The organism is Mycobacterium sp. NGS58 (genome assembly GCF_059812385.1).
In genome coordinates, this window is the sequence record NZ_JCALCO010000022.1 from 57,672 (window position 1) to 105,375 (window position 47,704).

43 protein-coding genes and 3 pseudogenes (1 of these 46 running past the window's edge) are annotated in these 47,704 nt (G+C 68.2%); 24 read left to right on the forward strand and 22 right to left on the reverse strand.

Going from position 1 to position 47,704, the window contains the following annotated elements; translation table 11 throughout:
• Nucleotides 1–594, reverse strand: partial view of an acyl-CoA dehydrogenase family protein gene (locus tag AC5Y4H_RS19735; RefSeq protein WP_499984213.1) — the 5' portion only. It extends 549 nt beyond the left edge of the window; only the first 594 of its 1,143 coding nucleotides appear in the window; its start codon is at nucleotides 592–594; its stop codon lies beyond the left edge, outside the window.
• A 168-nt stretch (nucleotides 595–762) separates the two neighbouring features.
• Here AC5Y4H_RS19735 and AC5Y4H_RS19740 point away from each other — a divergent pair, with 168 nt between their 5' ends.
• Genes AC5Y4H_RS19740 through AC5Y4H_RS19750 form a run of 3 tightly spaced genes read left to right on the forward strand, consistent with a single transcriptional unit; the run spans nucleotide 763 to nucleotide 4,332 of the window.
• A complete protein-coding gene (locus AC5Y4H_RS19740; RefSeq protein WP_499984214.1) occupies nucleotides 763–1,773 on the forward strand; it encodes a MaoC family dehydratase in 1,011 nt (336 codons plus the stop codon).
• 46 nt (nucleotides 1,774–1,819) lie between these two features.
• Entirely contained in the window at nucleotides 1,820–3,025 is a 1,206-nt protein-coding gene (locus AC5Y4H_RS19745; protein ID WP_499984216.1) for a CoA transferase, read from the forward strand.
• Complete coding sequence (locus AC5Y4H_RS19750) at nucleotides 3,019–4,332, forward strand: amidohydrolase family protein (RefSeq protein ID WP_499984217.1); 1,314 nt, start codon at nucleotides 3,019–3,021, stop codon at nucleotides 4,330–4,332. Before AC5Y4H_RS19745 ends, AC5Y4H_RS19750 begins: the two co-directional genes overlap by 7 nt.
• A gap of 6 nt (nucleotides 4,333–4,338) precedes the next feature.
• On the opposite strand, the gene AC5Y4H_RS19755 is transcribed toward AC5Y4H_RS19750, so the two are convergent.
• Nucleotides 4,339–5,235: an alpha/beta hydrolase gene (locus AC5Y4H_RS19755; protein WP_499984218.1), complete on the reverse strand. Its 897-nt coding sequence runs from the start codon at nucleotides 5,233–5,235 to the stop codon at nucleotides 4,339–4,341.
• 179 nt (nucleotides 5,236–5,414) lie between these two features.
• Between AC5Y4H_RS19755 and AC5Y4H_RS19760 the strand changes: the two genes are divergently transcribed.
• The 7 genes from AC5Y4H_RS19760 (at nucleotide 5,415) to AC5Y4H_RS19790 (ending at nucleotide 12,954) form a co-directional block, all read left to right on the forward strand.
• A complete protein-coding gene (locus AC5Y4H_RS19760) occupies nucleotides 5,415–6,143 on the forward strand; it encodes an alpha/beta fold hydrolase (RefSeq protein WP_499984286.1) in 729 nt (242 codons plus the stop codon).
• Between the two features lie 313 nt (nucleotides 6,144–6,456).
• The gene (locus tag AC5Y4H_RS19765; protein ID WP_499984220.1) at nucleotides 6,457–7,110 is read left to right on the forward strand and encodes a class I SAM-dependent methyltransferase; all 654 of its coding nucleotides are present in this window, start codon (nucleotides 6,457–6,459) and stop codon (nucleotides 7,108–7,110) included.
• 168 nt (nucleotides 7,111–7,278) lie between these two features.
• Nucleotides 7,279–8,484: an alpha/beta hydrolase fold domain-containing protein gene (locus tag AC5Y4H_RS19770; RefSeq protein WP_499984222.1), complete on the forward strand. Its 1,206-nt coding sequence runs from the start codon at nucleotides 7,279–7,281 to the stop codon at nucleotides 8,482–8,484.
• A gap of 44 nt (nucleotides 8,485–8,528) precedes the next feature.
• A complete protein-coding gene (locus AC5Y4H_RS19775) occupies nucleotides 8,529–9,938 on the forward strand; it encodes a WS/DGAT/MGAT family O-acyltransferase (RefSeq protein ID WP_499984223.1) in 1,410 nt (469 codons plus the stop codon).
• A gap of 140 nt (nucleotides 9,939–10,078) precedes the next feature.
• Nucleotides 10,079–10,870 carry a crotonase/enoyl-CoA hydratase family protein gene (locus AC5Y4H_RS19780; protein WP_499984224.1) on the forward strand — a complete coding sequence of 264 codons (792 nt, stop codon included), beginning with the start codon at nucleotides 10,079–10,081 and terminating at the stop codon, nucleotides 10,868–10,870.
• 240 nt (nucleotides 10,871–11,110) lie between these two features.
• Nucleotides 11,111–12,637, forward strand: coding sequence for a class I adenylate-forming enzyme family protein (locus AC5Y4H_RS19785; protein ID WP_499984226.1), 1,527 nt, complete (start codon nucleotides 11,111–11,113; stop codon nucleotides 12,635–12,637).
• Between the two features lie 20 nt (nucleotides 12,638–12,657).
• Complete coding sequence (locus tag AC5Y4H_RS19790) at nucleotides 12,658–12,954, forward strand: hypothetical protein (RefSeq protein WP_499984227.1); 297 nt, start codon at nucleotides 12,658–12,660, stop codon at nucleotides 12,952–12,954.
• Between the two features lie 5 nt (nucleotides 12,955–12,959).
• On the opposite strand, the gene AC5Y4H_RS19795 is transcribed toward AC5Y4H_RS19790, so the two are convergent.
• Entirely contained in the window at nucleotides 12,960–13,616 is a 657-nt protein-coding gene (locus AC5Y4H_RS19795) for a TetR/AcrR family transcriptional regulator (protein ID WP_499984228.1), read from the reverse strand.
• Between the two features lie 17 nt (nucleotides 13,617–13,633).
• Nucleotides 13,634–13,765: a hypothetical protein gene (locus AC5Y4H_RS19800; RefSeq protein ID WP_003874074.1), complete on the reverse strand. Its 132-nt coding sequence runs from the start codon at nucleotides 13,763–13,765 to the stop codon at nucleotides 13,634–13,636.
• 233 nt (nucleotides 13,766–13,998) lie between these two features.
• Here AC5Y4H_RS19800 and AC5Y4H_RS19805 point away from each other — a divergent pair.
• Nucleotides 13,999–14,151 (forward strand): annotated as a pseudogene (locus AC5Y4H_RS19805) (crotonase/enoyl-CoA hydratase family protein); the annotation flags it as partial.
• A gap of 22 nt (nucleotides 14,152–14,173) precedes the next feature.
• Here AC5Y4H_RS19805 and AC5Y4H_RS19810 read toward each other — a convergent pair.
• Complete coding sequence (locus AC5Y4H_RS19810; protein WP_499984231.1) at nucleotides 14,174–15,643, reverse strand: aldehyde dehydrogenase; 1,470 nt, start codon at nucleotides 15,641–15,643, stop codon at nucleotides 14,174–14,176.
• A gap of 96 nt (nucleotides 15,644–15,739) precedes the next feature.
• The gene (locus AC5Y4H_RS19815; protein ID WP_499984232.1) at nucleotides 15,740–16,507 is read right to left on the reverse strand and encodes a class I SAM-dependent methyltransferase; all 768 of its coding nucleotides are present in this window, start codon (nucleotides 16,505–16,507) and stop codon (nucleotides 15,740–15,742) included.
• Between the two features lie 64 nt (nucleotides 16,508–16,571).
• On the opposite strand from AC5Y4H_RS19815, the gene AC5Y4H_RS19820 reads away from it, so the two are divergent.
• A complete protein-coding gene (locus AC5Y4H_RS19820) occupies nucleotides 16,572–17,738 on the forward strand; it encodes a glycosyltransferase family 4 protein (protein ID WP_499984234.1) in 1,167 nt (388 codons plus the stop codon).
• On the opposite strand, the gene AC5Y4H_RS19825 is transcribed toward AC5Y4H_RS19820, so the two are convergent.
• Both AC5Y4H_RS19825 and pgfA read right to left on the reverse strand, forming a co-directional pair.
• Complete coding sequence (locus AC5Y4H_RS19825) at nucleotides 17,718–19,433, reverse strand: MmpA family trehalose lipid delivery protein (protein WP_499984235.1); 1,716 nt, start codon at nucleotides 19,431–19,433, stop codon at nucleotides 17,718–17,720. The genes AC5Y4H_RS19820 and AC5Y4H_RS19825 overlap by 21 nt on opposite strands.
• A 21-nt stretch (nucleotides 19,434–19,454) precedes the next feature.
• On the reverse strand, nucleotides 19,455–20,768 hold the full coding sequence (gene pgfA / locus AC5Y4H_RS19830; RefSeq protein ID WP_499984237.1) for a cell envelope lipid trafficking protein PgfA: 1,314 nt from the start codon (nucleotides 20,766–20,768) through the stop codon (nucleotides 19,455–19,457).
• 170 nt (nucleotides 20,769–20,938) lie between these two features.
• Here pgfA and AC5Y4H_RS19835 point away from each other — a divergent pair, with 170 nt between their 5' ends.
• Entirely contained in the window at nucleotides 20,939–22,120 is a 1,182-nt protein-coding gene (locus AC5Y4H_RS19835; RefSeq protein ID WP_499984238.1) for an acyltransferase family protein, read from the forward strand.
• Between the two features lie 24 nt (nucleotides 22,121–22,144).
• On the opposite strand, the gene AC5Y4H_RS19840 is transcribed toward AC5Y4H_RS19835, so the two are convergent.
• The 5 genes from AC5Y4H_RS19840 to AC5Y4H_RS19860 form a co-directional block, all read right to left on the reverse strand.
• Nucleotides 22,145–22,549, reverse strand: coding sequence for a hypothetical protein (locus AC5Y4H_RS19840; protein ID WP_499984240.1), 405 nt, complete (start codon nucleotides 22,547–22,549; stop codon nucleotides 22,145–22,147).
• A 207-nt stretch (nucleotides 22,550–22,756) separates the two neighbouring features.
• The gene (locus AC5Y4H_RS19845; protein ID WP_499984241.1) at nucleotides 22,757–23,884 is read right to left on the reverse strand and encodes a hypothetical protein; all 1,128 of its coding nucleotides are present in this window, start codon (nucleotides 23,882–23,884) and stop codon (nucleotides 22,757–22,759) included.
• A 2-nt stretch (nucleotides 23,885–23,886) separates the two neighbouring features.
• A complete protein-coding gene (locus tag AC5Y4H_RS19850; protein ID WP_499984243.1) occupies nucleotides 23,887–24,186 on the reverse strand; it encodes a hypothetical protein in 300 nt (99 codons plus the stop codon).
• Between the two features lie 206 nt (nucleotides 24,187–24,392).
• Nucleotides 24,393–25,865, reverse strand: coding sequence for an AMP-binding protein (locus AC5Y4H_RS19855; protein WP_499984246.1), 1,473 nt, complete (start codon nucleotides 25,863–25,865; stop codon nucleotides 24,393–24,395).
• Entirely contained in the window at nucleotides 25,858–26,838 is a 981-nt protein-coding gene (locus AC5Y4H_RS19860; protein ID WP_499984248.1) for a phosphotriesterase family protein, read from the reverse strand. The genes AC5Y4H_RS19855 and AC5Y4H_RS19860 overlap by 8 nt, the downstream gene beginning before the upstream one ends.
• Nucleotides 26,839–26,962: 124 nt before the next feature.
• On the opposite strand from AC5Y4H_RS19860, the gene AC5Y4H_RS19865 reads away from it, so the two are divergent.
• Nucleotides 26,963–28,672 (forward strand): acyl-CoA dehydrogenase family protein, encoded by a 1,710-nt coding sequence (locus AC5Y4H_RS19865; RefSeq protein ID WP_499984250.1) that lies wholly within the window; start codon nucleotides 26,963–26,965, stop codon nucleotides 28,670–28,672.
• Between the two features lie 123 nt (nucleotides 28,673–28,795).
• Here AC5Y4H_RS19865 and AC5Y4H_RS19870 read toward each other — a convergent pair.
• Nucleotides 28,796–29,343 (reverse strand): annotated as a pseudogene (locus AC5Y4H_RS19870) (DUF5996 family protein); the annotation flags it as partial.
• A gap of 98 nt (nucleotides 29,344–29,441) precedes the next feature.
• On the opposite strand from AC5Y4H_RS19870, the gene AC5Y4H_RS19875 reads away from it, so the two are divergent.
• Together AC5Y4H_RS19875 and AC5Y4H_RS19880 are read left to right on the forward strand one after the other, a co-directional pair.
• Nucleotides 29,442–30,137 (forward strand): TetR/AcrR family transcriptional regulator, encoded by a 696-nt coding sequence (locus AC5Y4H_RS19875; RefSeq protein WP_499984251.1) that lies wholly within the window; start codon nucleotides 29,442–29,444, stop codon nucleotides 30,135–30,137.
• A complete protein-coding gene (locus AC5Y4H_RS19880; protein WP_499984252.1) occupies nucleotides 30,134–31,075 on the forward strand; it encodes a R2-like ligand-binding oxidase in 942 nt (313 codons plus the stop codon). Before AC5Y4H_RS19875 ends, AC5Y4H_RS19880 begins: the two co-directional genes overlap by 4 nt.
• A gap of 11 nt (nucleotides 31,076–31,086) precedes the next feature.
• On the opposite strand, the gene AC5Y4H_RS19885 is transcribed toward AC5Y4H_RS19880, so the two are convergent.
• Nucleotides 31,087–32,505, reverse strand: coding sequence for an NADP-dependent succinic semialdehyde dehydrogenase (locus tag AC5Y4H_RS19885; protein WP_499984255.1), 1,419 nt, complete (start codon nucleotides 32,503–32,505; stop codon nucleotides 31,087–31,089).
• Between the two features lie 91 nt (nucleotides 32,506–32,596).
• Between AC5Y4H_RS19885 and AC5Y4H_RS19890 the strand changes: the two genes are divergently transcribed.
• Together AC5Y4H_RS19890 and AC5Y4H_RS19895 are read left to right on the forward strand one after the other, a co-directional pair.
• Entirely contained in the window at nucleotides 32,597–34,243 is a 1,647-nt protein-coding gene (locus AC5Y4H_RS19890; RefSeq protein ID WP_499984257.1) for an acetolactate synthase large subunit, read from the forward strand.
• Nucleotides 34,244–34,252: 9 nt separating this feature from the next.
• Nucleotides 34,253–34,726, forward strand: a complete 474-nt coding sequence (locus AC5Y4H_RS19895; RefSeq protein ID WP_499984259.1) for a DUF309 domain-containing protein — start codon at nucleotides 34,253–34,255, stop codon at nucleotides 34,724–34,726.
• Here AC5Y4H_RS19895 and AC5Y4H_RS19900 read toward each other — a convergent pair.
• Nucleotides 34,703–35,293, reverse strand: coding sequence for a DUF488 domain-containing protein (locus AC5Y4H_RS19900; protein ID WP_499984260.1), 591 nt, complete (start codon nucleotides 35,291–35,293; stop codon nucleotides 34,703–34,705). The genes AC5Y4H_RS19895 and AC5Y4H_RS19900 overlap by 24 nt on opposite strands.
• Before the next feature lie 18 nt (nucleotides 35,294–35,311).
• Nucleotides 35,312–35,524 carry a hypervirulence associated TUDOR domain-containing protein gene (locus AC5Y4H_RS19905; RefSeq protein ID WP_499984262.1) on the reverse strand — a complete coding sequence of 71 codons (213 nt, stop codon included), beginning with the start codon at nucleotides 35,522–35,524 and terminating at the stop codon, nucleotides 35,312–35,314.
• Nucleotides 35,525–35,617: 93 nt separating this feature from the next.
• Between AC5Y4H_RS19905 and AC5Y4H_RS19910 the strand changes: the two genes are divergently transcribed.
• Complete coding sequence (locus AC5Y4H_RS19910; RefSeq protein WP_499984287.1) at nucleotides 35,618–36,529, forward strand: LysR family transcriptional regulator; 912 nt, start codon at nucleotides 35,618–35,620, stop codon at nucleotides 36,527–36,529.
• A 103-nt stretch (nucleotides 36,530–36,632) separates the two neighbouring features.
• Nucleotides 36,633–37,787 carry an NAD-dependent formate dehydrogenase gene (locus tag AC5Y4H_RS19915; protein ID WP_499984263.1) on the forward strand — a complete coding sequence of 385 codons (1,155 nt, stop codon included), beginning with the start codon at nucleotides 36,633–36,635 and terminating at the stop codon, nucleotides 37,785–37,787.
• An 8-nt stretch (nucleotides 37,788–37,795) separates the two neighbouring features.
• Here the strand turns inward: AC5Y4H_RS19915 and AC5Y4H_RS19920 are convergent, their stop codons facing one another.
• Together AC5Y4H_RS19920 and AC5Y4H_RS19925 are read right to left on the reverse strand one after the other, a co-directional pair.
• Nucleotides 37,796–39,256 (reverse strand): lipase maturation factor family protein, encoded by a 1,461-nt coding sequence (locus AC5Y4H_RS19920; RefSeq protein ID WP_499984265.1) that lies wholly within the window; start codon nucleotides 39,254–39,256, stop codon nucleotides 37,796–37,798.
• A gap of 88 nt (nucleotides 39,257–39,344) precedes the next feature.
• Entirely contained in the window at nucleotides 39,345–43,577 is a 4,233-nt protein-coding gene (locus AC5Y4H_RS19925) for an alpha-(1->3)-arabinofuranosyltransferase domain-containing protein (RefSeq protein WP_499984288.1), read from the reverse strand.
• Between AC5Y4H_RS19925 and AC5Y4H_RS19930 the strand changes: the two are divergent.
• A pseudogene (locus tag AC5Y4H_RS19930) lies at nucleotides 43,576–43,737 on the forward strand (hypothetical protein); the annotation flags it as partial. The gene AC5Y4H_RS19925 and the pseudogene AC5Y4H_RS19930 sit on opposite strands and share 2 nt — an antisense overlap.
• Here the strand turns inward: AC5Y4H_RS19930 and AC5Y4H_RS19935 are convergent.
• The gene (locus AC5Y4H_RS19935) at nucleotides 43,708–43,881 is read right to left on the reverse strand and encodes a DUF2613 domain-containing protein (protein WP_007769006.1); all 174 of its coding nucleotides are present in this window, start codon (nucleotides 43,879–43,881) and stop codon (nucleotides 43,708–43,710) included. The pseudogene AC5Y4H_RS19930 and the gene AC5Y4H_RS19935 sit on opposite strands and share 30 nt — an antisense overlap.
• Nucleotides 43,882–43,968: 87 nt before the next feature.
• Nucleotides 43,969–44,172, reverse strand: coding sequence for a DUF2613 family protein (locus AC5Y4H_RS19940; RefSeq protein WP_499984266.1), 204 nt, complete (start codon nucleotides 44,170–44,172; stop codon nucleotides 43,969–43,971).
• Between the two features lie 109 nt (nucleotides 44,173–44,281).
• On the opposite strand from AC5Y4H_RS19940, the gene AC5Y4H_RS19945 reads away from it, so the two are divergent.
• The 3 genes from AC5Y4H_RS19945 to AC5Y4H_RS19955 all read left to right on the forward strand — a co-directional run bounded on the left by AC5Y4H_RS19945 (nucleotide 44,282) and on the right by AC5Y4H_RS19955 (nucleotide 47,450).
• Complete coding sequence (locus tag AC5Y4H_RS19945) at nucleotides 44,282–45,439, forward strand: glycoside hydrolase family 3 N-terminal domain-containing protein (protein ID WP_499984268.1); 1,158 nt, start codon at nucleotides 44,282–44,284, stop codon at nucleotides 45,437–45,439.
• A gap of 81 nt (nucleotides 45,440–45,520) precedes the next feature.
• The gene (locus AC5Y4H_RS19950) at nucleotides 45,521–46,171 is read left to right on the forward strand and encodes a TetR/AcrR family transcriptional regulator (protein ID WP_499984270.1); all 651 of its coding nucleotides are present in this window, start codon (nucleotides 45,521–45,523) and stop codon (nucleotides 46,169–46,171) included.
• A 25-nt stretch (nucleotides 46,172–46,196) separates the two neighbouring features.
• A complete protein-coding gene (locus AC5Y4H_RS19955) occupies nucleotides 46,197–47,450 on the forward strand; it encodes a chloride channel protein (RefSeq protein ID WP_499984271.1) in 1,254 nt (417 codons plus the stop codon).
• Nucleotides 47,451–47,463: 13 nt separating this feature from the next.
• On the opposite strand, the gene AC5Y4H_RS19960 is transcribed toward AC5Y4H_RS19955, so the two are convergent.
• The coding region (locus tag AC5Y4H_RS19960) for a MaoC/PaaZ C-terminal domain-containing protein (protein WP_499984272.1) at nucleotides 47,464–47,704 on the reverse strand (241 nt) is incomplete at its 5' end.

Below are 47,704 nucleotides of genomic sequence, written 5' to 3' on the forward strand. Positions count from 1 at the left end.
TAGCTTCGGCAGGTCGCGCGACACCGTCAGACCCGGGCCGTGCTCGACGAGCACAATCGAGATGCCCTTGTGGCGCGGCCTGGCATCCGGGTCGGTCTTGCACAGCAGCGCGATCAGTCCGGAACGACGCGCGTTGCTGATCCAGGTCTTGGCCCCGTTGATCACCAGCCCGTCCGCATCGGGCAGCGCCGTGGTCGTCATGTTCTGCAGATCCGAGCCGCCGCCCGGCTCCGTCAGCGCCATGGTGGCGCGCACCTCTCCGCTGGCCATCCGCGGCAGGTAGCTGCGCTTCTGATCCTCGGTGCCGAACAGCGTGAGCAGTTTGGCGACGACGGTGTGCCCGCCCATCGCACCCGCCAGGCTCATCCAGCCGCGCGCCAGCTCCTCGGTGACTCGCACGTAGCACGGCATGGACACCGGCGACCCGCCGTACTCGTCGGGAACGGCCAGACCGTAGATGCCGATCCGCTTCATCTGTTCGATCCACGCCTCGGGATAGGTGTTGGCGTGCTCGACCTCGCGAATGCTCGGTTTGACGTCGCGGTCGATGAAGGCCCGTACCGTGGCGACCAGCATCTCTTCTTCGTCGTTCACCTCTGATCACTCTCCAGTCCCGATGGTGGCGACCCGCTTCGCCCGGCCTCGCCGCGCTCGCGATCGCCACGAGTCCCGATGGTGGCGACCCGCTTCGCCCGGCCTCGCCGCGCTCGCGATCGCCACGAGGTTGACCCTCGATTCCACAGCCTGCCAGCATGGGTCGTTGTGACTGATGACGGGTATGCGGGTATTCGCGAGGGGGGACCGTACTTCGACGACCTCTCGGTGGGCCAGGTGTTCGACTGGGCGCCCTCGATGACGTTGTCGTCGGGGTTGGCGGGCGTTCACCAGGCGATCGTGGGCGACCGGCTGCGTCTGGCGCTGGACGCCGATCTGTGCGGGGCGGTGACGGGCCTGCCGGCGCCGCTGGCCCATCCGGGGCTGGTGTGCGACGTGGCGATCGGACAGTCGACGCTGGTGACGCAGCGGGTCAAGGCCAACCTGTTCTATCGCAACCTGGTGTTTCACCGGTTTCCGGTCATCGGCGATTCCCTCTACACCCGCACCGAAGTCGTTGGACTGCGGGCGAATTCACCCAAGCCGGGCCGGGCGCCGACGGGGCTGGCAGCGCTGCGGATGATCACGATCGACCAGGCCGATCAGCTGGTACTCGACTTCTACCGGTGTGGCATGCTGCCCGCCAGCCCCGACTGGCAGCCGGACGACGGTCCGCACGACGATCTGTCCGCAATCGGGGCCGACGTTCCCGGCCCCGCCCACGATCCGACCGCGCAGTGGGACGGTGACGTGTTCCGCGACAAGGTGCCCGGCCCGCACTTCGATGCCCGCCTGGCCGGTGCGGTGTTGCACAGCACGGCCGACGTGGTCAGTAGCGCCACCGAACTCGCCCGGCTGACCCTGAATATTGCTGCCACACATCATGATTCGCGGGTCGGCGGGCGACGGCTGGTCTACGGCGGACATACCATCGGGCTGGCACTCGCGCAGGCGAGCAGGTTGCTGCCCGACCTGGTCACGGTCCTGAGTTGGCAGTCCTGCGACCACACCGGACCCGTGCATGAGGGCGACACACTGTACAGCGAGCTGCACATCGAATCCGCCGAGCCGAGCGAGCACGGCGGCGTGCTGGGGCTGCGGTCACTGGTGTATGCCGTGGGCGAGACCGAGCCGGACCGTCCGGTGCTGGACTGGCGCTTTCACGCGCTGCACTTCTGAGTGGGGTTCGCCGGTCGCCGCTGCGAGCCACGCGCACAATGGGGGCGTGAGTTCGGCTTCGTCAGTTGGGGAATCCCAGCAGGTCAAAGAGTGGGGAAGCAGCGGGCTGGCCTACTTGACCGGCCTGGCCGCCGGCCCCGCCGACTTCTCCCGCGCCAGCGTGCTGACCCGCGCACGTCAGGTCGCGACGGCCGTCGGTGACCGACTGGGTATCGTCGTCGACGCGGTGAGCCTGCTGACCGGGCGGGCCGCACTGCTGGGGCTGACCCGCGGCGGCCGGGCGTCGCCGGGTGGCGCCACCCGCCTGCTCGCCGCCCGGGATGGCTTTTGCGCCCTCACTCTCTCGCGCGCCGACGACCTCGACGCCGTCCCGGCGCTGCTACAAGTCGATGACGTGCCCGCCGATCCGTGGCCGGTCCTGCAGCGCTGGGCCGCCACCCGTTTAGTGACCGAGATCGCCGAGCGGGCGGGGTTGCTCGACATTCCGGTCGCGGGCCTGGGCGAGGCCGCACCCGCGCCGCCGCGGGTGCGGCTTGCCGGATCGCGGTTGGCGCCGCGCGCGCCGCGGGGTCTGCTGGTGGCCGACCTGTCCTCGATGTGGGCGGGGCCGCTGTGCGGGCACCTGCTGGCCCGAGCCGGCGCGACTGTCGTCAAGGTCGAAAGCCCGCGCCGCCCGGACGGTACCCGGGGCGGTAACCGGGCCTTTTTCGACTGGATCAACGGCCAAAAGCTCTGTTACGAAGTCGATTTCGATAGTCAAGCCGACGAGCTGCGTGAACTGCTCGCGGTCAGCGATGTCGTGATCGAGGGTTCCCGTCCCGCGGCGCTGGCACGCCGGGGGCTCGGACCCGGTGACATCCCGCCGCGCGCGGGACGAATCTGGTTGCAAATCAACGGATATGACGGCCGCAGACCCGGATTCGGCGACGACACCGCAGTGGCCGGCGGCCTGGTCGGCACCAGCGCCGACGGACCGGTGTTCTGCGGCGACGCCATCGCCGACCCGTTGGCCGGCCTCCAGGCAGCGCTCGAGGTGGCCGAATCACTGGGCCGCGGCGGCGGCGAGTTGATCGGCGTATCCATGGCCGGGGTCGCCGCGACGTATGCGGCGCTGCCGGTGCAGGCGTCTGCCTCGCCGGCTCCGGTGTCAGCACCCTCTGCCCCGCCGGCAACGCGTCCGGCATCCGGGCCGGGCGCCGACAACGCGTCGGTGCGTCGCCTGGTGAGCCAAAGACGCGTGCTGTCATGCTGATTCAACGGGCAACCCTGTTGGACGGGACCGCGACAGACATCCGGGTGGGCGCGCTGATCGAGGAGATGGCGCCGCCGGGGGAGGGCCTCGTGCCCCGCGCGGGGGAGGGTGTGTTGTACGCGGGCGGCGGCACCGTCCTGCCCGGTCTGCACGACCACCATGTACACGTGCGCTCGGCAGCCTCGGCGCTGGATTCGTTCTTCGTCGGGCCGCCCGGGGTCAGCACCACATCGGAGCTCACCCAATTGCTCGCCAACGCCACCCCGGGGCCCGACGGCTGGATTCGCGCTGTGGGATACCACGATTCGGTCGCCGGAGAACTCGACCGGGGCACCCTCGACGCCATCGTTCGCCACGTTCCGGTGCGCATCCAGCATCGCAGCGGTGCGCTGTGGATCCTCAATTCCGAGGCGCTGGGCCGCATCGGCCTCGCCGAGCATCCCGATGGGCGGCTGCGCAGCGCCGACCGGGGCTGGTCGTTGGCGCTGCAGCGGCGCGAAACCGACCTGGCCGAACTGAGCCGCCGGATCACCGCGACCGGTGTCACCGGCGTCACCGACGCGACCCCCGATCTCGAGGCCGACGACATGGCGTCGCTGACGACGGCGCACCAGCGTGGCGAGTTCCGGCCGCGGCTGAGTTTCCTGTCGCCGGGCAAGAAGATCCTGCACGACGATCGCCTGGACCTCGACGCGCTTACGGAATGGATTGCGCGCCAGCATGACAGCGGGCAACCGGTCGCCGTGCACTGCGTGACCGCGGCGCAGCTGGTGGTGACCATCGCGGCGCTGCGCGCGGCCGGCGGTCATGCCCAGGACCGCATTGAACACGCCGCCGTGGTGCCGGATGAGAACCTGGCCGACCTCGTCGAACTCGGGGTCACGGTGGTGACACAGCCCAACTTCGTCGCCGAGCGCGGCGATCAGTATCTCGCCGACGTTCCCGCCGCCGAGCACGAGCAGCTGTGGCGCGTCGCATCTCTGCGTAACGCGGCGGTGCCGGTCGGGCTGTCCACCGACATGCCGTTCGGCCACGGCGACCCTTGGACGGCGATGCGCGCCGCGGTGCACCGCACCACCCCCCAGGGAGCCGTGCTGGGAGAACGCGAATGTGTCTCGGCGCGAGAGGCTTTGACGATGTTTCTGGGCCGGCCCGATCAGCCCGGCCGGCCGCGGACCGTGCAAGTCGGGCAGGCGGGCGACCTGTGCGTGCTGAACGAGCCGCCGGCTACGGCGCTGGCCGCCCTGGACGCCGGGCTGGTGGCGGCCACCGTCATCGGCGGTGAGTTGGTGTACTTCGCCATGTGAGCCGTATCAAGCGGGGGCCAGCGCCGCCCGAAGACTGTCGCATTGGCTGTCGAAAAACCGCCGGGACACTTGGGCTTTCGGCAAGACCAGATCGAAGCCGTGGAATGCGCCCGGGATGGTTTCCACCTGGCACGGCACCCCCGCCGCGCGAAGGCGTTCGGCGTAGGCCAGGTCTTCGTCGTGGAACAGGTCATGCGTGCCCACACCGATCCAGGCCGGCGGCAATCCGGTGAGGTCGTCGCGGCGGCCGGGGACGGCGACCTGCGGGTCGGCGTTGCCCAGGTATGCCGCCCAGCCGAACCTGTTGCTGCGGTTGTCCCACAGCCGGTAGTTCGCACTGGGCGCCATGGCCGAACTGCGGTCGTCGAGCATGGGATAGGTCAGCAGCTGAAACGCCGGGCTCACCTCGGCGCGGTCGCGGGCCAGCAGCGCAAGGGCCGCCGCGAGCCCACCGCCGGCGCTGGCGCCACCGATGGCGATGCGGTAGCGGTCCACCGACGGCAACCCGGCCAGCCAGATCAGCGCCGCATAACAGTCTTCCAGGGGGGTGGGATAGGGATGTTCGGGTGCCAGGCGATATTCCACCGACGCGACGGTGATGCCTAACCGCCTGCTGAACCCGCTGCAGAGCCGGTCGTCCTGTTGGGCGGTGCCGATGATGTATCCGCCGCCGTGAATCCACAGCAGCGCGGGCGTGGCCTCGGTGACCCCGGTGGGCCGGAACAGCCGGACGCCGGCCCCGGAGTCGAACGTGATCGCCTCGACATCGGTGATGCGCTTGCCCAGGCGTCCCCGCCACGCCATCCCCACCCGCATCAGCGGCAGGGTCCGGGGGCCGACGAGCCGTCGAGGGGCGAAGCGGGCAAATCGTCGCAGGTCGGGATGAACATCGTTGTTCGTCACCGGACAAGTATCACCGACGCGGAAAATCAAGGGACGGCGATGTGTGGTCTGCCGTACGCGCTACGACATCAGGAGGCAGCGTGACCGCCAACAATCCGCGGCCGGCTTCGCAATTGATCGATACGGGTCTCGGTGCGATCAGTGTTCAGGTGAGTGCGGGGACCGGACCGGCCGTCCTGATGTGGCCCAGCCTGTTGATGACGGGTGATTTGTGGGCCGGCCAGGCCGCGCGCTTCAGCGACACCCACCGTCTGGTGCTCATCGACCCGCCCGGCCACGGGGGCAGCGACCCGCTGCGCGCGATGTTCAGTTTCACCGACTGCGCGCGCTGCGTCGTCGACCTGCTGGACGGGCTCGGCATCGACCGGGCGCACTTCGTCGGCAACTCGTGGGGCGGGATGATCGGCGGCACCTTCGCCGCCCTGTACCCCGACCGGATCAACCGCGCGGTCTTGATGAACTGCACGGCCTCGAAAGCCGGTGTCGCGCAGAAGATGCGGTACGCGGCCATGGTGTGGTTGGCGAAGGCGCTGGGCGGGATCCGGCCGCCGCTGACCCGCTCGGCCGTCAGGGCCTTCTTGGGCCCTACGACGCTGCGCACCCGCCCGGACGTGGTGGACACCGTACGGACCAACGTGACTTCGGTGAACGCGGATTCGGTCCGCTGGGCGGTGCGCAGCGTGGTGTCGGCGCGGCCGGACCAGCACGCCCTGCTGGGTCGCGTGACGGCCCCGGTGCTGGTGGTCGCCGGCGCGGAAGACGCCACCTTCGGAGTGGCCGAGACCCGCGCGATGGCCGACTCCATCGGCGGCGCGTCCTTCACCGTGCTCGACGGGGTCGCCCACCTCGCCGCGCTGGAAGATCCCGCGCGGGTGAACGAGTTGCTCGACGCATTCTTGTTCGGCTGATTCCCGATAGGACCACCGGATCGCGAAAAGCCCTGCTGGTGGCCATGATTCGGATGCCATCGGTTGTCCGGCGAGCATGCCGGTCCGCCCTCTCGCCGCCTGTGGATGAACCACGCCGGACGCTGCAACGTAGCCGCAGGCAGGGCCTTGAAAGAGAAATGGATTAGCCGAGCCACGATCGGGGTATCGGAGCAGTGCTGGCGCACGCGCTTGCCGTCAGCTTGTTGGGGTTTGCCGGTATGCCGCCGCAACGTCCCGCACGGGACCGAGCGCCGGCGCGCCGCCCGATCGGCCAGGACGCGAGGGACGTGAAATGCTGGGGCAACTCTACGATCGGGCACTCGGCGGCGAGCGATGTTGGATCCGTCATGACGATGGCGAACTGCGGCCACTGCCGGCGCACAAATGGTTGGGTGTGCGATGTCCCGGTGATGGATCTGGTGACGCCTTCGACGAAGTCTTCGACGAAGCCGTTACGCAGATGTGCACCGGGCCGACGATCGAATTGGGCTGTGGTCCGGGCCGGTTGGTTGCGAGGCTGATCCAGCGAGGCATTCCCGCGCTCGGCATCGACCGGTCGGCGACCGCGATCCAGCTCGCGGGTCGCGGCGGTGCGCCGGCTCTGTTGGGCGATGTGTTCGAGCCGTTGCCGGGAATGGGCCTGTGGCAGACCGTTTTGCTGGTCGACGGCAATGTCGGGCTGGGCGGGGATCCACGACGGATTCTCGGGCGCGCCTTCGAGCTGCTGGCCCGCGGTGGGCGTTGCATTGCCGAATTCGATGCCGAGGCCATCGGCATCTGTTCGCGATGGGTCCGGCTGGAGGCGGCGGGCGAGGTCGGCCCCTGGTTTCGCTGGGCATCCGTCGGGGTGGACAGCGCCGCCGCCCTTGCCGCGCAGGTGGGACTGACTCTGACCGGCGTCAGCCTTGTCGGTGGCCGGGTGATCGCCGATCTGACCGCCAGGTAAGCGTGTCGTACACAGCAAAATCCGCGGCGCGCGGGGAGCCGCGAAAAACGGTTCAAACTGGGCAAATACCGTTTTCGGCGAGCATACTGGGCAAAGCGTTTTCGCGAGGATCGCCCGTTCGATGGAAACGTCAGTTTGCGAATCGGGGTGAGGGGTACAGTCCCCTGCATGACGGTGAGTGGACCGGGCATTACAGATTGTGTGAAATGGTTGCTGCGGGCCCGCCCCGGTGACTATGCGCTGGCGTTAAGCGTGGCGGGGGCTTCGCTGCCCGTGGTCGGCAAGCATCTCGAGCCCCTGGGTGGGTTGACCGCCATGGGTGTCTGGGGTGCCCGGCACGCACCGGAGGCGATCTCCGCGGCGACCAAGGACTGGTTCACGCCGGGGATCGACGACGTTCGCCGCCGCGACCGCGAGAGCACCCAGCAGGTGTCCCTCGCCGCGTTGCGGGGGGTCGTGTCGGCAGCGGATCTCGAAATGGACTGGCCGGTCGCGGAAAAGACACCGCCGATCTGGGAGGGCCTGCGCCAGCGCCGCTACCTCTATCGCCGCGCCGTGCACTACGGCGACCACGCCGATCAGGTGCTCGACGTCTGGCGACGCAAGGATCTGCCTGCGCAACCCGCGCCGGTCCTGATCTTCCTGCCGGGCGGCGCCTGGGTGCACGGCAAGTGCATGGGGCAGGGGTCGGCGCTCATGTCGCGGCTCGCCGAGCAGGGCTGGGTATGCCTGGCGGTGAACTACCGCGTCTCGCCACACCACCGCTGGCCGCGCCACATCATCGATGTCAAAACCGCCATCGCGTGGGCACGCGCCAACGTCGACAAGTTCGGCGGCGATCGCGATTTCGTTGCGATAGCGGGATGCTCGGCCGGCGGTCACCTGTGCGCGCTGGCCGGGCTGACGCCCGACGATCCGCAGTTCCAGGCGAAGCTGCCCGAAGGCGCGGACACCTCGGTGGACGCGGTCGTCGGGATCTACGGCCGCTACGACTGGGAGGACCGCTCGACGCCTGAGCGCGAACGGTTCGTCGAGTTCCTGGAGCGTGTCGTGGTGAAGAAGTCGATCTCGCGGCGTCCCGACATTTTTCACGATGCGTCGCCGATCGCCCGTGTGCACCGCAACGCCCCGCCCTTTCTGGTGATTCACGGCAGCAAAGACTCCGTGATCCCCGTCGAACAGGCACGCAGCTTCGTCGAACGGCTCCGGGCGGTGTCGCATTCGATGGTCGGTTACCTCGAATTCCCCGGCGCCGGCCACGGGTATGACCTCATCGACGGCGAGCGGGCCGGCGCCGCCGCGCACGTCTCGTCGCTATTCCTCAACCAGATCTACCGGACCAAGACACGCGTCGGGGCAAAAGAGGTCATCTGAGCCGCCACCGCTGAGTATGGTCCCTCTATGGGCAAGGGGCAGCGGTGAAGAGGCTTAGCGGGTGGGACGCCGTACTGCTGTACAGCGAAACCCCAAACGTCCACATGCACACCATCAAAGCCGCCGTCATCGAGCTGGACGCCGATCGCCGGTCGCTGGACGTGGACACGTTTCGCGAAGTCATCGCCGGGCGGCTGAACAAGCTCGATCCGTTCTGCTACCAGCTCGTCGAGGTGCCGCTGCACCTACACCACCCGATGTGGCGGGAGAACTGCGACCTCGACCTGGACTATCACATCCGCCCCTGGCGGGTGTCGCCCCCGGGGGGCCGCCGCGAACTGGATGAGGCCATCGGGCAAATCGCCAGCACGCAGCTCGATCGCAGCCGTCCGCTGTGGGAGATGTACTTCGTGGAGGGCTTGGCCAACAACCGGATTGCGGTCGTCGGCAAAATTCACCACGCCCTGGCCGACGGCGTCGCGTCGGCGAACCTGATGGCCCGCGGCATGGACCTGCAGCCCGGCCCGGAGGGCGGGCCGTACGTCTGCGACCCGGCGCCCACCACGCGGCAGCTGATGACATCGGCATTCGCCGACCACATGCGCCATGTCGGTGCGCTGCCCCACACCATCCGCTACACCGCCCAGGGCCTGGGCCGGGTGCGCCGCAGCTCCCGCAAACTCTCGCCGGAACTGACTCGGCCCTTCGAGCCGCCGCCGACCTTCATGAACCACAAGATCACTGCGGAACGGCGGTTCGCCACCGCCACCCTGGCCTTGGCCGACGTCAAGGAGACGGGCAAGCGGCTCGGGGCGACGATCAACGACATGGTGTTGGCCATGGCGACGGGCGCCCTGCGCACCCTGCTGTTGCGATACGACGGGAAGGCCGAACCGCTGCTGGCATCGGTACCGATGAGTTTCGACTTCTCGCCCGAACGGATCTCCGGCAACCGGTTCACGGGCGTGCTGGTCGGCCTGCCGACCAATTCCGACGATCCGCTGGAGCGGGTGCAGTGCTGCCACGAAAACGCCATCGCCGCCAAGGAAAGCAACCAGCTGATGGGGCCGGAGCTGGTCAGCAGGTGGGCGGCCTACATGCCACCGGCGCCCACCCAGGCCTTCTTTCGGTGGGCCTCCGGTCGCGACGGACACAACAAGATTCTCAACCTGAACATCTCCAATGTGCCCGGTCCACGGGAACGCGGCCGGGTGGGCGGCGCGCTGGTCACCGAGATCTACTCGGTGGGCCCGTTGACCGCGGGCAGCGGCCTGAACATCACCGTGTGGAGTTATGTCGATCAGCTCAACATCTCGGTGCTTTCGGACGGGTCCACGCTTGAGGACCCGCACGAGGTTTCCGAGGCCATGGTCGCCGACTTCATCGAGATACGCAGGGCCGCAGGGCTTTCCGAGAACCTGACGGTCGTCGAAGCCGCGATGGCACCGGCGTGATCGGCACGGATTCCTAGCCGCTCGGCTCTTGCGGTAAGCCGAATCTCTGTAGGGCGTTAACGCCATTTCCGCCGACCGTTACCATCGGTCCGACAGGAGCTATCTCAAAGCCACCGATCCGTGTAAGGAGCCGCGGCACCGTGAGCAGTGGAAACCAAGAGGCCGGCACCGAAGAACCCGAAGTTCTGGTCGAACAACGGGATCGAATCCTCATCATCACGATCAACCGGCCGAAGGCCAAGAATGCGGTCAACTCCGCGGTGGCCAATGGCCTGGCCGCCGCCGTCGATCGGCTCGACAACGAGACCGGCCTCTCGGTGGGCATCCTCACCGGGGCGGGCGGTTCGTTTTGCGCGGGCATGGATCTCAAGGCCTTCGCCCGCGGCGAGCTCCCCATTGTCGAGGGCCGCGGCATGGGCTTCACCGAGCGTCCCCCCGTCAAGCCGCTGATCGCGGCGGTGGAGGGCTACGCTCTGGCCGGCGGCACCGAGCTGGCGCTGGCCACCGACCTGATCGTGGCATCGAGGGACTCGGCGTTCGGCATTCCGGAAGTCAAGCGGGGGCTGGTCGCCGGCGGCGGCGGGCTGCTGCGGCTACCGCAACGCATCCCGTCCGCGATCGCCATGGAACTGGCGCTGACCGGTGAAAACCTGAGCGCGGAGCGCGCGCATGCGTTGGGCATGGTCAACGTGCTCGCCGACCCCGGCGCCGCCCTGGACGCCGCGATCGAGCTGGCCGAAAAGATCGCGGCGAACGGGCCGCTCGCGGTGGCCGCCACCAAGCGGATCATCGTCGAGTCCCGCGGCTGGAGCCCCGAGGAGATGTTCGCCGAGCAGAACAAGCTGCTAACCCCGGTGTTCTCCTCCAACGACGCCAAAGAGGGCGCCATCGCATTTGCGGAGAAGCGCCCACCGAAGTGGACGGGCACCTGATATCAGGGTGGTTTATCCTCTTGTGCCGCAAGGCTTGCCGAGTTCATGAGCGCGCAGGCGCGCCGGGTCCGGGCAGCGCCGCGGTCGCGCGCGGCAAGCACCGGACCCCGCCGCCAAGCTCGCGCGAGGCGGTGGGCCGGCCGGTGCCGGACCGCAAGATAGTTGCGTGATCTAAACTACAGACGGGCATGACACTTTTGGCCAGCTTTGTAACGCGTTGATACCGGAGAAAGATCGAGGATGAGCATTTCGTTGCTGCTCGAGATGGCTGCGTCGGGCAACGCGGAGCGCACCGCGGTGGTGTCCGGAGACCTGCGGCTGACCACGCAGGAGCTCAGCGATCTTGCCGACGGCGGCGCGGGCGTGATCGCCGGTTCGAACGCCAAACATGTCGCGTATGTGGGCACCGGCGGCGCGATGCTGCCGGTGCTGATCTTCGCCGCGGCGCGCGCCGGGGTGGCCTTCACGCCGATCAATTACCGGCTCTCCGCGGACGGCATCCGGGCGCTGATCGAGCGGCTACCCGAGCCGTTGGTGATCGTCGACGGCCGCTACCGCGACGCGGTCGCCGACGCCTCCGACAGAGTCATGCTCTCCGACGACTTCCTGGCGGCCGCGCGCGCCGCCGAACCCGCCCCTGAAAGTCTCGCGTTCCCCGACCCGGACTCCGTCGCCATCGTGCTGTTCACCTCGGGCACCACGTCGCAGCCCAAGGCCGTCGAGCTTTCACACAACAACCTGACCAGTTATGTCACCGGGACGGTGGAATTCGGTGCCGCCTCCGACACCGACGCCGCGTTGATCTGCGTGCCGCCGTATCACATCGCCGGGGTCAGCGCCGCACTGTCGAATCTCTATGCCGGTCGCAAGATGGTGTACCTGCCCAATTTCGATGCGCAGGAATGGGTTCGGCTGATCAACGCCGAGAATGTGACTACAGCGACGGTGGTGCCGACCATGCTGGACCGCATCGTCACGGTGCTGGAGAACCGCGACGGGGCGGCCATCGAGTTGCCGTCGCTGCGCAACCTCGCCTACGGCGGCTCCAAGGTCGGCCTGCCGCTGGTCCGGCGTGCGCTCGAGCTGCTGCCTGACGTGGGCTTCGTCAACGCCTACGGCCTGACCGAGACGAGCTCGACGATCGCGGTGTTGACGCCAGATGACCATCGCGCGGCGCAGGCGGCAGATGGGCCCGATGTCGCCCGCCGGCTGGGATCGGTGGGTCAAGCGGTGGCCGGCATCGAGCTGCAGATCCGCGACGAGGCCGGCAATGTGCTGCCGCCGGGTGAGACGGGCGAACTGTTCGTGCGGGGCGAGCAAGTGTCGGGCCGCTACACCGGGATCGGCTCGGTGCTCGACGAAAACGGCTGGTTCCCCACCAAGGACATCGCCATGCTCGACGACGAGGGCTACCTGTTCATCGGCGGGCGCAGCGACGACACGATCATCCGCGGCGGCGAGAACATCGCGCCTGCCGAGCTGGAAGAGGTCCTGGTCGAGCACCCCTACGTGCGTGATGTCGCCGTGGTCGGTGTCGAGGACCCGCAGTGGGGACAGGCGATCGTCGCGGTGGTGGTGCCGGCGGCGGGCACCGCCCCCGACCCCGAAGAATTGCGCGACTTCGTCCGCAAGAGTTTGCGCGGATCGCGCACCCCCGACGAGGTAGTGTTTCGCGACGAGCTGCCCACCACCGCCACCGGCAAGGTCTTGCGGCGGGAAATCATCCAGACCCTCACCGGATTGCGCGCCGCGCCGGCCCAGCAGTAAGCGATCAAGGACGGAAATCAATGATCAAGAACGGAACTCGTCTCGCCAGCCAGGTCTGTGACACGCAGGTGATCGTGGTCAGAAGCGCCGACAGCCTGGACGATTTGCGGTGTGGGGGTGCGCCGATGGTGCCGGTGGGTGGCGAGCGGTCGGGCGAACTCGACCCCGCGTTCGCCGACGGCACGGTCATGGGCAAGCGCTATGTCGACGAATCCGGCGCCGAGGTGCTGGTGACCAAACCGGGTGCGGGGAGCCTGAGCATCGGGCAGACCGCCCTGCAGCTCAAAGAGGTCAAGCCGTTACCGGCCAGCGACTGAGCCGGTCACTGCGACGCGTCCTGCTTGCCCGGGATCTTGTTCCGGGCAACGAATTCCTTTGCCTTGATCAGGAATTCGAGCTGCTCGCCAACCTGGTGTAGCGGGCCCGCATTGCGGGTCGAGCGGGAGAGCACGATCGCGCCCTCCAGCGCGGCGATCGACATCACAGCCAGCGACGCCGCATCGGCTTTGTCGAAGCCGTCGTTGACGAACGCGCGGGTGAGCGCGGTGCACCAGCGGCCCAGGACGGCGCCGGCCTCGGTGGAAAGATTGGGGCCGTCGTCGTTTGAACACCCGATCGCCGCCGCCACCACCGGACAGCCGGCGGTGAAGCCCCCCTCGGTGAGCAGCCGCTCCCAGAATTCGACGAACTCCTGCAACAACACTCGGGCGCCACGGCCGGCGGCGTCGTCGATCATGGCCGTGATCGAGTCGCCGGAGTAGCGCAGCGCCTCGGTAAGAATCTGATTGCGCCCGTCGGGAAAGTGGTAGTAAACGGAGCCGCGCGGGGCGCCGCTGCGGGCGAGCACGGCATCGATGGTGACCCCCGAAGCTCCGCGTTCGCGCATCACATCGGCGGCGCTGGCCAACATCTTCGTCCGGGTGCCCACGCGTTTCGTCGGGGCTTGCTCCGGTGCGGCCGCACCGATCTGCGTGGACATTTTTCCCATGGCAGGGCTCATGCCGCGTGCGAGTGCCGTAACGCCGGCCAGTGCATATGACGTGGGCTGAAGCGGAATGTGCGGCGCCGCAAGTCCGGCATCTCGCGGGTGAATTGGTAGCCGGCGACGTTGAGCTCGATGATCCACATGATGTTCTCCCGGCCTGTGTACGGCCCTTGATTATGCTATGAACCATATAAGACATCCGTAAATTAATCCATTCCTCGGACTGAGTGTGACGTACGCCGCACAAATGGGCCGCCGTGAGATTGAGATTTGCGCTCACCGAAGCGTCTGCGGGTGAAAATTATGCTCTATTGCATAATCTCTAGATCTTCGCTTCACTGGGCGGATGGTCAACAGCCCCGAGCCCCCGCCCTTACTGGCCTCGGCCCATCTGGCGCGCGAGCACGGCGACGCGGCCGCCATCGAGCGGCTACGCCCGGCCGTCACCGAACTCTTCGCCAGTCAGGACGCCGCTGAGGGTGTGCAATCGTTCGTCGAACGCCGGCCGGCCCGCTTTATCGGACGCTAGCCGGACGCTCGGGGAGAACAGATCACGCGTCGACGGTGTGACCCATCGGCATCAGCACGCTCTTCTGCTGCGTGAAGTGCTCGACGCCTTCGGGCCCGTTCTCGCGGCCGATGCCGGAATTCTTGTACCCGCCGAACGGGCAGCACGGGTCGAAGGCATACCAGTTGATGGCGTAGGTCCCGGTGCGGATCTTCTCCGAGATCTCGATGCCGCGCGGGATGTCGGTCGTCCACACGCTGCCCGCCAGGCCATACACCGAGTCGTTGGCGATCTTGATCGCCTCATCCTCGGTGTCGTAGCCGATGATGCTCAGCACGGGCCCGAAGATCTCCTCCTGGGCGATCGTCATCGTGTTGTCGACGTCGGCGAACACCGTCGGCTGCACGAAGAACCCGTTGTCCAGGCCTTCGGGGCGGCCGCCGCCGCACACCACCCGCGCGCCCTCCTCGATGCCCTTGGCGATGTAGCCCTCGACGCGGGCGCGCTGCTTTTCCGAGATCAGCGAGCCGATCTGGGCGGCCGGATCCGACGGCAGGCCCACCGGCAGCGCCTGCACGAACGCGGCGACGGCGTCCACGATCTCGTCGTAGCGCGACCGCGGCGCCAGGATGCGCGTCTGGGCGACGCAGGCCTGCCCGGTGTTCATGATTCCGGAGAACACCAGCATCGGGATCGCCGAAGCCAGGTCGACGTCGTCGAGGACGATGGCCGCCGATTTCCCGCCGAGCTCGAGCGTGCACGGCTTGAGCATTTCCGCGGCGCGCCGGCCGATCTCCTTGCCGACGCCGGAGCTGCCGGTGAAGGAGAAGAGGTCGACGTCGCGGTTGGAGGTCAGCGCCTGGCCGGTCTCGATCCCGCCGGGCACCACCGACAGCACGCCCTCCGGCAGACCGGCCTCGGCGAACGCCTCCGCCAAAAGGTTTGCGCTGAGCGGGGTTTCGGCCGCGGGCTTGAGCACTACCGTGCAGCCGGCCAGCAGCGCCGGGCCGAGCTTGTTGACGGCCAGGAACAGGGGCACGTTCCACGCCACGATCGCGCCGACCACGCCGACCGGCTCGCGGTAGACGATGCTCTGCCCGTAGCCGCCGTTGCGGATTTCGCGCCACTTGACCTGGTCGACCGCGGGGCCCGCGAAAAAGTTCAGCGCGCCGATCGAGCTCATCCAGTGCATCGTCTCGACGCTGGTCGGCGGCTGGCCGGTTTCGAGTGCGAGCAGCTGGGTGAACTGGTCCTTGCGCTCCTCCATCAGCTTGAGCGCGCTGGCGATGACGGCCGCGCGCTCCTTCGGCGGCGTCGTGGGCCAGGGGCCGTTGTCGAACGCGGCGCGGGCCGCGGCAACCGCGGCGTCGACGTCGGCCGCGGCCGCCATCGGCACCTTGCCGACGTACTCGCCGGTGGCCGGGCAGTGCACCTCGATGACTTCGGAGGTCGACGGCTCCGTCCACTTGCCGCCGATGAAAAGCTTGTCGTATTCGGTCTTGATGTCGGTCATATTCCGCCGCTCCTCTTCATCGCTCCGCTCTGCATCGTCGCCGGCGGGCATGCGCGCCACCCTACCCAAGCCGACGCGAAACGAGAACACGTTTCACTATTGGGGTTGCAGGACCAGCACGAGATTGCTGACCAGGAACTCGCGCAGCACCGGCACCTCCGTCAGCCACCACGCCCATCGAGGGTGGTAGCGGGGAAAAGCGGCGACCAGCGCGCCGGTGTTCTCGGCCCAGTTCAGGCCCGCCGAAGCCGGCACCGCAAACAACGACGACCCGTAGTCGTTTCTCGGTCGGCGGCCGTGCTTGCGAGCGTAGCGGTCGGCCGCGCGGGCGCCGCCGAGGTAGTGGGTGAGGCCCGTCTCGTGGCCGCCGAACGGCCCCAGCCAGACGGTGTAGGACAGCACGACCAGCCCGCCCGGTCGGGTCACCCGCAGCATCTCGGCACCGAGCTGCCAGGGCCGCGGCACGTGCTCGGCGACGTTCGAGGACAGGCAGATGTCCACGGAGTCGTCGGCGAAGGGCAGCGCCATGCCCGAGGCGCGCACGAAGGTCCCAGTCCCGCGCGCGACGGTCGGCCCGGCCGCATGCATCTCGCTGGGGTCGGGTTCGACCCCGACATACCGCAGCTCGGCATCGGTGAAGGCCGCCGCGAAGTAGCCCGGCCCGCCGCCGACGTCGAGCAGCGTGCGGCCGGAGGGCGCCTCGTCATGGGCGGTCCGCCACAGATCGCTCACCATTGCCGCGGTGTCGGCCGCCAGGGCGCCGTAGAAGCGAGCCGGATCGGACTGCTCGTAGCGAAACTCCGACAGCAGCCGCACCGAGCGGGCCAGCGTCGCTCGGCGCGCGAAGATGTCGGTGGCCGCCACGGCCACACCCTACGGATGTGTGGCGCTGCCCGATGCACATCGTCGCCGGTTAGGCTGACGACCAATGTCTTCCTTGCGCTCCGTGCTGCTGCTGTGCTGGCGCGATACCGGGCACCCGCAGGGCGGTGGGAGCGAAGCCTATTTGCAGCGCATCGGCGCGCAGCTGGCCGCATCGGGAATCGCCGTCACGCTGCGGACCGCCCGCTATCCGGGAGCGCCGCGCCGCGAGGTCGTCGACGGCGTGCGAATCAGCCGCGCCGGCGGCCGCTACTCGGTGTACGTCTGGGCGCTGCTGGCGATGGCCTCTGCCCGGCTGGGCCTCGGGCCGCTGCGCGCAGTGCGGCCCGACGTGGTCGTCGACACCCAGAACGGCCTGCCCTTTCTCGCCCGGCTGATCTACGGCCGCCGGGTGGTGCTGTTGGTGCACCACTGCCATCGCGAGCAGTGGCCGGTGGCCGGGCCGTTGCTCGGCCGGTTCGGCTGGTTCGTCGAGTCGACCCTGTCGCCGAGGGTGAACCGGCACAACCAGTACGTCACGGTGTCGCTGCCGTCCGCGCGCGACCTGGTCACCCTCGGCGTCAACGGCGCACAGGTCGCGGTCGTGCGCAACGGCCTGGACCGCGCGCCGGCGCAATCGCTGACGGGCCCGCGGTCGGCGGCGCCGCGGGTGGTGGTGCTGTCGCGGCTGGTGCCGCACAAGCAGATCGAGGACGCCCTGGAGGCGGTCGCGCGGCTGCTGCCGCGGATCCCGGGCCTGCACCTGGACATCGTCGGCGACGGCTGGTGGCGCGACCGGCTCGTCGAGCATGTGCGGCGGCTGGGCATCAGTTCAGCGGTGACGTTCCACGGGCATGTCGATGACGTGACCAAGCACCATGTCCTGCAAGGGGCCTGGGTGCACCTGCTGCCCTCGCGCAAGGAGGGCTGGGGCCTGGCCGTCGTGGAGGCGGCCCAGCATCGGGTGCCCACCATCGGCTACCGGTCCTCGGGCGGCCTGTCGGACTCGATCGTCGACGAGGTCACCGGGATCCTGGTGGACAGCCACGCCGAGCTGGTGGACCGGCTCGAAGAACTGCTCGCCGATCCGGTGCTGCGCGATCAGCTGGGCGCCAAGGCGCACACCCGCAGCGGTGAATTCTCCTGGGCGCAGAGCGCCGACGCGATGTGCGGCGTGCTGGAAGCGGTGCGGGCCGGTCGCACGGTCAACGGGCTAGTCACCGGGCGGGAGTGAGGCGCGGCGCCGCCACGCACCGATCATCGCGCCCGCACCGGCGCCGACCAGCATCGCCAGCCACGCCAGATGTGCGATCACCGTCGCCATTCGCCGCCCGGCCGCCACCCGGGGGGTCTGGCCGCCGATCCGGTAGAGCGCAATCTCGCGGTCCCGATAGACCGGAGCGAGCGCTTTCAGGGTGCGGGCGGCCGCCCCCATGTCGCCGGCGCTGTCGGATTCCACCACCAGCCAGCCGACCCCCGCCGCGGCCAGCGCCGCCGGATCGGGCCCGGAGAGTAGCTGCTCCTGCACCGCGCGGGCGTGCGTCCCCTCCCCGGCGATGGTTGTCCCCGAGATCACCAAGTCACCGGTGCTCAGCACGTCGGCACGCACCCATCGGGGCAGCGGGTCCAAGACCGGGGCGGGTCCCGCCCAGGAGAACAGCCGCATGGTGCCGGCGGGCAGCTCCGCGACCGTGCGCGGCTGGGCGTCGATCGCCGCGGCGACGGCGGACCAGCCGCGCGGATAGCGCACCGGCGCCACCTTGCCGAACACACCCCACGCCAGGTCGGGCAGCGCCAGCAGCAGAGTCAGGCAACAGACCAGCGCCGGGGCGGCGGCCCCGGAAAGCCGCAGCCACCGGCGCAGCGTCAGTACCGCGCCGGCGCCCGCGAGGGCGTAGCCCGGCATCGCCAGCGCCACCCACTTCTGGCCGTCGCGCAGCACACCGAAGCCGGGCACGGTGTCGACCACCGCGCTCAGCGCCTGCAGGCCCGGGCCCGTCGCCAGCGCCGCCGGGACGAGCACGGACACCGCAGCCAGCACCAGCAGCGGCACCACCGCCGGCCGCCGGATGACCGTCGGCAGGCCCGCCGCCACCACACCCAGCAGCACCGCGGCCGAGAACACCGCGAAAAGCGTGGTGCGGGAACCGGGCACGGCGTCGCCGTTCCAGATGCCGCCGAGGCTGGCCAGACTGGCCAGGGTGCCCAGCCCCGGCTCGGCGCGGGGCGCGAACGCCTCGACCCCGAGCCGGTTCGCCGCGGTGTGGGCGGTGAGCGACGAGCCCATCGCCGACGCCGTCAGCCAGGGCAGCGCCGCCACCACCGCGGCACCCAGCGCCGCCGCAGCGCACCACCGGCGCGCCCAGCCGGTACCGGGCGGCACCGCGCAAACCAGCGCCACCATCGCGGCCAGCAGCAGCCCGGTCGGGGTCAGCCCGGCCAGCGCGATCCAGAAGGCCAAACCACAGAACACGAACCAGTTCGCCGCCGTCGTTCGCAGCGTCAGCATGGCCGCGGCAACCCAGGGCAGACATCCGTAACCGACCAACAGACTCCAATGGCCCTGCAGGAGCCGTTCCGCGACATAGGGATTCCAGATCGCCACGGTGGTGGCGACGAACTGGCCGGAAGCGCCCGCGCACGGCAGCGCGACCGCGACCAGCCGGGCCGCGCCCCACCCCGCCAGCCACAGCCCGAGAACCAGCAGGGCCTTCACCGCGACGCCGCCGTCGACCAGATGGGAGGCCAGCGCCACCACGAAATCCTGGGGGGTGGCGCGCGGCGCCGCCATCAACCCCAGCGCGGTATCGGACAGATACGACCGCGGCGTCGACACCGCGTCACGCAACAGGAGGTATCCGGGCGCGAGGAGCGGCCCGACCACCAGCAGCGCCAAGACCAGTGCGTACCCGGGTCGGGTCCAGCGCACGGTTAACGCATCCGGGCCGGGCTATTCCCGGTCGTGCTGGCCGGGGGGAGGGGTCTCGGCGGGTCCGGCCGCGGTGGGCTCGTCGGGGCCGGCCGACGGGGAAGGGTGCGTTGGGCCGGGTGGTTCGGAGCCCGGCGGATCGGACTCCTGACGCCCCTCGGGACGCTGGGTGGGCAGCTTCTCGGTTTCGGCTTCGGCGCCGGGCACCGGCCCCTCGGGGCCGCCGCGGCCGAAGAAATCTTCGTCGCCCCGGTCCAGGCCGGGGTCCGTCAGCGCACTCTCGCTGCGCAGGCTGAACGAGGCGAGCAGTCCGCCGCCGATCAGTGCGATCAAGCCGACCGCGGTGAAGGTGATCGGCAGCACCCGCGACCACAGCGCCAGCCGGTCGCGCTCGTCGCGAGCGGCGTTGACCTGGGATTCGACGGTGTCCTCGTTCGAGGTGACCTTGTAGTCGGCCAGGGTGAGCTCCGGCTTGAGCGGGTCGCGGGCGAAATAGTGGTCGGCGTGCTCGGTCTGCTTGACGATGGTGCCCGACACCGGGTCCACCCAGAACGTGCGCTGCGCCGCGTAGTAGCGGGTCATGGTGATCTGCTCGTTCGGATCACCGCCCTGGATACCCCACATCGACGCCGACGTGGTCTGCTTGGCGTCCTCGTTGCCGGCCAACAGTGACGGGTACGGCACCGGGGCCACCAGCTTGCCGTCGCTGTTGTAGCCGACGTTCTGGGTGAACTTATACGTCGAAAGCCCGTTGACGTCTTCCTGGGCCTCGTAGTTGACGTCGAACGCCTTCTGCGCGATCGGATCGAAGTAGGGGTAGGTCTTCTTCTCGGTGTTGAACGGGAAGCGGTAGGACAGCCCGTCGTGCCGCAGCGGCATCGCAGTCGGCGGGTTCTCGTCGTTGACGGCGCGCGGCTTCTGGACCGAGCCGCCGGCATGGGTGTCGTCCGAGACGGCCAGGGCGGTCTTCCGATTGAGCGTGACGGTGTCGACGATCGCGAGCAGCAACCCGCTGTCCTTTTGCTTGTCGGTTCGTCGCAACGAGCTGCCGACCTGAAGCGTGACCACGTCGGCGTTGGCGGGGGACTCGACGCTGATCTGCTGCTGGGAGACGAGCGGCACGTTCTGGTTGACGACGACGTGGTCGGTCGATAGGGACGAGGAGTCCAGTGCCGTACCCGTGCCGTCACCGACCAACGTCGCGTCGATGTCCAGCGGAACCTTGGTGATCCGGCTGGTGGTGTACGTCGTCAAAAGCAGCGCGGCGATCAGCAGGGCAGCTCCGAGGCCGATGATCCCGCATGCGGCGAACCGCAACATGACTGCTCGGTTCACGTCGCTGTGCCCTCCTCGATTCCTTGCTTCATCAGCCGCGACCCGACCCGAGCAGCAGCCCGGGGCAAACTCGTTCGACCCTAACAGCAGAAAGTAAGGCGACGGCTTACCAACCTGTTGTTCGGTCCCGGGGTGTACCCGTTCGCCGGGCAACCGGGCGCAGGCAAACTGTGGTGGTGAGCGATGACCAGCGGGCGGGCGGGGTGCGCAGCTTCCTGCCGGCGGTGGAAGGCATGCGGGCCTGCGCGGCCATGGGCGTCGTGGTCACGCACGTTGCGTTCCAGACCGGACACTCCAGCGGCGCGGCCGGCAGGCTCTTCGGCCGTTTCGACCTCGCCGTGGCGGTGTTCTTCGCGCTGTCGGGTTTCCTCCTGTGGCGCGGGCATGCCGCGGCGGCAAGGGATCTGGGTGCCCGCCCGGCCACCGGCCACTACCTGCGATCCAGGGTGGTCCGCATCATGCCCGCCTATGTGGTCGCCGTCGTCGTGATCCTGACTTTGTTGCCCGACGCCGACCACGCGAGCCTGACGGTGTGGTTGGCCAACCTGACGCTCACCCAGATTTACGTGCCGCTGACCCTGACCGGCGGGCTGACCCAGATGTGGAGCCTGTCTGTCGAGGTCAGCTTCTACCTGGCATTGCCGATTCTCGCCCTGCTGGCCCGCAGGCTGCCGGTGCGGGCCCGGGTCCCGGCGATCGCCGCGCTGGGGGCCCTCAGCTGGGCGTGGGGCTGGATACCCATCCATTCGGGGTCCGGCACGAATCCGCTCAACTGGCCGCCGGCGTTCTTCTCCTGGTTCGCCGCCGGGATGCTGCTGGCCGAGTGGGTGCACTGCGGGATCGGACTGCCAGTGCGCTTGGCGCAGAAAAAGGGGGGCCGCCTCGTGATGGCCGCCGTCGCGGGCATCGCCTACCTGATCGCGGCGTCGCCGCTGGCCGGTCCCGAAGGTCTGGTGCCCGGCACCCCGGCCCAGTTCGCGGTGAAGACGGCGGCAGGCTCTGTGGTGGCCTTCGCCCTGGTCGCCCCGCTAGTGCTGGACCGGGTGGACACCCCGCATCGCGTCCTGGGGACTACCGCGATGGTGACCCTGGGGCGCTGGTCCTACGGGCTGTTCGTGTGGCACCTGGCGGCACTGGCCATGGTGTTCCCGGTGCTCGGAACGTTCCCGTTCACCGGCCGCATGCCCACAGTGTTGGTGTTGACGCTGATCTTCGGCTTCGCGATCGCCGCGGTCAGCTACGCGCTGGTCGAGTCACCGTGCCGAGAAGCGTTGCGCCGCTGGGAGAAACGCGAGAAGCCGGGCGTTCGGTTCCAGGCCGTCGATGCCGAGGCGGACGCGATCGCGCCCTAGGAGGCATCCGGGCGGGCGCTGAAGTCAATATGCGGTTCGGGCGGGCGGCGGGTATTCGGCTTCGGGCGGAAGCAGGTTCAGGGGGTACTCGTTTAGCGATAGGACAAGCGTGTCGGCGGGCTCGGAGATATCCACATAATGATGGCCCGAGCCGGGGTGATCATGCATCTCGGTCAACAATTCGATGATTTCCGCGGCAACGGCCGCGTCTAACTGCCACAAGACGGTGCCATCGCGGAATTCGATGTCGGCGGCGCCCGGTTCGATGACGAACTGGTGAATCGTTGCCCCGTGATCCAGCCGGGCCGAACCTTGTTGTGCGGCCTGCATCAGGGTCGCAAGGATGGTGTTAACGCCAGCGGTATCCATGGCCAACAACACCGCATCATCGCCCATGTACAGCTTTTCGGCCAATTCGGCGTGAATCACACTCATCTGCACCATGCTTTCTCACCGTCAGACACAATGTTAACGGTCAGAAGCGGTGACTGGCGCGGTATTCCACCCGGCCCCAAGAAGCCGCTCTCCGAAGCCATCACCACCGGGATCGCAGCGCCCGGTGTGACGGTAAGCGCAGTTCTGAGGGTGTCATATCTAATTGCTGGTCAGCCTATTTCGCTTTCTGCAAGCTCAAGATCAGCGGCTACCGGCCGGACCCTCTTCCCATTCTTCGATGTTGGTTTCACCGAGCCAGTGTTGATGGGCATGTGGAGGCGGGACTACTTGGGGACCGAAAGAAGGCCCGCCTCCGATAATCGGTCCTTGAGTGAGCTTGGGCGCTGGCGGTTTAGGCGCAGGAGCCGGGGGTTGTGGGGCGGCTGGAGGGGGGCCGACTGTCCCTGAGCGCGGTGGTGCTGCTGCTTCCTTGTGGGTTGGAAGGCCGTTGATCCCGACGTTGTTCCACCTACTGTTCGGCGCATCGTGCGGGTTGTAGTCCCAGTGCGGATAGTGATACCGATCCTGGCCTGGGTCGTACCGCCACTCGCCCCCGTTCTTGTCAAACAGGTGCTGCTCGCCCTTCGCCCGGGCGCTCGGCTTACTGGCTGGTCCGGTGGTTACCGGCCCGTCGACAGGCGGGCGAAGGCCTTCGGGCGGCAAGCCTGGGCCTATGGGCTTCCCTTGTGGGTAAGGCGGCGGCGGTGGTTGCCATGGCTGGGGGGCGGGATCGTCTTTGAAGGTGTGATTTTCGACGGTGTGGACGTGGCTGTCCTTCGGAGGCCAGTCAAGGGCCGGGCGTTGCGGGAGAAGATTGTCGCCGATACCGGCCACGGCGGCGATGATTTTGCCGGCGACTTGTTGGTCCAGGGCGACCAGTTGGGCGGCGCGCTGTCGGATGTCGCCGGCGAGGGCTTGCGCTTGGGCTTGGCGCGCGGTCCGTAGTGCGGTCGGTCCGACGCTCATTCGGTCGGTGACCGAAAGATCCTCGCCCACTTGATATCCCGCTGCCTGGGCATCCTGTATGGCGTAGCGGACTCGTGAGCGGGCTGCATATAGATCCGAGGCACCGTTGCGCGCGACACGGGCGGCCGCCTGTAGCTGGTCGGCTGCTGAGCTGGTGGTTTCCATGTCAGCGTGGGTCGCGACGCGCAGCGCCGCGGCGGCGTCGCCTCGCCAATCGACCGACGCGGCGTCCCGCCACACCTGGTGGGAAAGCGCATAGCTGCGCTCGGCCACGGTCTCCCAGTGGGCGGCCGCTTCTGTGAGATGCTCGGTGGGCCAGGTCAATAGCGCCGACACGCTAGGAACCCCTGCGACCGCGGCCATCGCTACACGCTAGTCACGGGCTGCGCCACAGAGGCCAGCTGATTAGCCGATCGGGTCTCGTTGGCAATATAACGGGTCTCTGCTTCAGACACGTGGGTAGCGGCAGAGCTTACCCGCGCCGCCAACGCCTCGGTGAAGGCTGTGACTTCGGCGTGGGCGGCGTTGACTGCCGTCGCGGTGGGCTGCCACGACAAGCCGAGATTTGCCGGTGATACCGCCGCATTGAAATTCTCGGCCGCGGTGGCCCAGCGGGTCGCCAGCGCTTGCACACCCGCGGTATTCACCCGCACCGTCTCCTGCACAAGCGGAGCTTAGGTAATCGGGTCGATGCGAGCCAGTCACCGCCACCGCTCCCAAGTCGCCGCATGAAGGCGCCGTGCAAGCTGATTGGTGAGCCGCAACACAACCCGTCCCTGACCGGTGCCGGGATGGGTAGCAAAGTCCGCCGTCTGGCACTACAGCCATTCCGTTGCTTCACTCAGCCGGAGAGCTGTCATCGCGATGCGCCCTAGCTCGCTTCCGCGGCCGCCAGGCGCTCCATGATCTGGTCGCGCACTGCCGAGCGGCGGGCCTTGCCGGCGTCGTCGCGCAACGGGGTGTCGACGAACTCGACGGTGTGCGGCACCTTGTACCCCGCCAGGTGGTCGCGCAGAAATGCTTGCACGGCAATGGAATCCAGCGGCGAACCGTCGATCGGGTGCACAAGCGCGTACGGCACCTGGCCGAGATCCTCGTGGGGGACGCCGACGACCAGACAGGACAACACGTCCGGATGCGCGGACAGCGCGTTCTCGATCTCGGCGGGGTAGACGTTGCGGCCGCCGACGGTGAACATGTCGACCCGCCGGTCCGATAGGTATAGGAATCCGTCGGCGTCGAAATAGCCGAGGTCGCCCAGCGAGTCCCAGCCGTCGCGGGTTTTCGCCGTGGCGCCGACATAGCGATAGGTGGGCGCGCTGTTCGGTCCCGGCCGCATGTAGATCTCGCCGACCACGCCGGGCGGGCAGGGGTTGCCGTCGTCGTCGAGCACCTTCATCTCTCCGGCGACCACCACGCCGACCGAACCGCGGTGGGTCAGCCATTGGTCGCCGGAGATGAACGTCAGCGCCTGTAGTTCGGTGCCGCCGTAGAGTTCCCAGACCTTCTCCGCGCCCAGCAGGTCGATCCAGGCCTCCTTGATCGCGGGCGGGCAGGGTGCCCCCAGATGCCAGAACCGCCGGATCGAGGACAGGTCGTAAGCGCCCGGGTCTGCCTGGTAGACCGGCAGCGTGCGCTGCATGATCGTTGGCACCGTCGTCAGGAAGCTGACGCGATGGTCGGCGATCAGCCGGAGAAACCCCTCGGGGTCGAAGCGGCTCATCAGCACCAGGTGATGGCGCATCAGCAACGCGATCGTCGCGGTGGTGAAGCCGGTGTTGTGCGACAGCGGCACCGGTACCAGCGTGGTGTCGCCCTCCTGGGCGCCAAGTGGATAGCCGATCGCCGACGGGATCCGGCTGTCGCCGCCGGATTCGATCAGCTTGGGCCGGCCGGTGCTGCCGCCGGACCCCATCGCTTTCCACACCGGCGAGACCGCTTCCGGCAGCGGGGCGTCCGACAGTGCCGGGTCGGGTTCGAAACCTGCTGGCACACTGAAGAACTCGGAGTGCTCACGGCCCACCAGCAGGGCCGGCGGCCGCAACTCGAGCAGGCCAGCCAACTCGGCGTCCGGCAGCCGCGCGGACAGCGGCTGCGGCACCGCGCCCAGCTTCCAGCACGCCACCGCGGCCTGGATCCATTCGACCGAGTTTGGCAGCACAAAAGTCACGTAGTCGCCGACGCCGACGCCGCGCTCGGCGTAGGCGCGCGCCAGCCGATTCGTCGAGCGGTCGAGTTGAGCGCGGGTCAGGGTCAGCCCATCGCAGGTGACCGCCGGCTCGTCGGGAGCGAGTTCGGCCAGCGCCGAAATCTGCGTACCGATCGGCGGGATCGGCTCACTCATACGCGCCCTGCCGCTCGAAGATGCGGCGCGGGTTGTCGACCAGCATCGTGTGCAGCTGCTCGTCGGTGACGCCGCGCTCCTTGAGCGCCGGGATCACGTCGTTGTGGATGTGAAGGTAGTGCCAGTTCGGCAGCATCTGCGACCCCAGCTCCTCCGGGATCGCATCGAAGTAGCAGTTGGCGTCGTGCGAGAGCACCATCTTGTCGGCGTGCCCGCGCTCGCACATCTGCACCACCGTGTTCACCCGATCCTCGAAGGGCAGGAACGCGTCGATGCCGAAGCGGTCCATCCCGAGGTAGGAGCCGGCAGCGATGAGCTCCTCGAGGTAGCCGATGTCGGTGCTGTCGCCGGAGTGCCCGATGATCACCCGGCTCAGGTCGACGCCCTCTTCTTCGAAGATGCGCTGCTGCTCGAGCCCGCGTCGCAGCCCCGCGTGGGTGTGCGTCGAGATCGGCACGCCGGTGCGCTTGTGCGCCTGGGCGACCGCGCGCAGCACCCGCTCGACGCCCGGTGTGACGCCGGGTTCGTCGGTGGCGCACTTGAGGATCCCGGCCTTGATGCCGGTGTCGGCGATGCCCTGCTCGATGTCGCGGACGAACATGTCGGTCATGATCTCCGGGCCGCCCGCCAGTGCGCCCGGACCGAGGTAGTGGAAGTACATCGGGACGTCGTTGTAGGTGTAAAGCCCTGTCGCCACAACGATATTGAGCTCGGTCTCGGCTGCCACCCGCGCGATGCGCGGAATGTAGCGGCCCAGGCCAATCACGGTGAGGTCGACGATGGTGTCCACGCCGCGGGACTTCAGCTCGTTGAGCCGGTTGACGGCGTCGGCGACACGCTGTTCTTCGTCACCCCAGGCTTCGGGATAGTTCTCCGCGATCTCGGTGGTCATGATGAACACGTGTTCATGCATGAGGGTTACGCCTAGTGCAGCGGTATCGATGGACCCGCGAGCGGTATTGAGTTCTGACACGCCACTGATGCTAAGTCGGCCGGCACCCGACCAACAGGGCCGTTTTGTTCGAGGCACCCCGGCGGCCCCCCTATTGCAGTACCGTCACCCTCGTCTTGGTCGAGAACCCGCTGGGAGTCACGTCATGTTGCTCAATCCGAATAACCTGCAACGCCAGTACCCAGACCCCCGCTCGGGGGAGATCATGGCCGCGACGGTCGACTTCTTCGAGTCCCGGGGCAAGGCCCGCCTGAAGTCCGACGATCACGAACGAGTGTGGTACTCGGAGTTTTTGGACCACATCGGCCGGGAGCGCATCTTCGCGTCGTTGCTTACCCCGAGCGCTTACGGGGCCGAGGACTGCCGCTGGGACACCTACCGGATCAGTGCGTTCGCCGAGATCGTGGGCTTTTACGGGTTGAACTACTGGTACCCGTTCCAGGTCACCGCGCTGGGCCTGGGCCCGATCTGGATGAGCGCCAACGAGGACGCCAAGCGCAAGGCCGCGGCGTTGCTCGAGGCGGGCGAGGTCTTCGCCTTCGGCCTGTCGGAACAGACGCACGGCGCCGACGTCTACCAGACCGACATGAACCTGACGCCGAAAGACGGCGGCTGGACCGCGACGGGGGAGAAGTACTACATCGGCAACGCCAACGTCGCCCGGATGGTCTCCACCTTCGGCAAGTTCGCAGGCACCGACGAGTATGTGTTCTTCGCCGCGGACTCGCAGCACGATCGCTACGAGCTGATCAAGAACGTGGTGAACTCGCAGAACTTCGTGGCCAACTATGCCCTGCGTGATTACCCGGTCACCGAGGCCGACATCCTGCACCGCGGTCCGGAGGCCTTTCATGCCGCGCTCAATACCGTCAACGTCTGCAAGTACAACCTCGGCTGGGGCGCGGTCGGCATGTGTACCCACGCGATGTACGAGGCGGTCACCCACGCGTCCAACCGCATCCTGTACGGGACCGTCGTCACCGACTTCACCCATGTGCGGCGGCTGCTCACCGACGCCTACGCGCGTTTGGTCGCGATGCGGCTGGTCGCCACCCGGGCCTGCGACTACATGCGCAGCGCGTCGGCCGAGGATCGCCGCTACCTGCTGTACAGCCCGCTCACCAAGGCGAAGATCACCAGCGAAGGCGAACGCGTCATCACCGCCCTGTGGGACGTGATCGCCGCTAAAGGGGTGGAGAAGGACACCATCTTCGAGGCGATGACGCGCGAAATCGGCCTGCTGCCAAGGCTGGAGGGCACCGTCCACATCAACATCGGGCTGCTCGGCAAGTTCATGCCCAACTTCCTGTTCGCCCCCAACAGCGCGCCGCCGTTGATCGGCCGCCGCGACGACGCCGCCGATGACGCCTTCCTGTTCGCGCAGGGGCCGACCGGCGGCCTGGGCAAGGTGCGCTTCCACGACTGGCGCGCGTCCTTCGACAGCTTCGGGCATCTGCCCAACGTCGCGCTGCTGCGCTCGCAGATCGACGTGCTGGCCGACATGCTGGCCGGCGCCACCCCCGACGCCGCGCAGCAGAAGGACATCGACTTCGCCTTCGCCGTCGGCCAGTTGTTCGCGACGGTGCCCTACGCGCAGCTCATCCTGGAGGAGGCCGGGCTGTCGGGCTCCGAAAAGGGCGTGGACGAGGGGTTGATCGACGAGATCTTCGCCGTGTTGGTCCGCGACTTCAACGCCTACGCCGTGGAGCTGTCCGACAAGCCGGCGACGACGGACGAACAGGCCCGGTTCGCGCTGCGGATGATCCGCCGGCCGGCCCACGACGCGGCGCGCTACGACCAGATTTGGAAGGATCACGTCCTGCCGCTGAACGGCGCGTACCGGATGCGGCCCTAGCGCTTTCGGACTCCCCATTACCCGCCGAGCGTGAAGTTGATTTCACGTTGGGCCGCGAGCGTGAAGTTACTTTCACGTTCGACAAGAAGCGCTCCGCGGCGGTCGGCCGACGCCGCAATGCGCTCATGCGCGAGTTTGATAGGCCTTCCAGCGATCGGGGTCGTCTTCAAGCGCGGCACGGTCCCAGCGGGCATGCACTGCGGCCGCTTCGTAGGTGTCTTGCAAGAATTCGAGGAGAGTCCGGTCGGGGTCGGCCGCCCGCCGCACCGCCTCGTATGGCAGCAGGTATTCACCGAGATCCTTGTCGTAGCCGGCCTGCTCGGGGCGCACCGGGTGCTCGGCGAAGCCGTCGGGTTCTGGATAGGCGTAGGCGTAGAACGCGCCCTCATCGCCGCCGCCGGGAAAGAATCCGCAGCTGCTCAGTTCTCGCGAGTAGCCCTCGACCATCACCCAGTCTCCGCAATTGGGTGCCCCGCCCGGGTGGCGGGGCGCGCCGCGTCCGGAAAATCTGGTGCACGCGAGATCCATTGCACCCAGAAGAAGTGGACCGGGCTCACCTTGCCCATGAACCGGGACCGAAACTGGCCGAGCACGCGGTTTGCCGCAAGCAGCTGACGCCAGAACAGCTCGGCCGCATCGGCGTCGTATGACGCATGCTCGACGTCTTCGGCTCTGGCCGCCGGGCGCCGGTGTCGCCGACCGATGAGGCCCTTGACTGTGGCGTGGCTCACAGTAGGATGACCAGTGGTCATTCTGTTGAGGAGGCGCATTGCCAACGGTCACCTGGGCACGGGTCGATCCCGCCCGTCGCGCCGCGATCATCGAGGCAGCGGAGTCGGAGTTCGGGGCTCACGGGTTCTCCCGCGGCAGCCTGAACGTCATCGCACGCCGTGCCGGGGTCGCCAAAGGCAGCCTGTTCCAGTATTTCGCGGACAAGCGTGACCTGTACGCGTTCATCGCCGACATCGGCAGCCAGCGAGTGCGCGCCTACATGGAAGACCGCATCCGCGAACTCGATCCGAGCCGGCCCTTTTTCGACTTCCTCACCGACTGGCTCGACGCATGGGTGGCCTACTTCGCGGACCATCCGCACGAACGCGCGCTGCACGCCGCCGCGACGCTGGAGGTCGACACCGAAGCCCGCGTCAGCGTGCAGAACGTCATCCACCGGCACTACCTGGAAGTGATGCGCCCGCTCGTCCGCGACGCCCACCGCCGCGGCGACCTGCGCGCGGATTCCGACACCGACGCGCTGTTGTCGTTGCTGCTGTTGATTTTTCCCCACCTGGCACTGGCGCCCTACATGCGCGGCCTGGATCCGGTTCTGGGCCTCGACGAGCCCACCCCGGAGCAGCCGGCGCTGGCCGTGCGCCGGCTCGTCTCGGTACTGGCGGCCGCGTTCTCGGCTGCGGCGAAGACCGTGCCGGTCAGCTCAACCGCTGAACGATCTGAGGAGGTCACATGAACAGAACCCGGATAGCCTCGATGGCCGAGGGCGGCCTGAACTGGGACAGCTTGCCGCTCAAGCTGTTTGCGGGCGGCAACGCGAAATTCTGGAACCCGGCCGACATCGACTTCTCCCGCGATCGCGAGGACTGGGAACGCCTCACCGACGACGAACGCCACTATGCGACCCGGCTGTGCGCCGAGTTCATCGCCGGCGAGGAATCGGTGACCCAGGACATCCAACCGTTCATGGCCGCGATGCGGGCCGAAGGCCGGCTGGGCGACGAGATGTATCTGACGCAGTTCGCGTTTGAGGAGGCCAAGCACGTCCAGGTGTTCCGCATGTGGCTCGACGCCGTCGGCATCACCGAGGATCTGCACAACTTCCTCGAAGACGTGCCGACCTACCGCACGATCTTCTACGAGGAGCTGCCGGACTGCCTGAACGCCCTGACGGTTGATCCGTCGCCGGCCGCCCAGGTGCGGGCGTCGGTGACCTACAACCACATGGTCGAGGGCATGCTGGCGCTGACGGGGTACTTCGGCTGGCACAAGATCTGCGTAAAACGCGGCATCCTGCCCGGCATGCAGGAGTTGGTGCGGCGCATCGGTGACGACGAGCGACGGCACATGGCGTGGGGCACCTTCACCTGCCGGCGCCACGTTGCCGCCGACGACGCCAACTGGGGCGTCTTCGAAACGCGGATGAACGAGCTGATGCCGCTCGGCCTGCGCCTGATCGAGGAGGGCTTCGCCCTCTACGACCCGATGCCCTTCGGCCTGTCGGTGGACGAGTTCATGCAGTACGCCGCCGACAAGGGGATGCGCCGGTTTGGCACCATCTCGAGCGCCCGGGGACGCCCGGTCGGCGAGATCGACCTCGACTACTCACCGCTACAGCTCGAGGACACCTTCGCCGATGAGGACGAGCGGACGCTGGCGGGAGTCTCCGCCTAGCGGAGCCGGGCTCACTCCACCTTGTTGTCACCCGCCGCGGAGCCGCTCTCGGATTCGCCAACCCACACGGTCTTGGCGTTGACGAACGCGCGGATGCCCAGGCCCGCGAGCTCGCGTCCATAGCCGGACCGCTTGACGCCGCCGAACCCCAATTCGGGATAGGACACCGTCATCCCGTTGATGAAAACCTGACCGGCCTCGATGTCATCGATGAAGCGCTGCTGCTCGGCCTCGTCGTTTGTCCAGGCGTTGGAACCCAGGCCGAACGTGGTGGCGTTGGCGATCTCGATGGCTTCATCGATGTCGGCCGCCCGGTACATCGACGCGACCGGGCCGAACACCTCCTCGGTGTACAGGGCCATGTCCTTGGTGATGTCGGTGACCACCGTCGGCGGGTAGAACCACCCCGGCCGGTCGATGGGCTTGCCACCGAGGCGAATCGTGGCGCCCGCCGCGGCGGCGTCGTCGACCTGCTTGGCGATGTCGTCGCGGCCCGATTCGGTGGCCAGCGGACCCACGTCGGTGTCGGGGTCGGTCGGGTCGCCAACGGTCAGCGCTTCCATCTGCTCGGTGAACTTGTCGACGAACGCGTCGTAGACGTCGGTATGCACGATGAACCGCTTCGCGGCGATGCAGGACTGGCCGTTGTTCTGCACCCGGGCGGTGACCGCGGTCTTGGCGGCCTCGTCCAGGTTCGCCGACGGCATCACGATGAACGGGTCGCTGCCGCCGAGCTCGAGCACGGTCGGCTTGATCTCGTCGCCGGCGATGGCCGCCACCGATTGCCCCGCCGGTTCGCTGCCGGTCAGCGTGGCCGCCGCGACCCGCGGATCGCGCAGGATGCGCTCCACCGCGCTGGAGGAGACGAGCAGGGTTTGGAAACACCCCTCGGGGAAGCCGCCGCGGGTGATGACGTCGGCAAGGTAGAGCGCCGTCTGGGGCACGTTGGATGCGTGCTTGAGGATCCCGACGTTGCCGGCCATCAGCGCCGGCGCGGCGAACCGCACGGCCTGCCAGAGCGGGAAGTTCCACGGCATCACAGCCAGCACGACCCCGAGCGGTTGGTAGTGGGTATACGCCTTCTTCGCGCCGACCGCCTTGGCATCGGCCGGCTCGTCGGCCAGAAGCTGCTCGGCGTTCTCGGCGTAGTAGCGAAAACCCTTGGCGCACTTGAGCGCTTCCGCCTTGGCCGACTTCAGGGTCTTGCCCATCTCCAGCGTCATCATGGCGGCGACCTCGTCGGCCTCGGCCTCCAGCAGGTCGGCGGTCGCGTTTGCCCACTGGGCGCGCTGGGCAAACGTGGTGTTGTGGCGGTAGTCGAGAAAGCGTTCGTAGGCACGGGCAATCGCGGCATCGACTTCTTGATCGGTGGCCGGGGTGAAGGTCTTCACTGTCTCGCCGGTAGCCGGGTTAATGGTGGCGATGGGCACGTCGGCCCTCCTTCATCGGGTTCGTGGTGCGTGGTGGCTGAAAAGTCCAACACCTAGCCTGCCACTATCGTTCCCCTAAGGGAGGTGTCGGATGAGCAAGGCCGCTGAGCTGATCGTCAAGTGCCTGGAAAACGAGGGTGTTTCCGTCGTGTTCGGGGTGCCCGGCGAGGAGAACATCCGGTTGGTGCAGGCGCTGGCGTCCTCGAGCATCCGGTATGTGCTCACCCGGCACGAGCAGGCCGCCTCCTTCATGGCCGAGATGTACGGGCGGGTCACCGGCCGGGCCGCGGTGGTGTCGTCGACGCTGGGGCCGGGTGCGATCAACATGCAGCTCGGAGTGGCCGACGCCACCACCAACAGCACGCCGCTGGTCGCCATCTCCGCGCAGGTGGGCCACGACCGGGAGTTCAAGGAGTCACACCAGTACGTCGATCTGGTGTCGATGTTCGCCCCCATCACCCGGTGGGCGGCCGGCATCCCGACCGCGCGCGCCATCCCCGAGATGGTCCGCAAGGCGTTCAAGCTCGCCGAGTCCGAACGCCCGGCGGCGGTCTACCTGGCGGTGCCCGAGCACATCGACGCCGACGACACCGACTACGACCTGGGAGCGTTGCCCCGCAACGTCGTCCGCCCCGACGCGCCGGCCCCCCGCCAGGTGGCGCGCGCCGTCGACGTCCTGCGTAACGCTCAGCGCCCGGTGCTGCTGGCCGGGCACGGCGCCGCCCGCGCCGACGCCACCAAAGCCCTGGTGCGCTTCTCCGAGGAATTCGGCATCCAGGTGGCCAACACCTTCCACGGCAAGGGCGTCATGCCCGACGATCACCCCAACAGCATCGGGACGCTGGGCTTCATGCGGCACGACTACGTCAACTTCGGATTCGACAACGCCGACGCCGTCATCGCCGTCGGCTACGAGTTGCAGGAGTTCGACCCCGTCCGGATCAACCCCCAGGGCGACAAGAAGATCATCCACATTCACCGGTTCCCGGCCGAGGTCGACGCGCACTATTCGGTCGAGGTGGGCATCATCGGCGACATCAGTGACTCGTTGAACGCCCTCACCGACGCGCTGTCCGGCCATACCTTCGCCCACGCCGCCGACGTGCCGGGATCAGGACTGCTGGCCGAGGAATTTGAACGGGGCCAACAGGATTCGCGCTACCCGCTGGCGCCCGCGCGGGTGGTGGCCGACACGCGGTCGGCGTTGGGCCGCAGCGACGTCGTCCTGGTCGACACCGGCGCCACCAAGATGTGGATGGCGCGGCTTTACCCGACGTACGAGCGGAACACTTGCCTGATCTCAAATGGGTTGTCCACCATGAGCTTTGCCCTTCCCGGTGCGCTGGGCGTCAAGCTGGCGCAACCGGAGTCCAAGGTGCTGGCCGTCGTCGGCGACGGTGCATTCCTGATGAACTCGCAAGAGATCGAGACCGCCGTGCGCGAACGGATCCCGCTGGTGGTGCTGATCTGGGAGGACGGCGGTTACGGCCTCATCGAATGGAAGATGGACCTCGAACTCGGCGAGCACTATTACGTGCGGTTCGGCAACCCCGACATCATCAAATACGCAGAAAGCTTCGGCGCCAAGGGATACCGAATCTCTCATGCCGAGGAGCTGCTGCCGACGCTGCGGACCGCACTCGACGACGACGGCGTCTCGCTGATCAGCTGCCCGGTCGACTACTCCGAGAATCTGCGGCTGACCGACCGCCTCGGTGAGCTGGACGAGACGCTGTAAGCCCGGCACATGGCGGAGCGTGATCGTGACGAATCGGGTCGGCCGCGAAATGCCCGCCCGCGTGACGCTTTAGGCCGACCGCTACCGCCCGGCAGTGCGGGCGTGCCACGCATTCCGGATGAGTTGGCGCTGGCGCCGGGCGAGACCCTCGCGTATGCGCAGGATCTGCTCGATCGAGGTCTCGCGTTCAACGCCCATGAGGTTTTGGAGGCCGCGTGGAAGAACGGTCCGGCCAACGACCAGGCACTGTGGCAGGGCCTGACGCAGCTCGCGGTGGGGATCACCCATGTCCAGCGGGGCAACCCGACGGGCGCAATTACGTTGCTTCGCCGTGCCTCCGGCCACCTTGCCGACGCGCAGCGGCCGGCACCGCACGGCATCGATGCCGCCGGGTTGGTGCAGTACGTCAACAGGCTGATCGACGATCTCGCCGCCGGGGCTGATGTCACCGCGTCGCGGCTAAGGCCCCGCCTCCTGGTCTGACGTGTCGAGCACTGACGACATCCGCTCCGCCGGGTAGGTCACGCGCTGCCGCTCGTCGACAACGGGTGTGGCGCCCCACTGACCGAGCCGGTGCTGACGCGGGGCGGATCCGCTCATCAGGTGCCATACCGTCCAGCCCTGCGCGACAAGGTTGTTCGCGATCAGTTGCCGATGGCATCGCCACGGCATGGGCTCGCCGCACATGATCGCCAGCCGGTTTGACCGGGCAAGCGTGATCAGCCGGTCGAGGCCGCGCTGGTATTCGTCGGTGAGCGTGTAGTCGGCGTAGTTCTTGAAGCTCGCGTTCTGCCATCCGGCGTTGATGCCGGGATCGACGTTTTGCCGACGCCGGCGTCCCCCGAGTTCGGGGAGGTGGATGTAGCCGATGCCGGCGTCACCCAACCAGCGCGACATCTCCGCACTGCCGAACTGGGGGTTGCGTCGCGAGCCGGGCTGGGCGCGCACGTCGACGAGCAGGTCGATGCGGGCGTGATCCAGGGGTGCCAAGAAGGCGGGCACCGGGCATGTCCAGTGTCCGATGGTCCAGATCTCGCCGTCCTCGCCCATCGTCGTGACGCGTTCGTCCTAGTCGGCCTTCTCCAGAGCGTCGCCCTTGTGCATCGCGATGTGGTCGGTCTTGTCGCTTCTGATCTCGTATTGCGGGTCGTCTTCCGTGCAATGCCGTTTGTGGCCTTTGTACTCGGTGTCGCGGGTGTGCTTTTTCACGATGGTGCCGCTGACATGGCCGGCTTCTGAATTCCATCTGACATGATCTCCGACTTCGAAATGTTTGGGCACCGTGCGCCTCCTTCGCATGCTTCGTTTCACGGCTGAACCTGTGGCCCCGAAGACGAGTACCCGCTGGCGGGCGGCGGCATGATCGAATGGCTCATGCTGTTCCGCCAGCTGGAGTATTTCGTCGCGCTCGCTCAAGAACGTCACTTCGCCCGCGCCGCGAGCGCCTGTTACGTGTCGCAGCCCGCCCTGTCGGAAGCCATCCGCAAGCTCGAAGCCGAACTCAACGTCCCGCTGGTGCGGCGCGGGCAGAAGTTCGAGGGTCTGACTCCAGAAGGGGAGCGGCTGGTGCCGTGGGCGCGTCGCATTCTGGCCGACCGCGACGCCCTCAAACAGGAAGTCACTGCGCTGCGGGCCGGCCTGACCGGCGAACTGCGGCTCGGCGTGGTGCCGGCCGCCTCGACTACCGTTGCGCTGCTTACGGATCCGTTTTGTGCGGCGCATCCGTTGGTGCGGGTTCAGCTCGAGGTCAACCTGCGCTCGGCGGGCATCGTCGAACGGGTCCGCAAGTTTGAGTTGGACGCGGGCATCCTTTATCCGGACCAGCAGGACACGGCCGATCTTCTGGTCACCCCGCTGTACCACGAGCAGCCGGTGCTCATTGCCGCCGCCGAACTGCTGGGCGGCGAGGCGAAAACCATTTCGTGGTCCGAAGCGGTGCAGTTACCGCTGTGTCTGCTGACCCAGGGCATGCGGGGCCGCCGGCTCATCGACGACGCGCTGGCCACCCACGGCCTGCAGGTCACCCCCCGGCTGGAGACCGATTCGGTGGCCGCGCTGTTCGCTCACGTTCGCACCGGCCGGTGGGCGAGCATCGTGCCGCAACCGTGGCTTCAGACCTTGGGCGTTCCCGTTGGGGTCAGCGTGCTGCAGCTGCGTCGCCCGTCGGTCACCGCGCTGATAGCGCTGGTGACCAACAGAGCCGAGCCGGGGTCGCTGTTGGCCCGCGCGTTGCGACGGACCGCGCGTGAGGCTCGCATCGGTACGACGCTCAGCGAACCGCCCTAGCTGCCGGTGATCGGCGCCGCCTATCAGCCGGTCGGAATCGTGTCTTTGACACCCGGCTGGCGCCCTCCAAGACTGGGGTTGATCCCACTCAAGGAGGACTTCAATGGCCAAGTGTGTGATGGTGCTGTACCCCGATCCCGTAGATGGCTACCCGCCGAGCTACGGGCGTGACAGCATCCCGGCGATCCACGGATATCCCGACGGCAGCACCGTGCCGACGCCGTCCAAGATCGACTTCACGCCCGGTGAGCTGCTCGGTTGCGTCTCGGGTGAGCTGGGGTTGCGCAAGTTTTTCGAAGATGCCGGGCACGAATTGGTGGTGACGTCGGACAAGGATGGGCCCGACTCGGAATTCGAGCGCGAGCTTGCCGACGCCGAGATCGTGATTTCGCAACCGTTTTGGCCGGCCTATCTGACCAAGGAGCGCATCGCCAAGGCGCCCAAGCTCAAGCTGGCCTTGACCGCCGGTATCGGCTCGGACCACGTGGATCTGGACGCGGCTAAAGAGCGCGGGATCACGGTGGCCGAGGTGACGTACAGCAACAGCATCAGCGTGGCCGAGCACGCGGTGATGCAGATCCTCGCGCTGGTGCGCAATTTCGTGCCGTCGCATCGGTGGGCAGCCGAGGGCGGCTGGAACATCGCCGATTGCGTCGAGCGTGCTTACGACCTCGAGGGTATGGACGTGGGCGTCATCGCCGCCGGCCGGATCGGGCGCGCAGTGCTGCGCCGGCTGGCGCCGTTCGACGTCAACCTGCACTACACCGACACCCGCCGGTTGGCACCGGACGTGGAGAAACAATTGAACGTGACGTTTCACCCCGACGTCGAGTCGCTGGTGCAGGCCGTGGACGTGGTGTCCGTCCACTCGCCGTTGTACGACGACACCCGCAGGATGTTCAACGAGCGGCTGATCTCGACGATGCGGCGGGGCTCCTACATCGTCAACACCGCTCGCGCCGAGGAGACCGTTCCCGAAGCGATCGCGGACGCGCTGAAATCCGGGCAGCTGGCCGGCTACGCCGGAGACGTGTGGTACCCGCAGCCGCCGCCGCCCGACCACCCTTGGCGCACCATGCCGAATAACGCTATGACACCGCATGTTTCGGGCACCACGTTGTCCGCTCAGGCGCGTTATGCCGCGGGCACCCGGGAGATCCTGGAGAGCTGGTTCGCGGGCAAGCCCATCCGCCCCGAGTACCTGATCGTCGAAGGCGGAAAGCTCGCGGGCACCGGGGCGCTGTCCTACCAGAAGTAGGACGGCCCTCAACCGGCGTTGCTCGCCGTCGACAGGGCCATCGGTGGCACGTAACCGCCGACCAGGGCGCGATGCCACCAGGCTCGGTCACGGCGTAGTTCGGCCGGCGTGGTGAAGCGATACTGGTAGAGCTGGGCGCGCACGAACCGGGGCGGCGATTCGGGAAAGGGATTGCGGCGCAACAAGCGTAGGGTCGGCCGATCGTTTTCCAGCAATCGCCGCAAGAACGGCCTCAGCCATGGCTGCGCGTAGCCCGGCGAGATCGCGGCGAACCACATCAGCCAGTCCAGGCGCAGATGGTAGGGGGCCCACTGCCGCGGCAGCCGGCGCGGCGCCCCCGGCTTGCCCTTGAATTCGTATTCTTTCCAGACGGTTTGGGCGGTGATGAACGCCTCGTCGGTGCCTTCGATCACCACCTCGCGGCGGATCCGCCCGATGCTGCCGAATGCCCCGTAGGTGTTGACAAGATGAAATGAGTTGAACGACATGTTCATTCGCTGCCGTGGCGACAACATGTTCGCCAGTGGCCAGTAGCTCATGAACAACACCGCGGCGGTGACCGCGGCCACCAGGCCGACGAACCACAGCGGCTCGGGCCAATGGGCCGGCTGACCCGCGTGCGCCGGAACGAGTCCGTTGGGCAGTAGCATCGCCATCGACGCGTCGTCGATAGCGCTGAACGCCAGCACTATGGTCACCCAATTGAGCCAGGCGAAATTGCCCGAGGCGACCAGCCACAGCTGGGTGACGACGACGATCGCGGCGGCGACGCCGGCCACCGGCTGCGGCGCGAACAATCCGAACGGCACGATCAGCTGCGCGAAATGGTTGCCCGCCACCTCGATCCGATGCAGTGGTTTGGGCAGATGATGGAAGAACCAGCTCAACGGCCCCGGCATCGGTTGTGTCTCGTGGTGGTAGTACAAACACGTCAGATCGCGCCAGCACGGGTCGCCGCGCATCTTGATCAGTCCCGCACCGAACTCGACGCGGAACAACAGCAGGCGAACCATCCAGAGCGTCAGCACCGGCGGTGCCACGTCATGATTGCCCAGGAAGATCATCAGGAACCCGGTCTCGAGCAGCAGCGATTCCCAGCCGAACGAATACCAGGTCTGCCCGACGTTGACGATCGACAGGTAAAGCACCCACAGCGTCAGCCACATCGCCATCGCCGCCCACAGCGGCACCGCGTCGGCGGCCCCGATGGCGATCGCCGCAGACAGTGCCGCGCCGAACCAGGAGATGGCCGAAAACAGCCGATCGGAATAACGCAGGTGGAAAAGGCTCGGCGTGCGCCAGAAAGATTGCCTGGCCAAGAACTGCGGAATCGGCAGGATGCCGCGCTCGCCGATCAGCGCCCGAAATTGGACCGCGGCTGCGACGAAGCCGAGCAGGTAAATCACCGCGGCGCCGCGCTGCAGCACCAGTCTGCCCACCCAGTATTCGGGTGCGGAAAACCAGTCCATGGCGCCTGACTCCTCGGTTGGTGACGGTTACGCCAATCCGCATATCCAGTCAATCAGCCGGTAAACGGGTAGCCAATAGCCCGGCCGACTATTCGTCGCGCGGCCCCCGCACACGGTCGGGCACCGCAACCACCGAAGCGGCAAGCACCGCAAGCGAAATCAACGCAAGCAGCTGGACACCGGCGGAATGGCCCGCGTAGCCGTCGGCCGATCGCCAAGGCTGGCGCGACAGCACCGCCCCGGCCAAGATCAGCCCGCCGGCGCTGCACACCACGCTGAGCCGTTCCCAATGCCGCCTGCGCATCGCGTAGCGCAGCGCCAGGGCGATGCCCATCACCGCGACACCACCCCAGCCGGCGATCACGCCCGCGGCGGCCAGCGCCGGGACCGTCGCCCATCCGCCGGGCCGCCATGGCCGGGTGGGCTCGGCTGCGTCGTCGGATCGCCGGGTGCGCCAGAGCGCGAGCATCGCCAGCAGCGGCAACAGGGCCAGCCCCAGCGCCAGACCCGCGCGGTAGAGCGAGTTGGAGGCGAAGGTCAGCGTGATGATGCCCGGGTCGCCCGCGGGCACCACCCAACCCTGCTGCCACCCGTTGACGGCGATGGGCGTCAGGCGGACCCCGGTGCCGGTGTGCGCGACCCAACCCGGGTTGATGCTTTCCGGTATGACCAGCACCCGGGATGCGGCCGAGGCGGGTGCTTGCACTTCGCGGCGAGCCGGGCCCCAGGACCGCCATGACGAAACACTCACGGGCCGTGCGGTTTCGGGGGCGACGGCCGCGGTCAACTCGGCCCCATCCACGACGAACGGGGCGCCGGGGCTGACCAACAGTTCCTGCTGGCCCGCGGGCAACGCGATCGGCTCGCGTTCGCAGGGCACCGCGGCCAGCGGCGCGTCGTCCAGGATGGCCCCGACGGTGGCGTGTATCGCGGTGTGCACGAACCGGCCTGCGACCGCGACGACCGGCCCGCGGTCGCAGCCGACCGTGACCTCCCGGGCGCGGTTACGGGCCGCGTCGGCGGGCGCGATCGGGTTGCCGTCGGTGCCCAGCGCCGCGACCTCCGCCAGCCCGGGTGGTTTCAGCTGGTCGAAACCCAAAGCGTTGCGGTCTATGACGTCCTGCCAATTCAGCAGGCTGATGGTCACGGTGTCGGTCACCCGGGGTTTCAGCGGCACAACCTGCGCGCCGTCGGGTCGCAGCGCGGCGGCCTGCGGGCCATCGCCCAGGTTGATGGCAACCATCGTCGGGTGCGCGGGCAACGTCGATCGGCTTGGAGAAAGTCGCACCCCGGTGACCTCGGTGGGGCGGGGCAGCGTGAGGGTCAGGGTCGGCGGGGTCTTGTGCTGCACCACCCGCTGCGGCGCCGTCCACGCGGTGGCCGGGTCGCCGTCGGCGGCGGCGTACGCCGAGCCGAGAACATCGACGGTATCCGAATCGCCGCGAGCCACGGTGACATTCGGCTCGGTGATCAGGTCCGCCAGCTTCGGGCCCTGGCGTGGCCGCACCCACACCGTCGGGGTCACCGACGTCGGCGCCGGCACGGTCAGCGTCCGGCTGAAGTTGACCGGTTCCTCCGGGGCCAGGGCCATCGACGGCGCGCACCGCACACCGTCGGGCGCTTGGGCGCAACCTGGTCTGCCCAGCAGTTCCGATCCCAGGTCCCACCCGGCGACCGTCGAGCCCTGCGGCGGCCCGGGCACCCGCACGGTGTGCCGCAGTTCGACCTGGTGGGCGAATCCGGACGCGTCGTATTGGGTGATCGACAGGTCGGTGATGCCGAACTGCACCCCGGCGGATCCGTCGTCGGTGCCCGCGGCGGTGATTCGGACCCACGGGGTCTCGCCGTAGGGGAGCGCCGCGGCGAGCGGCTTGCCCGGCTCGTCGAAGCGCAAAGTGGTGCTGCCGGTGGCGGTTTCGATCAGGATCCGGCGTACCTGGGCGCCGACGGCGGTGGCGCTGGGCGTCACCGTGATCGCCGCGTTGGTCACCGGGTGGTCGAAATCGATCTGCATCCATTGACCGACGGCGGCCTGCAGTGAATTCGACACCCAGGCGGTCGCCGAGTCCCCGTCGATCGCCGCGGCCGGCGAGTTTGCCGGTGCGACATCGGGCATCGCGGTGGAATCCGACGACGAACTCGATACCGTGATCCGCCCGCCGGTCCACGCGCCGACGACCGGGTCGGCGCCGGGGACGGGGTAGTCGGGCACCCGGTTGTAGGTGTGCCGCGCATCGCCGGGGGCGCGGATCGAAGACGAATGTTGGTCCACTCGGCCATAATCGGTCTCCCGGGCCACCGGGGAGTCGGTGACGGTCAGCCCCGCGTTCATCGGCAGCCCGGCGCCTCGCGCGTCCGCGGTCAGCAGCGCCGGCCCCAGCGGCGGCTGACCCAGCAGCCGGCGGCGCTCGTCGAGGCGCAGCAGCGCCTCGGGGCCGCCGTCGACCCGGGCCAGCCGGTCGGTATCGACGAAATACGGTGTGGCAGGGTCGCTTTCGTCGCCGACCCGATAAATCTCGACCGCCGGATACCGCGGCCGCAGTCCGCTGTCCGCGACAAAACCAGCCAAAGTGCCCGGCCCCACCGGCGCGCCGAACTGTGCGACTTTGCGCAGCCCCGGTGATCCGTCGACCGCGCGGTGCACCAGGATCGGGCGCGCCGAGCGCGACGTGTCGGGGTCCAGGTCGTTGCGCAACGCCAGATAGGAAATACCTTGGCGGGCAAGGGTATCGGCCAGGCCGGCTGAGGGGCGGCCGGCGGCGAACAAGCGCTGCACCGAATCCAGCGCCCGAATGGTCTGCGGCGGGGTCAGCGGAATGGAATCGCGCACCCCCCACGGGCTGGCGCCCAGCACCTGCAGCGGCTCGTCGTGGCTGGTGCCCCAGACCTGAGTGGCGAACGGCGCCCCCGGAACGACCAGTACCCGCCCGGGTGCCGGCGTCCCGGTGTTGTGCTCGGTGAGCCAGTCGGCGGCCTCGTGCCAGTACTGCGGGATCGCGGTGAAGGTCCCCGGTGGGGCCAGGCGGCCGGTCCAGGCCAGTGACGTGCTGACCATCAGCGCCGTCACGACGACGATCGCGGTCGCGACCCGCTTATCACGCTCGGGGTGGGCAAAGGCCCGCAGCCACACCGACATCGGCGTGCTGCCCGGCAGCGGTACCCGGCCCAGCAGCTGCGCGAGCCCCAGCACCACCGGGATCGTGATCACCGAGCCGAGCTTGTGCACGTTGCGCAGCGGCGCGCCGCCGGCGTCCAGAAAGGCCTGCACCGCGTGCGCCACCGGCGAGCCCAGCCCGCCGCTGTATCCGGCGGCCATCAACGCCACCCCGACCAGCAACATCGTCACCAGCCGCCCGCGCGCCGGCATGGCCGGACTGGCCAGCCCCGACAGCCCGGCGGCCGCGACCAGGCAGGTCCCAAGCACGGCGGCCGACCCGGTCACCAGCGGAGCGCCCGCTGTGGCGGTCGGCGCAACGAACGGGGTCCAGCTGTCGGTACCGCGCAACATCTCGACCAGTGACGACCATTGCGTCGTCACCCCGGAGGACTCGATGAAGTCCAGAAACGGGGGGCTGATGGCGCGCAGCATCACCAGCGCCACCACCCACCACAGCGTGGCCAGCAGCAGCGCCACCAGCCACCACCCGGTGTACCGCCACCACAGCCGGCTCGGCCGGTGGCACGCCCACCAGATCACCGCCGGCAGGCAGCCTGCCAGGGTCGCAATGGCGTTGACCGCGCCCATCAGCGCGACGGCCAGGCCCGCCTGCCCGGCCAGCGCGCGCACCGACCGGCCTGACGCCGATGTCGCGGAGCTTCGCAGGGCGAGAATCGTGGGCAGCAAGACCCACGGCGCCAACATCATCGGCAATGTCTCCGACGAGATCGATCCGAGCGTGGTCAGCACTCGTGGCGACAGCGCGAATGCGACCGCGGCGATCACCCGTGACGCCGGGCTGCCGATCCGCAGCGCCTCGGCGACCCGCAACAGCCCCCAGAAGCCCACCGTGAGCAGCAGCGCCCACCACAGCCGCTGGGTGATCCAGCCGGGCACGCCCAGCGCATGGCCGAGCAGAAAGAAGGTGCCGTGCGGAAATAGATACCCGTAGGCCTGGTTCTGCGCCTGCCCGAACGGCAGCTCGCTGTTCCACAGATTGGTCGCCCGGGCAAGAAAACGCAGCGGGTTCGCGGTCAGGTCAAGCTTGGTGTCGGGAGAGATCCGCCCGGGGGACTGGACGAACGCGCACGCCAGCGCGATCGCACCGACCAACCACAACCACCGTCGCGACACCGGCGGGGCCGTCGAGCACGAGACGGAGATCTCGGTCGCCGGCCTCGGCGATGAGTCCGATGGCGGCGACCCGCTACGCCCGGCTTCGTGCTGTAGTGGCGACCCGCTGCGCCCGGCTACGCCGCGTTTGCGATCGCCACGGCCGCGCTTGCGATCGCCGCTAGCTACGGTTGCCGTACTCGACCCGGTTGAGCACTGACGACTGCGGATCGCCCCCGGGAAGTGGCGGCTTCGTGTCTTGCTGGACCATCAGCGTGATCCCGAAGATCGCGGCCGCGCCGAGCAACAGGCCAACCACAACGCTCGCTGCGGCGGGCGCAACGATCCGGTTCATTCGAGCGCTCCTGAGTGTCGGCTTGCGGTCGTGACTTTCAACCTAGCGCCAACCTAGCAGAAGCCCGCCCGGCCACCGGGCCGCTGGTCACCAGTGCAGACAGTGTCCGTGGATACAGCGATCGCCGTATTCCACCTGATAGGGACCGGCCGGGAGCGCCGGGCGCTGAAGGGTTGGCACCTGCACCAAGCTGTGGTCGGCGACGGCGAGGGTGATTCCGACGGTCGTCGCCACCCCGACGGATAACCCGACCGCCACGCTGACCGCGGCGGCCAACGCGAAACCGTTCATCGCTGGCTCCCTCCCTGCCAGTCAACGGGCGCCCACCCCCTGATCAGCAAGGTACCGCTGATCCCCCCTGGAGCCGGGTAGGAAACGCCCGTCGTGAAAGCATGGCCCGATGGCATTTTCGCGCACCTTGGCCGTGCTCGCAGCCGCGTCGGCGCTGGTGGCCGGCTGCGGCCACCACGCCGCGCACCCGCCGCGGCCGTCGACGTCCACGTCGAGCAGGCCGGTGGCCGCCCCGGCGCCACCGGTGTGCGCCGACCCGTCGGCGGTTCCGGCCACCCTGAACATCCGCGACAAGCTGGCCCAGCTGCTGATGGTGGGCGTGAAGAACGCCGACGACGCCCGGGCTGTCGTCAACGACTATCACGTGGGCGGCATCTTCATCGGCAGCTGGACCGACCTGTCGATCTTCAAGGGGCCGCTGGCCGACATCGCGGCCAAGGCGGGGCCCCTGCCGTTGGCCGTCAGCGTCGACGAAGAGGGCGGCCGGGTCTCGCGGTTGAAGTCGCTGATCGGGACATCGCCGTCGCCCCGCGAGCTGGCGCAGACGCAAACCGTCCAGCAGGTGCATGACCTGGCCGCCGACCGCGGCAGGAAGATGCACGACCTGGGCATCACCGTCGACTTCGCGCCCGTCGTCGACGTCAGCGACGAGCCCGACGACGCCGTGATCGGCAACCGCTCGTTCAGCGCGGATCCGGCCACCGTCACCGACTACGCCGGGGCTTACGCGCGGGGGCTGCGGGAGGCCGGGCTGCTTCCGGTGCTCAAGCACTTTCCCGGCCACGGGCACGGCTCGGGCGATTCGCACACCGGGGGGGTCGTCACCCCGCCGCTGGACAGTTTGCAGAACAACGATCTGGTGCCGTATCGGACCCTGGTGGCCGCCGCGCCGGTCGCGGTGATGGTGGGCCACTTGCAGGTGCCCGGACTCACCGGCGACGTCCCGGCCAGCCTGAGCCCCGAGGCGCTGCAGCTGCTGCGCAACGGCGTCGGCTACAAGGGCCCGCCGTTCACCGGGCCGGTGTTCAGCGATGACCTGTCCAGCATGGCCGCCATCTCCGACCGGTACGGGGTGTCGGAGGCGGTGCTGCGCAGCCTGCGGGCGGGTGTGGACGTCGCGCTGTGGGTTACCACCGACGAGGTGCCTGCGGTCTTGGACCGGCTGCAAAAGGCCGTGGCGTCAGGCGAATTGCCTGCCCACCAGGTCGACGAGTCGCTGGTGCGGGTGGCGACGATGAAGGGTCCCAGCCCCAGCTGCGGCCACTAGCGAATCGCGGTCACCGGCACTTGGGCGCGACACCGGAACCGCATTGCTTACTCTTGAGTCAGATACACGGAGAGGCAAGCGATGGCGGGTGGTACCAAGCGGTTACCGCGTGCCGTCCGCGAGCAGCAGATGCTCGACGCCGCCGTGCAGATGTTCTCGGTGAACGGCTATCACGAGACCTCGATGGACGCCATCGCCGCCGAGGCGCGGATCTCCAAGCCGATGCTCTACCTGTATTACGGCTCCAAGGAAGACCTGTTCGGCGCCTGCCTGAACCGGGAGATGGGCCGGTTCATCGACGTGGTGCGCGCCGACGTCGATTTCCAGCAGAGCCCCAACGACATGCTGCGCAACACCATCGCGTCGTTCATGCGCTACATCGACACCAACCGCGCGTCGTGGATCGTGATGTACACGCAGGCAACCAGTTCGCAGGCGTTCGCTCACCTGGTCCGCGAGGGACGCGAGCAGATCATCGAACTGGTGGCCGGGCTGATGCGGGCGGGCAGTCGCAACCCGCGCTCCGAGCGGGAGCACGAGATGATGGCCGTGGCGCTGGTGGGCGCGGGCGAGGCGGTCGCCAACCGGCTCAGCACCGGTGATGTCGACGTCGAGGAGGCAGCCCAGCTGATGGTCGACCTGTTCTGGTACGGCCTCAAGGGCTCACCCGCGGAACGGGAAGCGGCCGCCGCCCACCCCGATGCGGGCGGGTCGGCCGCCGCGAGCGATTAGGCCTACATTCGTTCAGGTGGCCCGTATGAGCTCCCCCAGCTCGGACCGCGGCAACCTCGACTTCTTCTGCGCGGTAACCATCGTCGGGTTGCTCGCCGGAGTCGCCGGATTGGCGACGACGCTCGTGCTGCGCGCCGCCCAGCACGCCACCTACCACTACAGTTTCGGCCCGCAGCTGGCGGGGGTGGCCGCCAGCAGCCCGATCCGCCAGGTCGTCGGGCCGATGATCGGCGCCGCCCTGGCGGGCCTGGGGTGGTGGCTGTTGCGGCGCCGGAGGGAGGTGCCCCCACTGGCGCAGACCATCGCCGCGGGCGAGCCCGTGCCGAGGCTTTCCTGGAGCATCGACGCCTTGCTGCAGGTCCTGCTCGTCGGATCGGGCGCGTCGCTGGGGCGAGAAGGCGCCCCTCGCCAATTCGCGGCAGCGTTAAGCGATTTGGGCACCGGGTGGCTCAAGCGGCTCTCACCGCATGATCGTGAGGTTCTGCTGGCCTGCGCGGCGGGCGCCGGCCTGGGTGCGGTGTACGCGGTCCCGCTGGCCGGCGCGCTGTTCTCGATCCGGATCCTGCTCAACACCTGGCAGCCGCGTGCGGTGGGCGCGGCGTTTCTCTCCTCCGGGCTGGCGGTCGCGGTCGGTTCGGCGATCACCCGCGATCACCCCAACCTGCAGTGGCCGATCGAGGAGTCGACGTATCTGCTGACCGCGCACGGATTGTTGCTGGCGCCGGTGACTCTCGCGGTGGGACTGGCCTTCAACCGGCTGATGGCCGTGGCGCGGCCGGCCCGCCCGATGCGAACGCTGCTGCTGATCCCCGCCCTTGCCGCGGCGGGCCTGGCGATGGGGATCTGTTCGCATTGGTGGCCCGAGTTGCCCGGCAACGGCCGAAGCATCCTGACGGTCAGCCTGGCCAGCGGCATGACCTTGCTCTCGGCGCTGGCGATTCTGGCGCTGAAACCGCTACTGACAGCGCTGTTTCTGCGGGCCGGCGGGGCGGGCGGATTGCTCACGCCCTCGCTGGCGACCGGCGCCGCCGCCGGGTCCGCGCTGGTCCTGATGATCAACTGGGCGACCGGGACGCACCTGCACGTGCCGGCGGTGTCGCTGGCCGGCGCCGCAGGCGTGCTCGCGGTGACGCAGGGCTCGCCGATCTGGGCGGCGATCTTCGTCTGGGAACTCGCCCGGCCGCCCCTGTGGCTGTTCCTGCTTTTCCTGCTGACCGCGACCAGCGCCCACGGCCTGAAAGTGCTTGCCCAGGGCCGCAGTCCGACGCACGCCGGCTAGCGGCTCGCCCCGGTCAGCGCGAAAGCGCCCGGACCGTGCCGGTCAGGTGCGGGTACCCCTTGGCGATGTTGCGCAGCGATATGTCCCAGCCGCCATCGTGCTCATCGATGTAGAGCCCCGCGGTCGCGGGCAGCACCACCGGTTTGCCGAACCGCACCGAATACCGGACCGCGTCGGGAATCTGCGCTTCGATATTGGCCAATACCGCTGCCGCGGTAAACATTCCGTGCGCGATCACGGTCGGGAACCCGAAC

Coding starts and splice junctions, on each gene's coding strand:
- AC5Y4H_RS19750 (WP_499984217.1), top strand. CDS start 3,019: ATGCTGATTCAACGGGCAACCCTGTTGGACGGGACCGCGACAGACATC.
- AC5Y4H_RS19760 (WP_499984286.1), top strand. CDS start 5,415: ATGTGGCCCAGCCTGTTGATGACGGGTGATTTGTGGGCCGGCCAGGCC.
- AC5Y4H_RS19765 (WP_499984220.1), top strand. CDS start 6,457: ATGCTGGGGCAACTCTACGATCGGGCACTCGGCGGCGAGCGATGTTGG.
- AC5Y4H_RS19770 (WP_499984222.1), top strand. CDS start 7,279: ATGACGGTGAGTGGACCGGGCATTACAGATTGTGTGAAATGGTTGCTG.
- AC5Y4H_RS19785 (WP_499984226.1), top strand. CDS start 11,111: ATGAGCATTTCGTTGCTGCTCGAGATGGCTGCGTCGGGCAACGCGGAG.
- AC5Y4H_RS19790 (WP_499984227.1), top strand. CDS start 12,658: ATGATCAAGAACGGAACTCGTCTCGCCAGCCAGGTCTGTGACACGCAG.
- AC5Y4H_RS19795 (WP_499984228.1), bottom strand. CDS start 13,616: ATGTCCACGCAGATCGGTGCGGCCGCACCGGAGCAAGCCCCGACGAAA.
- AC5Y4H_RS19800 (WP_003874074.1), bottom strand. CDS start 13,765: ATGTGGATCATCGAGCTCAACGTCGCCGGCTACCAATTCACCCGCGAG.
- AC5Y4H_RS19810 (WP_499984231.1), bottom strand. CDS start 15,643: ATGACCGACATCAAGACCGAATACGACAAGCTTTTCATCGGCGGCAAG.
- AC5Y4H_RS19820 (WP_499984234.1), top strand. CDS start 16,572: ATGTCTTCCTTGCGCTCCGTGCTGCTGCTGTGCTGGCGCGATACCGGG.
- AC5Y4H_RS19845 (WP_499984241.1), bottom strand. CDS start 23,884: ATGGCCGCGGTCGCAGGGGTTCCTAGCGTGTCGGCGCTATTGACCTGG.
- AC5Y4H_RS19855 (WP_499984246.1), bottom strand. CDS start 25,865: ATGAGTGAGCCGATCCCGCCGATCGGTACGCAGATTTCGGCGCTGGCC.
- AC5Y4H_RS19865 (WP_499984250.1), top strand. CDS start 26,963: ATGTTGCTCAATCCGAATAACCTGCAACGCCAGTACCCAGACCCCCGC.
- AC5Y4H_RS19880 (WP_499984252.1), top strand. CDS start 30,134: ATGAACAGAACCCGGATAGCCTCGATGGCCGAGGGCGGCCTGAACTGG.
- AC5Y4H_RS19890 (WP_499984257.1), top strand. CDS start 32,597: ATGAGCAAGGCCGCTGAGCTGATCGTCAAGTGCCTGGAAAACGAGGGT.
- AC5Y4H_RS19895 (WP_499984259.1), top strand. CDS start 34,253: ATGGCGGAGCGTGATCGTGACGAATCGGGTCGGCCGCGAAATGCCCGC.
- AC5Y4H_RS19900 (WP_499984260.1), bottom strand. CDS start 35,293: ATGGGCGAGGACGGCGAGATCTGGACCATCGGACACTGGACATGCCCG.
- AC5Y4H_RS19910 (WP_499984287.1), top strand. CDS start 35,618: ATGCTGTTCCGCCAGCTGGAGTATTTCGTCGCGCTCGCTCAAGAACGT.
- AC5Y4H_RS19915 (WP_499984263.1), top strand. CDS start 36,633: ATGGCCAAGTGTGTGATGGTGCTGTACCCCGATCCCGTAGATGGCTAC.
- AC5Y4H_RS19920 (WP_499984265.1), bottom strand. CDS start 39,256: ATGGACTGGTTTTCCGCACCCGAATACTGGGTGGGCAGACTGGTGCTG.
- AC5Y4H_RS19935 (WP_007769006.1), bottom strand. CDS start 43,881: ATGAACCGGATCGTTGCGCCCGCCGCAGCGAGCGTTGTGGTTGGCCTG.
- AC5Y4H_RS19940 (WP_499984266.1), bottom strand. CDS start 44,172: ATGAACGGTTTCGCGTTGGCCGCCGCGGTCAGCGTGGCGGTCGGGTTA.
- AC5Y4H_RS19945 (WP_499984268.1), top strand. CDS start 44,282: ATGGCATTTTCGCGCACCTTGGCCGTGCTCGCAGCCGCGTCGGCGCTG.
- AC5Y4H_RS19950 (WP_499984270.1), top strand. CDS start 45,521: ATGGCGGGTGGTACCAAGCGGTTACCGCGTGCCGTCCGCGAGCAGCAG.
- AC5Y4H_RS19955 (WP_499984271.1), top strand. CDS start 46,197: ATGAGCTCCCCCAGCTCGGACCGCGGCAACCTCGACTTCTTCTGCGCG.